General features: G+C 62.2%; 57 protein-coding genes and 1 tRNA gene (1 of these 58 cut by a window edge). 21 read left to right on the top strand and 37 right to left on the bottom strand.

The window, feature by feature from the left end:
* The first annotated feature begins 112 nt into the window (after positions 1-112).
* Positions 113-619 (top strand): Holliday junction resolvase RuvX, encoded by a 507-nt coding sequence (ruvX, locus tag CKW40_RS12285; protein ID WP_095200133.1) that lies wholly within the window; start codon positions 113-115, stop codon positions 617-619.
* Here ruvX and CKW40_RS12280 read toward each other — a convergent pair.
* The 3 genes from CKW40_RS12280 to CKW40_RS12270 all read right to left on the bottom strand — a co-directional run bounded on the left by CKW40_RS12280 (position 537) and on the right by CKW40_RS12270 (position 3,226).
* Positions 537-878: a DUF6105 family protein gene (locus tag CKW40_RS12280; protein WP_095200132.1), complete on the bottom strand. Its 342-nt coding sequence runs from the start codon at positions 876-878 to the stop codon at positions 537-539. The genes ruvX and CKW40_RS12280 overlap by 83 nt on opposite strands.
* Positions 878-1,441 carry a hypothetical protein gene (locus tag CKW40_RS12275; protein ID WP_095200131.1) on the bottom strand — a complete coding sequence of 188 codons (564 nt, stop codon included), beginning with the start codon at positions 1,439-1,441 and terminating at the stop codon, positions 878-880. The genes CKW40_RS12280 and CKW40_RS12275 overlap by 1 nt, the downstream gene beginning before the upstream one ends.
* Positions 1,442-1,597: 156 nt before the next feature.
* Positions 1,598-3,226, bottom strand: coding sequence for a DNA alkylation response protein (locus CKW40_RS12270; RefSeq protein ID WP_095200130.1), 1,629 nt, complete (start codon positions 3,224-3,226; stop codon positions 1,598-1,600).
* Positions 3,227-3,383: 157 nt separating this feature from the next.
* Here CKW40_RS12270 and CKW40_RS12265 point away from each other — a divergent pair, with 157 nt between their 5' ends.
* From CKW40_RS12265 to dprA, 4 genes are read left to right on the top strand one after another with little or no spacing between them, the layout of a single operon-like run.
* The gene (locus tag CKW40_RS12265) at positions 3,384-4,349 is read left to right on the top strand and encodes an aspartate carbamoyltransferase catalytic subunit (protein WP_027044583.1); all 966 of its coding nucleotides are present in this window, start codon (positions 3,384-3,386) and stop codon (positions 4,347-4,349) included.
* Positions 4,346-5,632 carry a dihydroorotase gene (locus CKW40_RS12260; RefSeq protein WP_095200129.1) on the top strand — a complete coding sequence of 429 codons (1,287 nt, stop codon included), beginning with the start codon at positions 4,346-4,348 and terminating at the stop codon, positions 5,630-5,632. The genes CKW40_RS12265 and CKW40_RS12260 overlap by 4 nt, the downstream gene beginning before the upstream one ends.
* Before the next feature lie 56 nt (positions 5,633-5,688).
* Positions 5,689-6,276 (top strand): glycerol-3-phosphate 1-O-acyltransferase PlsY, encoded by a 588-nt coding sequence (gene plsY / locus CKW40_RS12255; protein ID WP_095200128.1) that lies wholly within the window; start codon positions 5,689-5,691, stop codon positions 6,274-6,276.
* Positions 6,273-7,406, top strand: coding sequence for a DNA-processing protein DprA (dprA, locus tag CKW40_RS12250; RefSeq protein ID WP_095200127.1), 1,134 nt, complete (start codon positions 6,273-6,275; stop codon positions 7,404-7,406). Before plsY ends, dprA begins: the two co-directional genes overlap by 4 nt.
* Before the next feature lie 9 nt (positions 7,407-7,415).
* Here dprA and CKW40_RS12245 read toward each other — a convergent pair whose 3' ends face one another.
* From CKW40_RS12245 to CKW40_RS12225, 5 genes are all read right to left on the bottom strand, one after another.
* The gene (locus CKW40_RS12245; protein WP_095200126.1) at positions 7,416-7,628 is read right to left on the bottom strand and encodes a hypothetical protein; all 213 of its coding nucleotides are present in this window, start codon (positions 7,626-7,628) and stop codon (positions 7,416-7,418) included.
* A 53-nt stretch (positions 7,629-7,681) separates the two neighbouring features.
* Complete coding sequence (gene otsB / locus CKW40_RS12240) at positions 7,682-8,470, bottom strand: trehalose-phosphatase (protein WP_095200125.1); 789 nt, start codon at positions 8,468-8,470, stop codon at positions 7,682-7,684.
* Positions 8,470-10,236 (bottom strand): alpha,alpha-trehalose-phosphate synthase (UDP-forming), encoded by a 1,767-nt coding sequence (locus CKW40_RS12235; RefSeq protein WP_095200124.1) that lies wholly within the window; start codon positions 10,234-10,236, stop codon positions 8,470-8,472. The genes otsB and CKW40_RS12235 overlap by 1 nt, the downstream gene beginning before the upstream one ends.
* A gap of 109 nt (positions 10,237-10,345) precedes the next feature.
* Positions 10,346-12,508 carry an amylo-alpha-1,6-glucosidase gene (locus tag CKW40_RS12230; RefSeq protein WP_095200314.1) on the bottom strand — a complete coding sequence of 721 codons (2,163 nt, stop codon included), beginning with the start codon at positions 12,506-12,508 and terminating at the stop codon, positions 10,346-10,348.
* A gap of 42 nt (positions 12,509-12,550) precedes the next feature.
* Positions 12,551-13,612 (bottom strand): glycosyltransferase family 4 protein, encoded by a 1,062-nt coding sequence (locus CKW40_RS12225; RefSeq protein WP_095200123.1) that lies wholly within the window; start codon positions 13,610-13,612, stop codon positions 12,551-12,553.
* Positions 13,613-13,786: 174 nt separating this feature from the next.
* Here CKW40_RS12225 and CKW40_RS43735 point away from each other — a divergent pair, with 174 nt between their 5' ends.
* The gene (locus CKW40_RS43735) at positions 13,787-14,284 is read left to right on the top strand and encodes a hypothetical protein (protein WP_244571164.1); all 498 of its coding nucleotides are present in this window, start codon (positions 13,787-13,789) and stop codon (positions 14,282-14,284) included.
* Positions 14,285-14,323: 39 nt separating this feature from the next.
* Here CKW40_RS43735 and CKW40_RS12210 read toward each other — a convergent pair whose 3' ends face one another.
* Entirely contained in the window at positions 14,324-15,043 is a 720-nt protein-coding gene (locus CKW40_RS12210) for a carbonic anhydrase (RefSeq protein WP_095200122.1), read from the bottom strand.
* A 389-nt stretch (positions 15,044-15,432) separates the two neighbouring features.
* On the opposite strand from CKW40_RS12210, the gene CKW40_RS12205 reads away from it, so the two are divergent.
* Complete coding sequence (locus CKW40_RS12205; protein ID WP_095200121.1) at positions 15,433-15,618, top strand: hypothetical protein; 186 nt, start codon at positions 15,433-15,435, stop codon at positions 15,616-15,618.
* Between the two features lie 425 nt (positions 15,619-16,043).
* Entirely contained in the window at positions 16,044-16,349 is a 306-nt protein-coding gene (locus CKW40_RS43730; protein WP_179297931.1) for a hypothetical protein, read from the top strand.
* Between the two features lie 1,019 nt (positions 16,350-17,368).
* Here the strand turns inward: CKW40_RS43730 and CKW40_RS12195 are convergent.
* Both CKW40_RS12195 and CKW40_RS12190 read right to left on the bottom strand, forming a co-directional pair.
* Positions 17,369-17,920, bottom strand: a complete 552-nt coding sequence (locus tag CKW40_RS12195) for a hypothetical protein (protein ID WP_095200120.1) — start codon at positions 17,918-17,920, stop codon at positions 17,369-17,371.
* 192 nt (positions 17,921-18,112) lie between these two features.
* A tRNA-Lys gene (locus CKW40_RS12190) sits at positions 18,113-18,188 on the bottom strand.
* Between the two features lie 305 nt (positions 18,189-18,493).
* Here CKW40_RS12190 and CKW40_RS12185 point away from each other — a divergent pair.
* Complete coding sequence (locus tag CKW40_RS12185; protein WP_095200119.1) at positions 18,494-19,000, top strand: BA14K family protein; 507 nt, start codon at positions 18,494-18,496, stop codon at positions 18,998-19,000.
* Between the two features lie 83 nt (positions 19,001-19,083).
* On the opposite strand, the gene glpK is transcribed toward CKW40_RS12185, so the two are convergent.
* The 15 genes from glpK to CKW40_RS12110 all read right to left on the bottom strand — a co-directional run bounded on the left by glpK (position 19,084) and on the right by CKW40_RS12110 (position 35,268).
* Positions 19,084-20,574, bottom strand: a complete 1,491-nt coding sequence (gene glpK / locus CKW40_RS12180; RefSeq protein ID WP_095200118.1) for a glycerol kinase GlpK — start codon at positions 20,572-20,574, stop codon at positions 19,084-19,086.
* 90 nt (positions 20,575-20,664) lie between these two features.
* Positions 20,665-22,389, bottom strand: coding sequence for an ABC transporter substrate-binding protein (locus tag CKW40_RS12175; RefSeq protein ID WP_095200117.1), 1,725 nt, complete (start codon positions 22,387-22,389; stop codon positions 20,665-20,667).
* Between the two features lie 79 nt (positions 22,390-22,468).
* Positions 22,469-22,756: a DUF2160 domain-containing protein gene (locus tag CKW40_RS12170; RefSeq protein ID WP_095200311.1), complete on the bottom strand. Its 288-nt coding sequence runs from the start codon at positions 22,754-22,756 to the stop codon at positions 22,469-22,471.
* A 2-nt stretch (positions 22,757-22,758) separates the two neighbouring features.
* Positions 22,759-23,679, bottom strand: a complete 921-nt coding sequence (locus CKW40_RS12165) for a carbohydrate ABC transporter permease (protein ID WP_095200116.1) — start codon at positions 23,677-23,679, stop codon at positions 22,759-22,761.
* A 1-nt stretch (position 23,680) separates the two neighbouring features.
* Positions 23,681-24,547: a carbohydrate ABC transporter permease gene (locus tag CKW40_RS12160; RefSeq protein ID WP_095200115.1), complete on the bottom strand. Its 867-nt coding sequence runs from the start codon at positions 24,545-24,547 to the stop codon at positions 23,681-23,683.
* Positions 24,548-25,615 (bottom strand): ABC transporter ATP-binding protein, encoded by a 1,068-nt coding sequence (locus CKW40_RS12155; protein WP_095200114.1) that lies wholly within the window; start codon positions 25,613-25,615, stop codon positions 24,548-24,550.
* 10 nt (positions 25,616-25,625) lie between these two features.
* Entirely contained in the window at positions 25,626-26,705 is a 1,080-nt protein-coding gene (locus tag CKW40_RS12150; RefSeq protein WP_095200113.1) for an ABC transporter ATP-binding protein, read from the bottom strand.
* 42 nt (positions 26,706-26,747) lie between these two features.
* Complete coding sequence (gene glpD / locus CKW40_RS12145) at positions 26,748-28,274, bottom strand: glycerol-3-phosphate dehydrogenase (protein WP_095200112.1); 1,527 nt, start codon at positions 28,272-28,274, stop codon at positions 26,748-26,750.
* Between the two features lie 127 nt (positions 28,275-28,401).
* Positions 28,402-29,169 (bottom strand): DeoR/GlpR family DNA-binding transcription regulator, encoded by a 768-nt coding sequence (locus tag CKW40_RS12140; protein ID WP_010909603.1) that lies wholly within the window; start codon positions 29,167-29,169, stop codon positions 28,402-28,404.
* A gap of 126 nt (positions 29,170-29,295) precedes the next feature.
* A complete protein-coding gene (locus CKW40_RS12135) occupies positions 29,296-30,708 on the bottom strand; it encodes a pyridoxal phosphate-dependent decarboxylase family protein (protein WP_095200111.1) in 1,413 nt (470 codons plus the stop codon).
* A 109-nt stretch (positions 30,709-30,817) separates the two neighbouring features.
* Positions 30,818-31,549, bottom strand: a complete 732-nt coding sequence (locus CKW40_RS12130) for a proteasome-type protease (RefSeq protein ID WP_095200110.1) — start codon at positions 31,547-31,549, stop codon at positions 30,818-30,820.
* Positions 31,550-31,580: 31 nt separating this feature from the next.
* Positions 31,581-32,372 carry a transglutaminase family protein gene (locus CKW40_RS12125; protein ID WP_095200109.1) on the bottom strand — a complete coding sequence of 264 codons (792 nt, stop codon included), beginning with the start codon at positions 32,370-32,372 and terminating at the stop codon, positions 31,581-31,583.
* 7 nt (positions 32,373-32,379) lie between these two features.
* On the bottom strand, positions 32,380-33,321 hold the full coding sequence (locus CKW40_RS12120) for an alpha-E domain-containing protein (RefSeq protein WP_095200108.1): 942 nt from the start codon (positions 33,319-33,321) through the stop codon (positions 32,380-32,382).
* Between the two features lie 127 nt (positions 33,322-33,448).
* Positions 33,449-34,861 (bottom strand): circularly permuted type 2 ATP-grasp protein, encoded by a 1,413-nt coding sequence (locus CKW40_RS12115; protein WP_032933458.1) that lies wholly within the window; start codon positions 34,859-34,861, stop codon positions 33,449-33,451.
* A 170-nt stretch (positions 34,862-35,031) separates the two neighbouring features.
* A complete protein-coding gene (locus tag CKW40_RS12110) occupies positions 35,032-35,268 on the bottom strand; it encodes an Lrp/AsnC family transcriptional regulator (protein ID WP_010909609.1) in 237 nt (78 codons plus the stop codon).
* A 316-nt stretch (positions 35,269-35,584) separates the two neighbouring features.
* Here CKW40_RS12110 and CKW40_RS12100 point away from each other — a divergent pair, with 316 nt between their 5' ends.
* On the top strand, positions 35,585-35,998 hold the full coding sequence (locus CKW40_RS12100) for a DUF4864 domain-containing protein (protein ID WP_095200106.1): 414 nt from the start codon (positions 35,585-35,587) through the stop codon (positions 35,996-35,998).
* A gap of 4 nt (positions 35,999-36,002) precedes the next feature.
* Here CKW40_RS12100 and tgt read toward each other — a convergent pair whose 3' ends face one another.
* The 7 genes from tgt to coaD all read right to left on the bottom strand — a co-directional run bounded on the left by tgt (position 36,003) and on the right by coaD (position 40,581).
* On the bottom strand, positions 36,003-37,133 hold the full coding sequence (tgt, locus tag CKW40_RS12095) for a tRNA guanosine(34) transglycosylase Tgt (protein ID WP_095200105.1): 1,131 nt from the start codon (positions 37,131-37,133) through the stop codon (positions 36,003-36,005).
* A complete protein-coding gene (locus tag CKW40_RS12090) occupies positions 37,126-37,395 on the bottom strand; it encodes a hypothetical protein (RefSeq protein ID WP_010909612.1) in 270 nt (89 codons plus the stop codon). The genes tgt and CKW40_RS12090 overlap by 8 nt, the downstream gene beginning before the upstream one ends.
* Positions 37,385-38,473: a tRNA preQ1(34) S-adenosylmethionine ribosyltransferase-isomerase QueA gene (queA, locus tag CKW40_RS12085; protein WP_095200104.1), complete on the bottom strand. Its 1,089-nt coding sequence runs from the start codon at positions 38,471-38,473 to the stop codon at positions 37,385-37,387. Before queA ends, CKW40_RS12090 begins: the two co-directional genes overlap by 11 nt.
* Positions 38,473-38,922 (bottom strand): DMT family transporter, encoded by a 450-nt coding sequence (locus tag CKW40_RS12080; protein WP_095200103.1) that lies wholly within the window; start codon positions 38,920-38,922, stop codon positions 38,473-38,475. Before CKW40_RS12080 ends, queA begins: the two co-directional genes overlap by 1 nt.
* A gap of 12 nt (positions 38,923-38,934) precedes the next feature.
* Positions 38,935-39,447, bottom strand: coding sequence for a peptidylprolyl isomerase (locus CKW40_RS12075; RefSeq protein WP_056576829.1), 513 nt, complete (start codon positions 39,445-39,447; stop codon positions 38,935-38,937).
* A gap of 28 nt (positions 39,448-39,475) precedes the next feature.
* On the bottom strand, positions 39,476-39,970 hold the full coding sequence (locus CKW40_RS12070) for a peptidylprolyl isomerase (RefSeq protein WP_244662023.1): 495 nt from the start codon (positions 39,968-39,970) through the stop codon (positions 39,476-39,478).
* A 110-nt stretch (positions 39,971-40,080) separates the two neighbouring features.
* Positions 40,081-40,581, bottom strand: coding sequence for a pantetheine-phosphate adenylyltransferase (coaD, locus tag CKW40_RS12065; protein WP_095200101.1), 501 nt, complete (start codon positions 40,579-40,581; stop codon positions 40,081-40,083).
* Positions 40,582-40,775: 194 nt separating this feature from the next.
* Here coaD and CKW40_RS12060 point away from each other — a divergent pair, with 194 nt between their 5' ends.
* Complete coding sequence (locus CKW40_RS12060; RefSeq protein ID WP_019858284.1) at positions 40,776-40,928, top strand: hypothetical protein; 153 nt, start codon at positions 40,776-40,778, stop codon at positions 40,926-40,928.
* A gap of 56 nt (positions 40,929-40,984) precedes the next feature.
* On the opposite strand, the gene gyrA is transcribed toward CKW40_RS12060, so the two are convergent.
* Positions 40,985-43,789 (bottom strand): DNA gyrase subunit A, encoded by a 2,805-nt coding sequence (gene gyrA, locus CKW40_RS12055; protein ID WP_095200100.1) that lies wholly within the window; start codon positions 43,787-43,789, stop codon positions 40,985-40,987.
* 175 nt (positions 43,790-43,964) lie between these two features.
* Here gyrA and CKW40_RS12050 point away from each other — a divergent pair, with 175 nt between their 5' ends.
* Positions 43,965-45,701 (top strand): SulP family inorganic anion transporter, encoded by a 1,737-nt coding sequence (locus CKW40_RS12050; protein WP_244571163.1) that lies wholly within the window; start codon positions 43,965-43,967, stop codon positions 45,699-45,701.
* Positions 45,698-46,321 carry a ParB-like protein gene (locus CKW40_RS12045; protein WP_095200099.1) on the top strand — a complete coding sequence of 208 codons (624 nt, stop codon included), beginning with the start codon at positions 45,698-45,700 and terminating at the stop codon, positions 46,319-46,321. The genes CKW40_RS12050 and CKW40_RS12045 overlap by 4 nt, the downstream gene beginning before the upstream one ends.
* Here the strand turns inward: CKW40_RS12045 and CKW40_RS12040 are convergent.
* Positions 46,285-47,172: a helix-turn-helix transcriptional regulator gene (locus tag CKW40_RS12040; RefSeq protein WP_244571162.1), complete on the bottom strand. Its 888-nt coding sequence runs from the start codon at positions 47,170-47,172 to the stop codon at positions 46,285-46,287. The two genes, CKW40_RS12045 and CKW40_RS12040, sit on opposite strands and share 37 nt — an antisense overlap.
* 85 nt (positions 47,173-47,257) lie before the next feature.
* Here CKW40_RS12040 and CKW40_RS12035 point away from each other — a divergent pair, with 85 nt between their 5' ends.
* The 3 genes from CKW40_RS12035 (at position 47,258) to CKW40_RS12025 (ending at position 48,927) form a co-directional block, all read left to right on the top strand.
* Entirely contained in the window at positions 47,258-47,785 is a 528-nt protein-coding gene (locus CKW40_RS12035) for a hypothetical protein (protein ID WP_095200098.1), read from the top strand.
* A 32-nt stretch (positions 47,786-47,817) separates the two neighbouring features.
* Complete coding sequence (locus CKW40_RS12030) at positions 47,818-48,195, top strand: VOC family protein (RefSeq protein WP_095200309.1); 378 nt, start codon at positions 47,818-47,820, stop codon at positions 48,193-48,195.
* Between the two features lie 102 nt (positions 48,196-48,297).
* Positions 48,298-48,927, top strand: a complete 630-nt coding sequence (locus tag CKW40_RS12025; protein WP_019858292.1) for a MarC family protein — start codon at positions 48,298-48,300, stop codon at positions 48,925-48,927.
* Between the two features lie 73 nt (positions 48,928-49,000).
* Here the strand turns inward: CKW40_RS12025 and CKW40_RS12020 are convergent, their stop codons facing one another.
* Positions 49,001-49,426, bottom strand: a complete 426-nt coding sequence (locus tag CKW40_RS12020) for an OsmC family protein (protein WP_095200097.1) — start codon at positions 49,424-49,426, stop codon at positions 49,001-49,003.
* 117 nt (positions 49,427-49,543) lie between these two features.
* Positions 49,544-50,065 carry a single-stranded DNA-binding protein gene (locus CKW40_RS12015; RefSeq protein WP_095200096.1) on the bottom strand — a complete coding sequence of 174 codons (522 nt, stop codon included), beginning with the start codon at positions 50,063-50,065 and terminating at the stop codon, positions 49,544-49,546.
* Positions 50,066-50,292: 227 nt separating this feature from the next.
* Here CKW40_RS12015 and CKW40_RS12010 point away from each other — a divergent pair, with 227 nt between their 5' ends.
* From CKW40_RS12010 to uvrA, 5 genes are all read left to right on the top strand, one after another.
* Positions 50,293-50,607 (top strand): ArsR/SmtB family transcription factor, encoded by a 315-nt coding sequence (locus CKW40_RS12010; RefSeq protein ID WP_010909628.1) that lies wholly within the window; start codon positions 50,293-50,295, stop codon positions 50,605-50,607.
* A 14-nt stretch (positions 50,608-50,621) separates the two neighbouring features.
* Positions 50,622-51,098, top strand: a complete 477-nt coding sequence (locus tag CKW40_RS12005) for an SRPBCC family protein (RefSeq protein WP_095200095.1) — start codon at positions 50,622-50,624, stop codon at positions 51,096-51,098.
* Positions 51,099-51,120: 22 nt separating this feature from the next.
* Entirely contained in the window at positions 51,121-51,726 is a 606-nt protein-coding gene (locus CKW40_RS12000) for an ATP-dependent Clp protease proteolytic subunit (RefSeq protein WP_095200094.1), read from the top strand.
* A gap of 90 nt (positions 51,727-51,816) precedes the next feature.
* Positions 51,817-52,110, top strand: coding sequence for a hypothetical protein (locus CKW40_RS11995; protein ID WP_095200093.1), 294 nt, complete (start codon positions 51,817-51,819; stop codon positions 52,108-52,110).
* A gap of 703 nt (positions 52,111-52,813) precedes the next feature.
* Positions 52,814-54,636 carry the 5' portion of an excinuclease ABC subunit UvrA gene (gene uvrA / locus CKW40_RS11985; RefSeq protein WP_095200091.1) on the top strand. 1,099 nt of this gene lie beyond the right edge of the window, so 1,823 of the gene's 2,922 nt are visible here — the first part of the coding sequence; its start codon is at positions 52,814-52,816; its stop codon lies beyond the right edge, outside the window.

Genomic DNA, 54,636 nt, shown 5'->3' with positions numbered 1-54,636 from the left:
CGATTTTTGCCGGGCCGGAGGATAGAACGCCGATGGCCCCGAGATCAAAGGGTATAGTGTCCGCCGCGCCTCCGGAAGGACGCGTGCCGCTGAAAAAGACGAGGGAAAACCGTTGGCTGTCATCACGATTGAGCAATTGCCGGCACGGCTCGCCAATGGCAGGACGCTGGCGGGGCTCGATCTCGGCGACAAGACGATCGGCGTCGCGGTTTCCGACCGGGGATTCGCCTTCGCGCATCCACGCCCGGTCATCATGCGGCGGAAATTCTCGCTCGACGCCGCCGTGCTTCTGGCCTTGCTGGCGAAGGAGAATGTCGGCGCTGTGGTGATCGGGCTGCCGATCAACATGGACGGGTCGGAAGGTCCGCGTGCGCAGAAATCACGCGCCTTCGTGCGCAACATGGCGCAGCTGAGCGACCTGCCCTTCGTGTTCTGGGACGAGCGGCTGTCGACCGTCGCGGCCGAAAGGACGTTGATCGAAATGGATTTCTCGCGCGCCAAGCGCGCCGGGAAGATCGATTCGGCGGCCGCCGCCTTTATTCTGCAGGGAGTTTTGGACCGGCTTCAGTCGCTCGCTGCATCCGATCGAACGGAACCGGGCCCTCCCAGCGCTGTTTAAGCCAGCCCGCGATTTCGCGGCGACGGCGGAACGCCCACAGCGCCATCAGCAGAAATCCGTCGAAGATGCACGTCTTCGCCACCATGCCGGGGATGATCGTCGGATCGATGCCTAGCATCTGGCCATAGAGCTGGAAGAAGAAGTCGTGCATCTGCCGGCTGAGCATCACGTAACCGAAATTCATGTCATTGGCCGACAGATAGAACCAGCCCCAGAACAGCGCCATCGGAGCCGCCCAAAATGCGAAGATGTAGCGCATCAGCGGCCTCCCTTCGCTTTAGGGCCGGGCCGGCTGGGGCCGGTCCGGCCTGATATCATGGAGAGCAGCGAATTGTGGGCCGCCGCCTTCGCCATGTTGTGCGCCGTGGCGTGGAACGCGGCGTCGTCCGACACCGCTGCCGAGCGCCGCTCGGCAAGCATCGCGACATAGGAGGCCAGAAGCGCGGCCAGTTGCACCGCGACGACCATGAAGAGTCCGTTGATGCCCTGCGCGGCGCCACCGATCAGGATCATCGACAGCACACCGGAAGCGGAAATGAAGGCGATGCGAACGACGCTGTCGGCGCCCGGGCTGGCCGCATCGTTGATCAGGGAATCGACAAAAGCCCAGAAGAACAGCACCGACACGACCAGCAAGGCGATCGCCAGCGGCGCGACAACGACGATGTTTTCCAGATTGACGAAGCGGGCGCTCTCGACGGTGACACCGAGTACGCCGAGGGCTGCTGTGACACCGCGGTCTCCATCGATGCAGATCAGCGCCAGCAGGGCGAAGACAATCGCCCAGTGCACAGACAGAAAGGAGGTCAGTACGTGTCGCATCGTGGTTCCTGCTTCGGCAGGAATGACAGTGGGCTTTGCCGCTCGCCGCCGCAACGGAAACCATTTGTTAAGGTTAACGGCGATCCACAGGACGCACTACGATGTCCTCAGATGCGTTCAACTGATCGAAGAATCGAGCGATGCGCCGGTCTCGGCTCAGTTTACCGGCGGATAGAGCGTATCGATGATCATGCGCGCGTCGTGGCGCGAATCGATCATGCCATAGGTGTTGCGCCACTGGCCTGCCAGGCGGGTCTCGACGAAGGCATCGGCAATCCGCCCTGCCCCCAGCCGCCGGAGTTCCGCCGCGGCTGCCGACAACGCCAGCTGTTCGGTCAGCAGGCGTGCCGAGCCCTCATCGGTCGAAGCCACCTGCATCGCCGCCTTCAGCACACCGATCGTGCCGCGGCCGCCGGCGCCGAGGTCACGGTCGATGCCGGCCAGCACCTCTTCGAACAGTCCGGGCGCGCGGCCGAGGACGCGCAGCACATCGAGCGCCATGACATTGCCCGACCCTTCCCAGATCGCATTGACCGGGGCCTCGCGATAATAACGGGCGAGCGGCGCTTCCTCGACATAGCCATTGCCGCCGAGGCACTCCATCGCCTCGTAGAGCAGCGGCGGCGCGATCTTGCACACCCAGTATTTGACAACCGGCGTCATCGCGCGGGCAAACGCCGCCTCGCCGCGATCGCTCGCCGCCTCGTCGAAGGAGCGCGCCAGCCGGAACGACAGCGCGGTTGCCGCGGCAACATCGAGCGCCATGTCGGCCAATACCCGCTGCATCAGCGGCTGCTCGATCAAGGTCGAGCCGAACACCTGGCGATGGCGGGCATGATGAACCGCTTCCGCCAGCCCTGCCCGCATGATCGCCGAGGACGCCACCGCGCAGTCGAGCCGGGTCAAGGTGACCATGTCCATGATCGTCTTCACGCCGGCGCCAGGTTCGCCGACCATCTCACCGATGGCGTTGACGAATTCCACCTCGGAAGACGCGTTGGAGCGGTTGCCGAGCTTGTCCTTCAGCCGCTGGAAGCAGAAGCCATTGCCCGAACCATCGCCGAGAACGCGCGGTACGAGGAAGCAGGACAGTCCCTCCGGTGCCTGCGCCAGCACCAGGAAAGCGTCCGACATCGGTGCCGACATGAACCATTTGTGGCCGGTCAGGCGATAAAAACCGCTGCCGGCGCGTTCGGCCCTGGTCACATTGGCGCGCACATCGGTGCCGCCCTGTTTCTCGGTCATGCCCATGCCGAGCGTCAGCCCGGTCTTCTCGACCGGCGGCTTCTGGCTCTGGTCGTATTTGCGTGTCGTGACGCGCGGCGCCCATTCGCGAAACAGTTTCGGGCTGGCCATCAACGCCGCCAGCGAGGCGCTGGTCATGGTGATCGGGCAGAGATGCCCGGTCTCGAGCTCGGCGGTCAGATAAAAACGTGCGGCACGCACCTGATGGCGGCGGCCAATCTCGGCATCACCATTTTCCCAGACCGAGGAATGCAGCCCATTGGCCACCGAGCGCCGCATCAAGGCGTGATAGGCAGGATGGAACTCGACCAGGTCGATGCGCCGTCCCTGACGATCATGCGTCCTGAGTTTCGGCGTCTCGACATTGGCGAGACGCGCCAGTTCCTGCGCCTCCTGCGTCAGCACGAAACGGCCGAGCCCGTCGAGGTCCTTGCGCACCGGATCGGAAAAGCGCTCGGCAAGCTGGATCAGCAACGGATCGCCCCGCCAGGCGTTGCCGCCCGTCAGCGGCGGCGGCTGGTTCGTCACGTCGTCAGTCACGCTCTATCCCTGTCACCGGAAGGCTTCGAATCCCAAGCCATCGGCTAGATATAGCCAAGCGTTGCCGCGCGCGCGACGAAAATACCGGGGAGAAAGGCGCCAATCCAAAGCTGGTGCTTGCAGGCGCAAAATCCGCACCCTATAGCAGCGCCTTGAGATGACCGACGCTTCGTCCCTGCCACTCTACCCTCACCGCCATCTTTTGGGCATCAGCGACCTTTCGCCCGCCGACATCGAGCTGTTGCTCGACAGGGCGGATCGCGCCGTCGCGATTTCGCGGCAGTCCGAGAAGAAAACCTCGACGCTGCGCGGCCGCACCCAGATCAACCTCTTCTACGAGGCCTCGACCCGCACACAGTCTTCGTTTGAGTTGGCCGGAAAGCGGCTTGGCGCCGACGTCATGAACATGTCGGTAGCAAGTTCCTCGGTGAAGAAGGGCGAAACGCTCATCGACACGGCGATGACGCTCAACGCCATGCGGCCTGACATTTTGATCATCCGGCACCAATCGGCGGGTGCTGCCGCCCTTCTGGCCCAGAAAGTCGGCTGCTCCGTCGTCAATGCCGGCGACGGCGCGCATGAACACCCGACGCAGGCGCTGCTCGACGCGCTGACCATCCGCCGCGCCAAGGGGCCGCTGTCGAAGCTGATCGTTGCGATCTGCGGCGACATCCTGCATTCGCGCGTGGCGCGCTCCAACATCATGCTGCTCAACGCACTCGGGGCGCAGGTGCGGGTTGTGGCACCGTCGACGCTGCTGCCTTCGGGGATCGAGAGGATGGGCGTCATCGTCACCCGTTCGATGGCCGAGGGCCTGAAGGACGCCGACGTGGTGATGATGCTGCGTCTGCAGCGCGAGCGGATGGAAGGCGCCTTCGTGCCTTCGGTGCGCGAATATTTCCGCTATTTCGGCCTCGATGCCGAAAAGCTGAAGGCCGCCAAGGACGACGCAATGGTGATGCATCCCGGCCCGATGAACCGCGGCGTCGAGATCGCCTCGGAAATCGCCGACGGCCCGCAAAGCGTCATCCAGGAACAGGTGGAGATGGGCGTTGCCGTGCGTATGGCGGTGATGGAAGCGCTGCTCGATCCGCGTCGTAATCAAGAGGGTCGCGGCGCATGAGCACGACGGTCTTTGAACGCGCCCGCATTGTCGACCCTTCGCGCGGCATCGACGAAGTCGGCGCCGTCATTGTCGAGGGCCGCAAGATCGTTGCCGCGGGCAAGGCAGCGTTGAACCAGGGCGCGCCCGATGGCGCCATCATCATCGATTGCGCTGGTAAGGCCATCATTCCCGGCCTGATCGATGGCCGCGTCTTCATCGGCGAGCCGGGCGGCGAGCATCGCGAAACCATCGCTTCGGCGAGTGTCGCGGCGGCGGCCGGTGGCGTCACCTCCGTCGTCATGATGCCTGATACCGACCCGGTGATCGACAATGTCGCGCTGGTCGAGTTCGTGTTGCGCACCGCCAAGGACACGGCGATCGTCAACATCTTCCCGGCCGCGGCGATCACCAAGGGGCTGGACGGCCGCGAGATGACCGAGTTCGGCCTTCTGCGCGAGGCCGGCGCCGTCGCTTTCACCGATGGCCGCCACACGATCGCCAGTTCGCTGGTGATGCGCCGAGCGCTGACCTATGCCCGCGACTTCGGCGCCACCATCGTGCATGAGACCCAGGATGCCGACCTCGGCTCGTCCGGCGTCATGAACGAGGGCCTGTACGCCAGTTGGCTCGGCCTTTCCGGCATTCCGCGTGAAGCCGAATCGATTCCGCTGGAGCGCGATCTGGCTTTGGCCCGTCTGACGCGCGGCTCCTACCATGCGGCGAAGATCTCGACGGCGATGGCCGCGAATGCCGTGACGCGCGCCAAAGCCGACGGCGCTGCCGTCACCTCAGGCGTGTCGATCCACAATCTGTCGCTCAACGAAAACGATGTCGGCGAATACCGCACCTTCTTCCGGCTGACGCCGCCGCTGCGCGCCGAGGAAGACCGGCTGGCGATGATCGAGGCTGTCAGGGACGGCACGGTCGACATCATCGTCTCCTCGCACGATCCGCAGGATGTCGACACCAAGCGCCTGCCCTTCGCCGACGCGGCCGCCGGTGCCATCGGGCTGGAAACGTTGCTCGGCGCGGCCTTGCGGCTCTACCACAATGGCGACGTGCCGTTGCTGCGGCTGATCGAGACCTTGTCCACCGCGCCGGCAAGGCTGTTCGGCCTGCCCGGCGGCACGCTGAAGCCGGGTGCCGTCGCCGACCTCGCGCTTGTCGATCTTGACGAACCCTGGATCGTCAGCGAAAGCGGCATCCGCTCGCGCTCGAAAAACACCTGCTTCGAAGGTGCGCGCCTGCAAGGCAAGGTCTTGCAAACGCTGGTGGCGGGCCGCACAGTGTTCTCGGCATAGATCAGGAACGGGCGTCGCGCCCGATCCTGCTCACTGGGGGAAATGCGGGGGAAACAATGACTTACGGCCTAATCCTGGCGCTGGTATTCGGCTACCTCTTAGGCTCGATTCCCTTCGGGCTGCTGCTGACGCGAGCCGCCGGGCTTGGTGACGTGCGCAAGATCGGCTCCGGCAATATCGGCGCCACCAATGTGCTGCGTACCGGCAACAAGGGTCTCGCCGCCGCGACCTTGCTGCTCGATGCCCTGAAAGGCACGGCCGCCGTGCTGGTCGCTGGCCATTTCGCACCAGAAACAGCGGTCTGGGCCGGTCTTGGCGCCTTTCTCGGTCATCTCTTCCCGGTATGTCTTGGCTTCAAGGGCGGCAAGGGTGTCGCCACCTATCTCGGCGTGCTGATCGGCCTTGCCTGGCAGGTGGCGCTGATCTTCGCCGTCGTCTGGCTGGTGATGGCCTTCCTGTTTCGCTTCTCCTCGCTGGCAGCGCTGACGGCGGCCGTCGTCGTGCCGATTGCCCTGTATTTTATGAGCGCACCGCAGATTGCCGTCCTGTTCGTGGTGATGAGCATCATCGTCTTCATCAAGCACCGGGCGAACATTTCGCGGCTGCTTGCCGGCACTGAGGGCAAGATCGGAGCCAAGGGTTGAGCGAGCCGGCCGCCGGGCCGCGCCTCAGCGACCGGCAGCGGCTGAGCTGGTTGCGGCTGATCCGTACCCAGAATGTCGGCCCCGCCTCCTTTCGCGACCTGATCAACCGCTTCGGATCCGCCGAGGTCGCGCTGGAAATCCTGCCGGAACTGATGATTTCGGGCGGCGCCAGCCGGATCGCCCGCATTCCGTCGATCGCCGAAGCCGAGGCCGAACTCGAGGCAGCCCGCCGGGCTGGCGCGCGCTTTGTCGGTATCGGCGAGCCCGACTATCCATCCTTGCTGAGAAGCATGGACAATCCGCCGCCCCTGCTGGCGGTGAAGGGCAACACCTCTGTCTTCCGGCTGCCGGGCGTTGCCATTGTCGGCGCCCGCAACGCATCGCTGGCCGGGATCAAGATGGCACGCATGCTGGCGGCCGATCTTGGCGGCGACGGCTATGGCATCGTCTCCGGCCTGGCGCGCGGCATCGACACGGCGGCGCATCAGGGCAGCCTGGCGACCGGCACGATCGGAGTTCTGGCCGGAGGCCTCGACCTGCCCTACCCGCCCGAAAATGCCGGCCTGTGCGACGAGATTGCCGAGCGCGGCGCTGTCATCTCCGAAATGCCGTTCGGCTGGCAGCCGCGCGCCCAGGATTTTCCACGCCGCAATCGGCTGGTCGCAGGTGCTGCTCTTGGGCTGGTGGTGGTCGAAGCAGCGCAGCGTTCGGGCTCGCTGATCAGCGCCAGGCTTGCCGGTGAAATGGGGCGGCTGGTCTTTGCCGTTCCTGGCTCGCCGCTGGACCCACGCGCGGCCGGCACCAACGGCCTGCTCAAGGACGGTGCCACGCTGGTCACCGAAGCCTCAGACATTTCCAGGGCGATCGCGCCGCTGACCGGCATGCGGGCGCCTGATGTGCCGCCGTTCGACGACCCGCCGGACTTTTCGGCCACGCCGCCACCCGGCGAGAGCGACCGCGCCAAGGTCATCGAGGCGCTAGGCCCGACACCAGTGCCGGTCGACGAGATCATCCGCCACACCGGCCTGCACCCGGCCCAGGTCTTCATGGTGCTTTTGGAACTCGACCTCGCCGGCCGGCTCGAACGCCATGCCGGCGGCAATGTTTCGCTGGTCTTCGGGGAAGGCTAATCGGAGCCGTCAATGACGCTTGGGTTCCTTCTGCCCGGTCTCGGCGTAATCCGGTGTGTTGGCTCCAAACAGATCTTTCTCGACAGCCTTGCGCCAGACTGCGTCAGCGTCTTCGGGGCGCAACGGCTCAACTGCCGTCTTGGTATCACCGCCGTGCGGCTCGGAGCGCCGCCGAAGCCAGGCGGGCATGATTTCCCCGATGAGGCTGGTCAGTTGGGTCATTGCAAACTCCTTCCATGCAGGTGAACCGGGAGCGGCTTAGGGGCAAATCCGGTTCATTTGGCCGTTGCGGCTAGCGTCGCCGCTTTCGCAGTCTCCCGTCTGCTCATCTCGTCCAGCCAAGCCAGGGCCGCATCCACGCCGGCCAGCGCAAAAGGTGCCGCGGTCGGCCCGTGCGGCTTTATGCGAACCGAGATGCCGTCCAATTCGTTGACGACCTCGAACCCGTTCTCGTCGGATGTATCGTCACCGAGGAACACAGGCCGCCGTCCCCTGAAAGCCGGAATTTGCATGAAGCGGCGGATCGCCGCTCCCTTCGCCGCCTCCAGCGGCATCAGTTCCACGCCGGCGTTGCCCGCCAAGACCCGATAGCCCGCAGGCAACCTGTCCAGTGCCTGTTCGACCAGATCCGTCGCGCGCTGCAGCAAATGCGGCGCCGCGCGTGTATGAATGGCCAGGATCGGTCCCTTGCGTTCGATATAGACATCCGCATTGTCCAGTTCTGTTGCGATTTCGTTGGCAAGTGCGGCAATGTCAGCCGGTTCGACGGCGGCTTCGACCGGACCATCGCGCGCCAGCCTGTGCTCGAGGCCATAAAGCCCGGCGGCACGCAATCTGAGAGGTTGGAAGAGATGGTCGACGGCGGCGATAGACCGTCCCGTGATGAACGCCAGCGCTCCGTCCAATTGCGATTCAAGCCGTGTCAACAGCATGCGCAACTCATCACTGACGACCACCGCATCGGGATGCGCGGCATGTTCGAGAAGCGTGCCATCGATATCGAGGAACAGGCTCCATGGCCCTTGCGGGACAACGGGTTCCGGCGGGTTTGGCAATATCGACATCACAGCGCCGCCACGCGTCGGCGATCTAGTAGCGATATAACGTTGGCAGGGGCCGCTGGAGCAGCACCCACGGCACGATCGACCGCGTCACGCTTGCGCAAGCGCGCCGCATCGAGAAGCATGCTGCCCGCCCACCGATAGACATTGTTTTCGCGCACGATCTCGCGCATGCGTCGCATGCGCTGGCGTTGCTCCTCCTCGGACATGGTCAAGGCCTGCAGCAAGGCGTCGCCCATCATCGCCGCGTCATAGGGATTGACGATCAGGGCTTCCAGCAGCTCCTTCGAAGCGCCGGCAAACATGCTGAGCAGCAGCACACCCTGTTCATCCTCGCGCGCCGCGACAAACTCCTTGGCAACCAGGTTCATGCCGTCATGCAGGCTGGTGACCATGCAAACGTCGGCGGCACGGTAGATTTCGTAGACCTGCTGCTGCGAGTGATGTTCCGTCACCATCAGGACGGGGGTGTAGCCTTCGCGGCCATAGCGCTGGTTGAGATCCTCGGCATGGAGCAGGCACTCCTCATACAATTGTTGATAGGCAGGCAGAGTGCCGCGGCTGGGCGCCGCGATCTGCAAGAGCGCCACCTTGCCGATCCATTCCGGATGAAGCGTCAGCAGTTCATCGAGTGCGTTGAAGCGATCGAGGATGCCCTTGGTGTAGTCGAGACGCTCAACGCCCACGCACAGTTTGACATGTTCGGCCAGGCCGAATTTCTCGCGAACCTGCCGACGGCATTGCGCGACATCTGGCAGTTTGTCCAGGTGGGGCGGCGACCACTCGATTGAAATCGGATAGGCGTGAACGAGGCTGATCTCGCCGCCATAGGAAATGGCCGAATCCTCGCGCTCGATCCGGCTTTCCAGGAAACGATCGACGCTGTCGATGAAGTTGTTGCAATGGAACTGGGTGTGAAAGCCGACGATCGAACTGCCGAGCAGGCCTTCGAGAATCTTCTCACGCCATGGACAGATGCTGAACACTTCCGAATTCGGCCATGGAATGTGCCAGAAGGTGATGATGATCGCCTCCGGCAGCCGCTCCCGGATCATCCGCGGCAACAGCGCGAAATGGTAATCCTGGACCAGCACGATCGGCCGCTCGTTGCGGGCTTCCGCGACGACGGTGTCGGCGAATTTGCGGTTAACCGCCTCATAGGCTTCCCAATCCGAGGCGCGGAATATCGGCCGGGTGAAGGCGATATGGCAAAGCGGCCAGAGACCTTCATTGGCAAAGCCGAGGTAATAGCCTTGCTGTTCCTCCTCGCTCAGCCAGACGCGGCGCAGTGTGTAGGAAGGATTGTCAGGCGGCACCTCGATCCGGTCGTTCTTGTCGACCACCAGCTTGTCGGCCGAACCACCGCCATAGGCGATCCACGTGCCCGCACAGGCGCGCGTGATCGGCTCCAGGGCGGAGACGAGCCCGCTGGCGGGTACCACCAGCTGGATGTCGTCGCCCTCGCGGTTGTGGATATACGGCTCACGATTTGAAACGACGATCACCTGCGCATCGGGCAATTCGGTTGCGAGGATGTGACGCAGCGTTTCAGGTGACCATTGCACCAGTGCGGCAACGGCCGACTGCCCATTCTTCTCGAATTCCGGCAATGGGCTGTGAGCAGGGCTGTTCCCCACGGCAATCCGTGCGCCTCGGCGCGCCCGCACCATCATGGTCACCAGCGCGATGGCCAGGACGCCGACCGCTGCAAGGGTGAAGAGCCATAAAGCGAATGAAGGAACAACCAGATACGAACTGTCGTCGGGCATTGAAACCGATTACCTTTCAATGGGATACCGCAGCGTCTTCGTTGACTGGGAGTTCCGGCACCCATAGTCTGGTGGTCCAACGCCTGTGGTGCGGGATGGTTCCGATTTTTCAGCTTCTGACCACGAGTGGCACCAGCCCCTCATGCGGTTCCGCAAGGAAGGCGCCGACACGATCTCCGACGCGCCGGAATGTCAGATCCACCGCCGCCTGCCCTACCGAAAGATGGCGGATGACGAGGCTGTCGATGCCGATGGGCAGGCGCGGCCGAGTCACATGGATCTCGCCTGTCCAGCCATCGATCTGAAGGCCGAGGCACGACTGCATGAGCATGAAGGCAGAGCCGGCGGACCAGGCTTGCGGCAGGCAGGCCACCGGATAGGCAATCGGCGCTTCACCGGCCGCGCGCGTGAAGCCGCAAAAGAGTTCGGGCAGCCGCATGTTGAAGTGGACGGCGGATTCGAAGGTTCCGCTCATCAATCGCACCACGCTGTCGCGGTTGCCGTATCGCGCCAGTCCGGTGGCGCAGATCGCGGTGTCGTGCGGCCAGATAGATCCGTTGTGATAGGACATCGGATTGAAGAAGATCGCGTCGTCCGCCAACGTCCTTAGCCCCCAGCCGGAATGGAACGAAGCCGACAGCAGTTGGTCGGCGACCATGCGCGCGCGATCCGGGCTGGGAAGGCCGACATAAAGCAGGTGACCGGCATTTGATGTGCGCACCTTGCAGGGTTGACCGTCGCCATCCAGTGCTAGCGCATAATAGCCGAGTTCTTCGATCCAGAAATGGCGCTCGACTTGTTGGCGAATGGCATCGGCGCGTATTTCCCAGCTCTCCGCCCGCTCCGTTTCGCCGCGCAGCCGTGCCAGCTTCGCCAACCCCTGGAACGCCGCGAAGACATAGCCCTGCACCTCGACCAGGGCGATCGGCCCCTTCGGAATGCGGCCATCGGCGTGAAAGACGGAATCGAAACTGTCCTTCCAGCCCTGGTTGGCAAGGCCGGATTCGGCGGCGCGCTGGTAGGTGAGGAAACCCGTCGACCGGCTCGCCGTTTCGATCCACTCGGCCGCGGCGCACAGCGATGGCCACAGCGTATCGATGAAGGCTATGTCCCCCGTGCGGTCCGCGTAGGCGCAGGCAAGATGGATATAGAGCGGCGTCGTGTCGACACCGCCATAGTAGCGGCCGAACGGCAACTCGCTGAGCGCCACCATCTCGCCCTTGCGGGTCTCGTGCATGATCTTGCCGGGTTCGGAATCGCTGAAAGGCGAGGTCTCGGTCGCCTGGTGCTGGGCGAGAAACGCCAGGACGCCGCGCGCCAGACCGGGATTGAGCCAAAGCATCTGCAAGGCCGAGATCACGCCATCCCGGCCGAAGGCCGTGGAGAACCACGGTATACCGGCATAGGGATAGGGCCCGGTTGGCAGTTCCGTCGTGAGCAGCGCGACATCGGCGCGCGCCCGCTCCATCCAGTCGTTGAAGACGCGGCCCGAACTGTGCAGCGTCGCGCCGTGCCGCCGCTTGGCGCGCATGCCGAAACGGGCACGGGCGGCGGCTGCGCGAAACCGACGGCTTTCGGGGCGATCGTCGGTCTCGTTGCCCACCTCCACGTAAAGCGTCTGGCTGCTGCGCTTGGTGACGGCGATGACGAAATCGGCCCGCTCGGAGGTCAGTTGGTCGGGCGTCTGCGAAAAAGAAATCGCGGATGTGCGCACCACCTTGTCCAGGCCTTCGTAGCGAAGCACGACCGCGTTGCGGGTAATCTCCGCCGTATGGGTGGTGCCACGCTTTGACCGGGTCGAGCCGCGGACCTCGAACATGTCGCGAAAATCGGCGGCAAAACGCAGCGACAGCAGGATCGTCGAATGCTCCCGGCTGTAGTTGGACAGCGTTATGCGCTCATAAAGCCTTTCCTCCCACAGCAACCTGACGCGCTCGATATGGATAGCGCCTTGCGGAATCTGGCGGCCAGCGGCACTCTCGATCGGCAGATTGGTCAGGTTGGTGGTGAAGAGGACATTGTCCTGGCTCAGCGATGCGCCAAGCAATGACGTCGACCGCCCGCCGACGGTGAGGCGAAATTCGGAAAGCACGCGCGTGTCGTCGCGAAAAAACCCGTCGCCGACGCCGCGTATATCGCCATAAGCGTCGGCGACGACAAAGCAGTCGCCATGCTTGAGGGCGAAGAGCCTGTGCGGTTCCCGCGGCGCCGTCTCATCGAGAGACGCCAGTGCGATCGCCGGATCGAGCGTGCGCTCGTCAAGTGGGCTGATGGTCAATAGGCCTGTCCTTGTTCATTCTGAAAGGCACTTCCGCTACGAGGCCTTGACGTGACCGCCGGCGTCGACCAGCTCTGCATAGGCGGCGGCGTAATCCTGCCCCATCCTGCGGGCTGAAAAGCGCCGCTCGAACACCGCCCTGACACGCCGCCTGTCGAGTTGCAGGAGAGCCGGCATGGAGGCAACAGCATCTTCGATAGTCTCGACGACGAAACCGGTCACGCCGTGATCAACGATCTCCGGCATGGCACCGCAACTCCAGGCCATGACAGGCGTCCCGCAGGCCATCGCCTCGATCACCGCAAGACCGAACGGCTCCGGCCAATCGATCGGGAAAAGCAGGGCGGTAGCGTTTCCGAGAAACGCCTCTTTCTGCTGCTCATTGATCTCGCCGACATATTCGATCTGGTGGCCATCGATCATCGGCTGGACGACTTCCTCGAAATAGGCGCGATCGTCGTCACCGATCTTGGCCGCGAGCTTGAGCTTCAAGCCGGTGCGGCGAGCGATCTCAATTGCCCGATCCGGGCGCTTGTCGCGCGACATCCTGCCGAGAAAAGCAAGATAGCCGCCTTCCGAACCTGCCTCGAAATCGGGTTCGTAGAGATCGACCGGCAGGCCGTGGTGGATTGTCGCTAGCCAGTTGGCGGATGCGAACCGCGCCCGCTGGCTGCGCGATATCGAAATCATCGGGAAGCGCGGGAACCGATCATAGGCTTGTGCGAGGTCCGCGTAGTCCAGCCTGCCATGAGGTGTCGTCACAGTACGCTGCGACATGTCGCGGAAAAACGGGAAATGCAGGAAATGGCTGAGATGGAAGTGAATGACGTCGAAATCTTCAGCCCTTTTCCTTACCTCATCGAGCATCGATAGATGCGCCGCGATCTCGGACTTCAGCGGACGGGGATCAAGACGAAGCGCCCGCTCACGGCATGGCACGAGCCTGGCGGAGGTCTTGGTGTCGCCGCTGGCGAACAGCGTCACGTCGTGGCCGAGGTCGACGAGAGCCTCCGTAAGATAGGAGATGATGCGCTCCGTCCCGCCATAGAGCCTTGGCGGCACGGATTCGTACAATGGTGCGACATGGGCGATCTTCATGGCCCGGCCTTCCCTCAATGAGCTGGTCATGGAGCGAAATGCTTCAGCCGCAGGATCGTTCCGGCCTCATTGGCAGATGCGCCGAATGATCGAAGAGCGTTTGATGTCCGACCTGGCCGCACTATTTCCTGTGGGCTGCCGAATTTGCACGCACGGCAGCCCAAGGAGGCCCAGGTGCAAGAACCGAAGGATGCGCAAGAACCCAGGGATATTGCAGCCCGACGCCTGGGCATGATCATCGAACAATATGTCGAGGCCAGAAAACGGCATTATGACTTCGTGTCGACGGATCAGGCTGCCAGGGTGGTCCGCAGGATGTTGAAACCCACGGATCCAGCCCTCTCAGACCGCAAGCTCGACGATATGCTCGCAGCGCTGGCCGTCAAGAACGGCCTGGTAGTCGTCTTCGATCGCGGTGTCAGAGCACCGGCCGATATCGCCGAGGCCGGCCTGGACAGAAAGGAACCGACCATGCGAGCACCCACGGAGACCCCGGATGTTGCCGGCGCGGTGGATTCCATTCTGGGTGCCCAGCCCGCGCCGCTTTCAATGAGCGCGGTGATCTCGCTGCTGCGCGAACGGACCGGCACCAAACGGTCGGACGCGGATCTGGAAGGCCTGATTGCAAAGAAGGCCGCCGTACTCGACGTCCATCTGTCGCGGCGCGGCTGAAGGTCGATCGCGGCGGGTCGGGCGTCGTATGGTGGTGTGTTATTCGATGTAGGTCACCGCACCCGTTTGGAGATCATAGATCCCCGCGACGATCTTCAGCTTTCCCGCCTTGGTAAGACCGGCCAACAGTTTGCTCGAAGCGGTCAAGCGCATCGCCGTCCTCTGCGCGCTCTCCTTGGCGGTGTTGTCGACGAAATCGCCCGCTTGGCTGCGCACTGCGATCGCCGCAGGCAGGATCGGTTCGATCATCGAGCCGATCGCGCCGGGATAAGTCGCATTCTTGGTGACCACGTCGCACGCAGCCTTGACGGCTCCGCAACTTGTGTGCGCCAGGACGACAATCAAGGGTGAGCCGAGCACCGCCGCGCCGTATTCGACCGTGCCGAGCGTCGCAGTGTCGACGAGGTTGCCGGCATTCCGGGCGACGAACAGTTCTCCAACACCATGGCCGCCGAAGATCAGCTCCGGCGGAACGCGACTGTCGGCGCAACTGATGATCGTGGCCCAGGGGGCCTGGTGTGTGGCGACAGCGTTCCGCTGCGCGGCAAGGTCGTTCGAGCAAAGTTCCGGGTGGCTGATATAGCGTTCATTGCCGGATTTCAGCGCAGCCAGTGATTCATCGAGGGTCAGCTGCGGCGCCGCGCTCTCGTCCGCGCGCGCCGGCCATGACGCTCCACCAAAACCGAACGCAACGAGTCCCGCGCCGACTTTGAGGAAATCCCTCCGGCCAACCCCTTCACCGTCGCAGTTACTGCACACTGTTTGGCTCCGTCGCTGAGATTTGAGACTGCTCTACGACAAACATGCGCCTTCTCTAATATAGTCGCAAGATATTACGGAACTCGGAAATCACGCCGACGGATAAGAAAGGGCGCTGACGGTCAACAAAGCCGGACGCCGTGGCCCCAAACCACTCCGCGATCAATGAAAACCCGCCATAGGAGCGACCCGCGACGGGCTTTTGGAGTGGCTACATCCCTGAAAAATCGACCGCTTGTAGGTACTTGTGAACTGTGTGATCGCGTTAGCCTATGGTGTGATCGTGGAAGCCTGGCGGGCAGCACAAGCGGAGCTTCTGAAAACGTACAACTCGCTTCTAACCGCCTACAGGCACCCTAAACCCTCTGTATCCGGCGTATCTGAAGGCTTTGGCAACCGCCAGGTCCAACGCCCACAACGTAAGCGGCATCATCGGGTATGGCGCGCAGGGGCTGTCCCCCACACCGCAGCAGATCGCTCATCGCGCCGTCTATGGCTTCTCGACTGGCGGCATGATTGGCGGAGACTCCGGCGACACCCAGAAGGTCGAATCCAGGCGGCGGATCCGTCTCTAAGGAGAGCCAGGCTGAAATGCGCAGGCAGGCTTCGCTTGCAATCCGAGATGCACTGAGGTCAGTCAATGGTCGATAATGTGACGCCTTGGCTGGCGTTCATGCTCTCGGCTGGCGTCGTTTTGGCGCTGGCGTGGCCTTTCTAGGGATCGCCGGGGCTTGCCTTGGCGCCGTCGCTGACCGCGGATGTACCGGCAGCGGCGGACTTACCTTGCAATCGCCATTCCGACCGCTATTTCGAGCCCAATTGCAAGGCCACCAGCGAGTTTCCTGGTAGCCCTTGTCGCGCAGGTACATGGTCAGGATTTTCTCGACCATCGACGACACCGACCGCATGTCGTCCTTTGGCGAGGCCAAAGGCAGAGGGCTTTTCATATCGGTTGGTCAAGTCTACACCATCGGTCGGGCGAAAACGCCGGTGGGGCGCCATGAAACCGATCGCGATTGCAATTCCGTTACTCTTCCTCGTGGTGCAGGCTCAAGCGCAAGAGCGCAGGGATATCGCCGGCCTGAGTTGCGCCGAAGTTCAGGCACTACTGAAGCAGGACGGCACCACCGTCATTCGCTACCGCTCCATATTCAACCTCAGCCTGACGCGCTACGACCTCTATGTCAGCGGGCAGAAGCAATGCGGTCCTGGCGAGGTGGCTACTGGCGCAGGCGTGCCGACGACCGACACAGATTATTGCCCGGTCCATAGATGCATTGCGAGCAATCTCTTCGTGGCAAGGTAGCCGGCGTCACCATAAGCAAAAGCTCGACCTGGTGAAGCTTCGCGACCGCTTCGGCCCCGATGCACCAGCCATGGAATGGGATATCAGGCCGAAGCTTCGATGCAAGAAATGCAACGGGAACGACGTCGGCCTGAGCTACACGCCGGACACCAGCCCAAACGCCTACGGCAAGGCAAGGGGTGGGTGAGAATCGCGGTCCCGCGTTTGCGCTAGGAGGGAATCATAACAAGCAATGACGCTGGCAGCTTACGCGCGAGATTTCCAAAACCTTCAAAGCCCTGACGTTTGGATCAGGTTGGCAACTCGCATACCAAGCCTAGTGGTGAATTCCCCTTCGTTGGCGGCGAAATCCCAACAGAAGAAGGCCCCCATGCAAAAAAGCAGGATGGAGAATCGCATTAGCGTACTCTAATATAAGACAGGTTGAGTAAGCGTTAAGACAGAGGCGCCGCCTTTGAGTGCACAGGGTAAAAGATGACCGACAAGCCGGTAACAACCTACGTGGTCAGCGTCTTTGAGAAGCCTAGCTGGCGCACTGTGCTGACCACCAAGGACGAAGGGGTTCTGACCTGACCGAGTGGACAATTTGTCTAGACGGCCCGCTGCCTCACGGTGGCGGGCTTTGTTTACTGGCACTTGACGTAACGTGAACTAGGCGCAATCATTTCGGATTGGCAGGATGAGGGCGTTTCAATGAAACTCGTTGTCTTTGGCATAGCAATGGTATTGGTCGCCACCGGAGCAGCTGTTGCGAAAGCGAAGAACAAGGTGGCTACCGCTCAGGCTGCAACCTCGTGTTCTGCAGCTCATATGAAGGCTGTAAGCAAGCCGACCCCGAAACTGGATTGCAAATCGACAGGCGGCGTCGTTGTTGCGCGACCGTCAAATGGGCCCGCAAACTTCCTGGATCATTATAATCCGCACTTAGGGTATGTCACCAGTCCGTGGTTTGTCCCGACGAGCCTTTAGACTGAATACACCGAGAGAGGTTTAAGCCCGCTGCATCACGGTGGCGGGCTCTATTTCTTCGCAATGGCTGCGTCCTCGATATTGTCGAGGGTCCGAAGTTGCTCTCCGATGCGCATGTTGAGCACACCAGAGATATCGGCCGCCTGAATCATCCAGTGGCGGCCCTTGCTTTGGCTATCAGCCATTCCGACCTCAACGCAGACATTAGTCAATTCTTTGGCAAGTTGGCGGATCGGCTCATCACTGACCCGTTCGCGCAGTCTGATCGTTGAGGTTTGCGCGAGGAAAAAACGGTGGCTTACTCCTTCCGGCAGCAAAGTCGATCGCCACTTCCCTGTATCTTTGAAAACCATCTCATCCGAGTGATTTGCCTCGCCGGCAGCACGGATTAATTCTCCAACTCGTTCCTGAAGTTCAAGCAACGTCGCTCGCTGAAACTCGATCCGACGGTCGCGAGCGGCATCTAAGCGCTGTTCAAGTCGGGCAAGCCTTTCGCGTTCACCTGTGCGCCAGTCAGTGATGCTTTGAGTGATCAGGCCTATAAGTGCACCAACCAACAGCGTCACAACTGGAAACCATACCTCCGGCGCGAGCCCAGCCATAACCCGTCCCATGTCGCGTCCATGTCGCACGGACCTGCCGATAGTCGCAGGAACGCCTGCGAAAGCAACGGTCGCGTCCGAAGAGCGACTCGACGCCCTACCCCATTTTCCCGGACACAGTGCGGACACAGATTTGCGGACATCGAAATCGACCGCGCGACCTGCTGTATCTAGCTGATTTTATTTGGCTTTTGGTGAGCGCGATGGGATTCGAACCCATGACCTACTGATTAAAAGTCAGTTGCTCTACCGGCTGAGCTACGCGCTCCCGCGGGCTTGAAAAGGCCGCCCTCGAAATTGCGCGGAACATAGGGAGAGTGGCTCAACCGGTCAACCGGAAAAAACGCGTCCACAAGCCAAGACTTCTCAAGCACTGCCACCATGCCTGCCTGCCCGCTTCGGTCACGAGCGCTACGCTCCTCGCGAAGCAATGGCGCTGCCTCTCGTCGACACCGGTCACAGGCCGGAGAAATATTACAAATCAGCAACTTGGGATTTGGCGAGGAACCTTCCCGCATATCGCCCGTTGTCTCGCCACAAGGGACATCAATCACCCTTTCGAAGGAGAAGACAGTGAACAAGATCGTATCGGGTATACTGGCGACCACTTTGTCAGTTTCATTCGCTGCAGCGGCCATGCCGGCCAATGCTGCTCAGATGTTTGTGCCCCAGGCATCAGGGATTTCGTCAGATATCGTGAATGTCGGCGAGTCTCGCTACGACCAGTGGCGTCATGGCAATCGTCATTTCAATGGCAATCGCAATTTTGGCAACCGCAATTTCAACGGCAATCGTAGCTTTGCGCGAAACAACGACGGCGGCGGCTACTGGAACGGCCATCGCGGCTATCGCGACTATCATCGCGGCTATCGCCGTCACGGCGACTATTGGTTCCCGCTGGCAGCGTTCGCGACTGGTGCGCTGATCACCGGTGCGATCATCAACAGCGAGAACAATCGCGTCTACGAAGGCAACTCGCATGTCCAGTGGTGCTACGACCGTTATCGCAGCTACCGCGCTTCGGACAACACCTTCCAGCCGAACTACGGTCCGCGGCAGGAGTGCCGTTCGCCTTACTGATCCAGGGTTGAGTATCCGTAGCTGGTAAGTACGAGTACAAGTGTGAGTATAGGACCCGCGTCGGAAACGGCGCGGGCCTTTTCCTATGCGCTCAGCGTCCTGCGCACAGCATCGCGCCAGCCTGCCAGCTTGGCGGATCGTGTGGCGATTTCCATCTCCGGCTTGAAGCGCCGCTCGAGCGCCCAGCTCTTGGCGAATTCCTTCGCCTTTGGCCACACGCCGGCCTTCGACCCCGCAAGCCAGGCCGCACCCAGCGCGGTCGTCTCCAGAATGGTCGGGCGATCGACTGGCGCGTCGAGGATGTCGGCCAGCCGTTGCATGGTCCAATCCGACGCCACCATGCCGCCATCGACCCTGAGCACCGTCTTGGCCGAAGTGCCCTTCCAGTCCTTGCGCATGGCGTCGAGCAGGTCGCGGGTCTGGTAGGCGACGGATTCGAGGGCGGCGCGGGCAAATTCGGCCGGTCCGGAATTGCGGGTTAGCCCAAAAATCGCGCCCCGTGCCTCTGCATCCCAATGCGGCGCGCCGAGACCGACAAAGGCCGGTACCAGATAGACGTTCTGCGTCGGGTCGGCCTCTGCGGCCAGCTTGCCGCTATGCTCGGCCTTGCCGATGACCTTGATGCCGTCGCGCAGCCATTGCACGGCAGCACCTGCGATGAAGATCGAGCCCTCCAGCGCATAGGTCGTCTTGCCGTTCAGCCGGTAGGCGATGGTTGTCAGCAGCCGGTTCTTCGAACGCACCAGATCGCTGCCCGTGTTGAGCAGCGCGAAACAGCCGGTGCCATAGGTGGATTTCATCATGCCCGGCTCGAAGCAGGCCTGGCCGATGGTCGCCGCATGCTGGTCGCCGGCAACGCCAAGGATCCTGATCTCGGCGCCAAACAGACTTTTCTCGGTCACTCCATAATCATCGGCGCAGTCTTTGACCTCCGGCAGCATTTTTGCCGGGATGTTGAGAATGGCCAAAAGCTCGTCGTCCCAGGCGTTTTCCGCGATGTTGTAGACCAGCGTACGCGAGGCGTTGGTGGCGTCGGTGGCGTGGACCTTGCCGCCGGTCAGCCGCCAGATCAGAAAGCTGTCGATGGTGCCGGCGAGCAACTCGCCTTTCTCGGCGCGTTTCCTGGCGCCCTTCACCTTGTCGAGCATCCAGGCGATCTTGGTGCCCGAGAAGTAGGGATCGAGCAGCAAGCCTGTCTTGCGCGTGAACTTCTTCTCCAGGCCCTGCTTCTTCAGTTTCTGGCAGAGCGGCGCGGTGCGGCGGTCTTGCCACACAATGGCGTTGTGGATCGGCTTGCCCGTTGCCTTGTCCCAGATGACCACGGTCTCGCGCTGGTTGGTGATGCCGATGGCCGCGACATCAGACGCTTCGCGGCCGGCATTCTTCAGCGCGGCCTTCACGGTCGTCACGACGCTTGCCCAGATTTCTTCCGGATCGTGCTCGACCCAGCCCGAGGCCGGATAGTGCTGGGTGAATTCCTTCTGCCCGCTGCCGGCGACTTTCATCTCCCCGTCAAACAGGATCGACCGGGTCGACGTCGTTCCCTGGTCGATTGCCAGCACAAAACCGTTCATCCCGACGTCCTCCGCCTCGATACAAAGAAGGGAGACGGCAACGCGCCGCCTCCCCCAATTTCACACGGGCGCGAACGCCCGCATAGACAGTTACTTCTGCCAGCTCTTCACCAGCTCGTCATAGTTGATGGTGATCGGCTTGTCCTTCTCCTTCTCGAGCTTCAGCTGAGGCGCCAGATTGCCGCCCTTGACCGCGTCGGCGTTCCAGTAGGCAAGGTCATGCTCTTCGGCCATCTTCGGTCCGATGTCGCCCTGGACACCGGATTTCTCGATACGGGCCATGACTTTTTCCTGATCGGCGCAGAGCGAATCCATGGCTTCCTGCGGTGTCTTGGCACCCGAGGATGCGTCACCGATGTTCTGCCACCAGAGCTGCGCCAGCTTCGGATAGTCTGGCACGTTGGTACCGGTCGGCGTCCACTGCACACGGGCCGGCGAGCGATAGAACTCGATCAGACCGCCGAGCTTCGGCGCACGTTCGGTGAAGCTCTTGTCATGGATAGTGGAGTCGCGAATGAAGGTCAGACCAACCTGGCTCTTCTTCACGTCCACGGTCTTCGAGGTGACGAACTGCGCATAAAGCCACGCGGCCTTGGCGCGGTCGGTCGGCGTCGACTTCATCAGCGTCCAGGAACCGACGTCCTGATAGCCGAGCTTCATGCCGTCCTTCCAGTATGAGCCGTGCGGAGACGGCGCCATGCGCCACTTCGGCGTGCCGTCGTCGTTCATGACCGGCAGGCCGGGCTTGACCATGTCGGCGGTGAACGCGGTGTACCAGAAGATCTGCTGGGCAACATTGCCTTGCGACGGCACGGGGCCGGATTCGGAGAAGGTCATGCCCTGGGCTTCCGGCGGCGCATAGGCTTTCAGCCAATCAAGATACTTCTGGATGGCATAGACCGATGCAGGTCCATTGGTGTCGCCGCCGCGCGCGGTGCACGAGCCGACAGGCCGCGAATTCGCATCGACCTTGATGCCCCATTCGTCGACCGGCACACCGTTCGGCAGGCCCTTGTCGCCATTGCCGGCCATCGATAGCCAGGCGTCGGTGAACCGCCAGCCGAGCGACGGATCCTTCTTGCCGTAGTCCATGTGGCCATAGACCTTCTTGCCGTTGACGTCGCGGCCGGTGAAGAATTCAGCGATGTCCTCATAGGCCGACCAGTTGACCGGCACGCCGAGATCGTAGCCGTACTTGGCCTTGAAGTCGGCCTTGTTCTTCTCGTCGTTGAACCAGTCGTAACGGAACCAGTAGAGGTTGGCGAACTGCTGGTCGGGCAGTTGGTAGAGCTTCTTGTCCGGCGCGGTGGTGAACTTGGTGCCGATGAAGTCGTCGACGTCGAGCATCGGATCGGTAACATCCTTGCCTTCGCCCGCCATCCAGTCGGTCAGGTTGCGCACCTGCTGGTAGCGCCAGTGCGTGCCGATCAGATCCGAATCGTTGACCCAGCCGTCATAGATGTTCTGGCCGGTCTGCATCTGGGTCTGGATCTTTTCAACGACGTCGCCTTCCTGGATGACGTCATGCGTGACCTTGATGCCGGTGATGGCGGTAAAGGCCGGTGCCAGCACCTCTGACTCATACTTGTGGGTCGTCAGGGTTTCCGAGACCACCTTGATGTCCATGCCGGCGAAGGGCTTGGCCGCGTCGATAAACCACTGCATTTGCTTTTCCTGGTCGGCACGGGAAAGCGTCGACACACCGCCTATCTCCTTGTCCAGAAAGGCTTTTGCCTCATCCATCCCGGCATAGGCATTGCCTACGCCGAGCAACAGGACAAGGGCCGTTGTTGATGTTAAAAATTGCCGTCGCATGTGTTTCCTCCACTGTTTCAGGTTTCAAGTGCGATCTGGAGCGGCGGCCGGCACGCTGCCGCTCCAACAGTTTCCCCCTCTATACGTAACGGAACACGCCAATGGCGTAGACCACGGAGAGAGCGAGAGCCCACCACAGGTTGGATCCGACAAGACCCAGCCAAGCGAGATGGATAAAGGCGCTGCCGAGCAGCGACAGGAACAGGCGGTCGCCGCGCGTCGTCTCGAAGCGCAGCAGGCCGACGCGCGGATTGCCGCCCGGCGAGGCGTATTCCCAGGCGCCCATGCCGACCAGCAGCAGGGCGATGACGCCAAAAAAAGCGGCCGTCGGCCAGGTCCATGCCATCCAGGAGAAGTCGAAGTTCATGATCATACCCTCCCTAGGGCGAAGCCCTTGGCGATGTAGTTGCGCACGAACCAGATGACGAGCGCGCCGGGGATCAGCGTCAAGACGCCGGCAGCGGCGAGAAGTCCCCAATCCATGCCCGACGCAGAAACCGTTCGGGTCATGGTGGCGGCAATCGGCTTGGCATCTGTCGTCGTCAGCGTGCGGGCGATCAACAGCTCGACCCACGAGAACATGAAGCAGAAGAAGCAGGCGACGCCGATGCCGCTGGCGATCAGCGGCATGAAGATCTTGACGAAGAAGCGCGGGAACGAATAGCCGTCGATATAGGCGGTCTCGTCGATCTCCTTCGGCACGCCCGACATGAAGCCTTCGAGGATCCACACTGCCAACGGCACGTTGAACAGGCAGTGGGCGAGCGCCACCGCTATGTGCGTGTCGATCAGGCCGAAGGCCGAGTAGAGCTGGAAGAACGGCAGCGCGAACACCGCTGGCGGCGCCATGCGGTTGGTCAGCAGCCAGAAGAACAGATGCTTGTCGCCAAGGAAGCGGTAGCGCGAGAAGGCGTAAGCCGCCGGCAGCGCCACCGACACCGAAATCACCATGTTCATGACGACATAGGTGATCGAATTGATGTAGCCGGAGTACCAGACCTTCTCGGTGAAGATCGTATAGTAGTTGGCCAGCGTCGGCGCATGCGGATAGAGCGTCAGCGAGTTGACGATCTCCGCATTGGTCTTGAAGCTCATATTGATGAGCCAGTAGATCGGCAGAAGAAGGACAATGATGTAGAGCGTCGGCACGATCCACCACCAGCGCGATTCCTCGCCGCGCCGGCGCATGCGCTTGTCAAGCTCGCTCTGCGACAGTGAACTGGCCAGGCCTTCCGCGGCAGCGGACCCGTTCATCGCATTGCGCTCGGTTCGTTCATTGGCGCCAGCCATTTCAGCGCTCCGCGTCGTAATTGGTCATCACGGTGTAGAACACCCATGACAACAACAGGATGATGAGGAAGTAGACCAGCGACATGGCGGCCGCCGGGCCAAGGTCGAACTGGCCGAGCGCCGTCTTGACGAGGTCGATCGACAGGAACGTCGTTGAATTGCCGGGCCCGCCGCCGGTGACGACGAAGGGCTCGGTGTAGATCATGAAACTGTCCATGAAGCGCAGCAGCACGGCGATCAAAAGCACACGCTGCATCTTCGGCAACTGGATGTAGCGGAACACCGCCCAGCGCGAGGCGCCGTCGATCTTGGCCGCCTGATAGAAAGCATCGGGGATCGAGACCAGCCCGGCATAGCAGAGCAGCACGACGAGGCTGGTCCAGTGCCAGACATCCATGACGATGATCGTCACCCAGGCATCGAACGGATCCTGCACGTAATTGTAGTCGATGCCGATCGCGTTGAGGTAATAGCCCAGCAGGCCGATGTCGTTGCGTCCGAACACCTGCCAGATGGTGCCGACGACGTTCCACGGGATCAGCAGCGGCAGTGACATCAGCACCAGGCAGACCGGCACGCCCCAGCCCTTCTTGGGCATGTTGAGCGCGATGAAGATGCCGAGCGGCACCTCGATCGCCAGGATGATGAAGGAAAAGATTAGGTTGCGGACCATCGCTTCCCAGAAGCGGCCGGACGACAGCAGGTCCTCGAACCATTCAGTGCCGGCCCAGGTGAAGACATTGTTGCCGAACGTGTCCTGCACCGAATAGTTGACGACCGTCATCAGTGGGATGACGGCGGTGAAGGCCACCAGCACCAGCACCGGCAGCACGAGGAACCAGGCCTTGTTGTTCCAGGTCTTGTCCATCTATGCCCCCATCTCGACACGCCAGGAATCGGCATAGATGTTGATGCCGGCCGGATCGAACCGCACCTTCGGTTCGGCCGGCACGGTCTCGTCCTCGCCGATCACCGCGGCGATGTCCCGACCTTCCAGCTTGGCGCGCACCACCTTGTGGCGGCCGACATCCTCGACCTTGCTGATCGAAACGGCCATGCCGTCGCGGCCGAGCCTGACATATTCGGGGCGGATGCCGAGTTCGACGGTCCCGCTGCCAGCTTTGGGTGCGCCTGGCAATTCGATCCGCTGCGAGCCGAGCGTCGCCGTCTTGCCGTCGATCGCCACCGGCATGACGTTCATGCCGGGCGAGCCGATGAAATAACCGACGAACGTATGGCGCGGCCGCTCGAACAGTTCCGCCGGCGTGCCGATCTGGACGATGCCGCCATCATACATGACCACGACCTGGTCGGCGAAGGTCAGCGCCTCGGTCTGGTCGTGGGTGACATAGACCATGGTATAGCCGAAGCGGCGATGCAGCTGTTTCAATTGCGAGCGCAGCACCCATTTCATATGCGGGTCGATAACGGTCAGCGGCTCGTCGAACAGGATGGCGTTGACGTCGGAGCGCACCAGTCCGCGGCCGAGCGATATCTTCTGCTTCTGGTCGGCGGTCAGGCCCCTCGCCTTCTTCTTCGCCCAGGACGCCAGATCGATCATCTCCAGCGTCTCGCGCACCTTGCGGTCAACATCGGCTTCCGGCACGCCGCGGTTGCGCAGCGGGAAGGCCAGATTGTCGTAGACGGTCATGGTGTCGTAGATGACCGGGAACTGGAACACCTGCGCGATGTTGCGTTCCTGCGTCGACAGGTTGGTCACGTCCCTGCCGTTGAACAGCAACTGGCCGTGTGAGGGGTGCAGCAGCCCCGAAATGATGTTGAGCAACGTGGTCTTGCCGCAGCCGGACGGCCCGAGCAGCGCATAGGCGCCGCCATCCTCGAATGTGTGGTGCACTTCCCTGAGCGCGAAATCGGCATCCTTCTGCGGGTTCGGCAGGTAGGAGTGCCTGACATGGTTGACGTCGATGCGTGCCATATCGCCCTCCTCAGGCCGCCAGCTTCGGTGCGGTCACGGCGCGGCCGTGCTCGTCGAAGACCATGATGTGACGCGGATCGATGAACACCTCGACCACTTCGTCGGTCTCGAAATCCCTGATGCCATGGGTCAGCATGACCCAGCGCACATCGGCGAAATCGAGATGGATGAAGCTTTCCGACCCGGTGATCTCGGTGATGGTCACCTTTGCCCGCACCGGCACGGCGCCGACATCGGGCCGTTCGAGCGACAGATGGTGCGGCTGGAAGCCGATCGTGTAGTTGCCGTCGGCAATGCCGACGAGTTCGGGCGGCACCGGCAGCTTCACTCCGCCCTCGAGCAGGAAGTCGGCGCCCTTCTTGGCCAGCACAATGGTGTTGAGCGGCGGATCGGCGAAGGTCCTCGCCGTCACCAGGTCGACCGGCTTGCGGAACACATCGATGGTCGGCCCGAACTGGGTGATGCGGCCTTCCGAGAGCGTTGCCGTGTTGCCGCCGAGCAGCAGCGCCTCGTGCGGTTCGGTGGTGGCATAAACGAAGATGGTGCCGGCGGCGGCGAAAATCCTCGGCAATTCGGCCCGCAATTCCTCGCGCAATTTATAGTCGAGATTGGCAAGCGGCTCGTCGAGCAGCACCAGGCTGGCATTCTTGACGATGGCGCGCGCCAATGCCGTGCGCTGCTGCTGGCCGCCCGACAGGCTGAGCGGTGTGCGATCGAGATACGGCGTCAGCTTCAACAGCGCCGCGGCCTCGCGCACCTGGCTGTCGATCTTGGCCTGCTCCGCGCCGGCCACTCGTAGCGGCGAGGCGATGTTCTCATAGACGGTCATCGCCGGATAGTTGATGAACTGCTGGTAGACCATGGCGATCTTGCGCTTCTGCACCGGCGTGCCGGTCACATTCTGGCCGTCGAACCAGACCGAGCCGGAGGTCGGCACATCGAGGCCGGCCATCAGCCGCATCAGGCTGGTCTTGCCGGAAAGCGTCGGCCCGAGCAGGACGTTGAGCGAGCCATGCTGAAGCGTCAGCGACACGTCGCGAATGTGCTCGACCGCACCGACCGTCTTGGTGACGTTCCTCAGTTCCAGCATGACGCCTCCTCCCAGGCTTGCAGCATCAGCTCAAGACCCTCTTCATTCGGCGGCCGCGACGTGCCGCCGGCTTATGCCGTGCATGAATTCATCGAGTGCCGCGACCTGCTCGCGGCTGAGATGCAGGCCGCGCTTGGTGCGGCGCCACAGCACGTCTTCCGCTGTGACAGCCCATTCGTTTTCAACGAGATAGCGCACTTCGGCCTCGTAGAGATCGCCGCCGAAATTGCGGCCGAGCTCGGCATTCGATTTGGCAAGGCCGAGCAGACGCTGAGCCCGCGTCCCGTAGAGCCGCGTCAGCCGCCGGGCGAGGCGCGCATCCAGGAACGGATAGGCCGCCTTCAGCTTTGCCACCTGCGCGTCGAAACCGGTGGCTGGAAAATCGCCGCCGGGCAGCGGCGCGTCCGATGTCCACGGCTTGCCGCGCTTGCCGAGAAAACCCTCGATCTTTTCCAGCATCGATTCCGACAGCCGGCGATAGGTGGTGATCTTGCCGCCGAAGGCATTGACGATCGGGGCGGCACCCTCGCCACCATCGGCCTTCAGCACATAGTCGCGCGTCGCTTCCTGCGCCTTGGAGGCGCCGTCGTCATAAAGCGGCCGCACCGCCGAATAGGTCCAGACGATATCGGAGCGCTTGACGGGTTGCGCGAAATACTCGCTCGCCGCGGCGCAGAGATAATCGATCTCTGTGTCGCTGATCTTCACATCGTGCGGATCGCCGGGATAATCCTGGTCGGTGGTGCCGATCAGCGTGAACTCGTCCTCGTAGGGAATGGCGAAGATGATACGGCCATCCTTGTTCTGGAAGAAATAGGCGCGCGGATCGTCGAACTTCTTGGCGATGACGATATGGCTGCCCTGCACCAGGCGGACATTGTGCACATCGTTGAGGCCGACGACGCCGGAAAGCACGTGATCGACCCACGGCCCCGCCGCATTGACCAGCAGCCGTGCCTTGATCTCTTCGGTCTCACCGCTCTGCAGGTTCTCGATCTTGACTATCCAAAGGCCGTTTTCGCGGCGCGCGTCGACAACCTTGGTGCGGGTCCGGATCGTTGCACCCCGGTCAGCGGCATCGCGAGCGTTGAGCGCCACCAGCCGCGCATCGTTGACCCAGCCGTCGGAATATTCGAACGCCTTTTTGAACAACGGCTTCAATGGCTTGCCCGCCGGATCGCTTGCCATATCGAGCGTCCTGGTCGCCGGCAGCAATTTGCGCCCGCCAATGTGGTCGTACAGGAACAGGCCGAGCCGGATCAGCCAGGCCGGACGCAGGCCCTTGGCATAGGGCAGCACGAAGCGCATCGGCCAGATGATGTGCGGCGCGTTCTTCCACAGAACCTCGCGCTCCATCAGCGCCTCGCGCACCAGACGGAACTCGTAGAATTCGAGATAGCGCAGGCCGCCATGGATCAGCTTGGTCGAACCGGAGGAGGTTCCGCTGGCGAGATCGTCCATCTCCGCGAGAAAAACCGAAAACCCGCGCCCAACGGCGTCGCGGGCGATGCCGCAACCGTTGATACCGCCACCTATGACGAAAATATCCCGGACTGAAGACGTGTCCACTTAACTCCTCCACGATTTCGCATTGCACCATTTTTGGTCTTTTGCGAAACCGTGGCGGAATTATTTCGAACTCATAACGAATGTCAAACGAAATATCACAGATCCGTGAGACGACCGTGAAAAGGCCTCACCCCAGCGACGTCTCAATCAACTGAACCTCGGCCTCCTGGCAGATCTTGCGCACCGACGGGATGTCGCAGCGATCAGTGATAAAGGTGTTGACCTGCGACAGATGACCGATGCGCACCGGCGCCGTGCGCTCGAACTTGGTCTGGTCGGAAACCAGAATCACATGCCTGGCATTGGCGATGATCGCCTGCGCCACCTTCACCTCGCGAAAATCGAAGTCGAGCAACGCGCCGTCATGGTCGATGGCCGAGGCGCCGATAACGGCATAGTCGACCTTGAACTGCCTGATGAAATCGACCGCCGCCTCGCCGACGACGCCGCCATCCGAGCCGCGCACCACACCGCCCGCGATCACCACCTCGATCGAAGGGTATATACGCATCCTATTGGCAACATTGATATTATTGGTGATGACCATCAGGCCGTTGTGGTCGAGCAATGCCTTGCTGACCGCTTCCGTCGTGGTACCGATGTTGATGAACAGCGAGGCGTTGTCGGGGATCAGCCTGGCCGCCGCGCGGCCGATCGCTTCCTTCTCGTCGGCCGCGATCTTGCGCCTGGCCTCATACTCCATGTTCTCGATCCCGGACGGGAATAACGCGCCGCCATGGATGCGCGAAAGCAGCCGCTGGTCGCAGAGATCGTTGAGGTCCTTGCGAATGGTCTGCGGCGTCACGTTGAAATGCGTGGCGAGATCGTCGACCAGCACGCGGCCATGATCCTTGGCCATCTGGATGATCTCAGCATGGCGCGGCGACAGATACATGGATGACCTCCCGTTTTCGTTTTTCTTGTCTATAGCCGAAAACGAAAGCAATGAAAAGGCATAAGCCGGCTAAGGGAAATCGCCTGATTGCAAAGGCAAACTCCTGCGCAATCCAATATTGGCCTGTCAGACCATGCCGCGTGCGATTTCGGTGATGACGGCAAAAGCCGCATCGACATCGCCAGCGGTCGCTTCGAACTGGCCGACCTGGAAGCGGATTGCCACCTGCCCATCGACCCTCGTCTGCGTCAGGTAGATGCGGCCATCGTCGTTGATCGCATTGACCAGCAGCAGATTGTGCGCGTCGGCATCGGCGCTTGAGGCCGTCCTGTGCCGGAACGAAAACAGCGACAACATCGGCTCACTAACGATCTCGAAATCCGGCTCCCCGGCCAGCCGCACGGCAAGGCCCTCGCTCCAGGCGACATGGTTGCGGATCATGGCGCGCAGGTTTTCCAGCCCGTGGGCGCGCAGCAGGAACCACAATTTCAGGGCGCGGAAGCGGCGGCCGAGCGGCACCGACCATTCGGAATAGTTGATGATGCCGTCATGACCGTGGGTTTTCAAATAGTCCGGCTTGATGGCCAGCGTCCTGACATGGCTTTCGGGGTCGCGCAGGAACTGGATCGAGCAATCGAACTGCGCGCCCAGCCATTTGTGCGGATTGAAGACGATCGAATCGGCGCCTTCGACACCGGTCCAGAAATGCCGGTACTCCGGGCAGATCATCGCCGACCCGGCCCAGGCCGCATCGACATGGAGGTACAAACCGTGCCGCTTGGCGATCTCCGCGACCGCCGCAATGTCATCCGTGCCGCCCGTGCTGGTGCCGCCGACGCAAGCGATGATGCCCGCCGGCAGCATTCCGGCTTGCCGGTCGGCCGCGATGGCAGCCTCCAGGGCAGCGTTGTCCATGGCGCGAAAGCGGCCACTGACGGGAATGCGCACGAGATTGTCCTCGCCGATGCCCGAGACCCAGATCGCCCGATCGATCGACGTGTGCACCTGATCCGAGGAATAGATGCGCAACTGCGCCTGCCCGGCCAGTCCCTTTTTGTTGCCTTGCCAGTCCAGCGCCCGCTCGCGCATGGTCAACACGGCATTGAGTGTCGCCGACGAGGCCGAATCCTGGATGACGCCGGAAAACCCTTCGGGCAGGCCAAGGGCCTGGCGCATCCAGTCGACAGTGCGTGTCTCGAGTTCGGTCGCCGCCGGCGACGTCTGCCACAGCATGCATTGCGCGGCCATTGCGGAGACGAGGTACTCAGCTACCACCGAAACCGGCGCCGCATTGGCCGGGAAATAGGCAAAGAAGCGTGGATGTTGCCAATGCGTCATCCCCGGCACGATCTTCTCTTCGAAATCGGCGAAGATCCTGTCCATCGGTTCGGCGTCTTCGGGCGGTGACGCTTCTATGCTCCTGAATATGTCGCCGGGCTCGACCAGAGGCCGCACTGGCCGCTCGCGCAAAGTGTTGCGATAGTCGGCGCCCCAGTCGGCGGCACGCTGCGACCACTGCCGGAACTCATTGTTGTCCATCCTGTCCTCCCGACATGATCGCAATGCCGGCACGCTTCGCCCGGCTCTCAAATCCATCAGTAATTAACATGTGAAATATATGCAAGGGCCGGTGATTGCCGTCCGCGCCCTACCCCGGAAAATCCGGCAGGCTGGCAAAGGCCGCCTTCAGCGCATTCGACCAGCCATCGGAGATCGTGCGGTAATATTGGTCGTCCTGGCCGATCCGCTTCTTCAGGCCGACCTTGAAAGAATCCTTTTCCATGAACAGCAGGTCGAGCGGCAAGCCGACCGACAGGTTCGATTTCAGCGTCGAATCGAACGACACCAGCAGCAGCTTCACCGTCTCGGCCAGGCTCATCGTCCGCTCGTAGGCGCGGATGATGATCGGCTTGCCGTATTTGGTCTCGCCGATCTGGAAGAACGGCGTGTCGTCGGTCGATTCGATGAAATTGCCCTCGGGATAGATCATGAACAGCCGCGGCGGACTGCCCTTGATCTGGCCACCGAGGATGAAGGAGGCGTTGAAATAGGAATCGGCCTTCTCGCCGGCAGGCGACGCCTGTGCGATCACCTCTTTGACCGTATCGCCGACCAGCCGCACGGTCTGGTACATGGATGGCGTTTCGAGCAGCTTCTCGTGGCGGTCGGTCACCGCCTTGGTGCGTTCGTCGAGCAGACTGACCACGGCCTGCGTCGTCGCCAGATTGCCGGCCGACATCAAGACGATGACGCGCTCACCCGGCTGTTCCCAGACATGCATCTTCTTGAAGGTCGATATCGAATCCATGCCGGCATTGGTGCGCGTGTCCGACATGAACACGAGCCCGCGATCGATCTTCAGGCCGACGCAATAGGTCATGGAATCTCTTCTGGCACTAATCCTTGCGGGATTACTGCTCTACCGTGACCGTGACCGCAAGCCGTTCTTCCGCCTGTCCCAGTCGAATTCCCGACACCGGAGAGGCGTCGCGGTAGTCGCGGCCGGTGGCCACCTTCACATAGCGTTCGTCTGGAGAAATACCGTTGGCCGGGTCGAAGGCAACCCAGCCGAGGCCCGGAACATGCGCTTCAGCCCAGGCATGGCTTGCCGCCTGCTCGACGGCATCCATCATCAGATAGCCGCTGATGTAGCGCGACGGAAATCCCATGGCGCGCGCAGCGGCGGCAAAGATATGGCTATGGTCCTGGCAAACCCCGGTTTTCAACGCCAGAGCCTCTTCGGCCGGGGTCGTCGCATTGGTGGTGCCCGGTGTATAGGCGACACGCTCGCCGATCATGGCCATCAGCCGGTGCAGCCTTTCGATATCGGTGCCCGTGCCCACCGCCTCGGCAAGATCACGGATGCCGCTGCCTATGGTGGTCAGCTGTGTCTCCTGCGCGAACAACCACAGTGGCGCGAAGCCCTGATGTGGCCCGCAAACGCCTGTTGTGTCGCGCGTCACCACTTCGCCCGATGCCTCCACCGTGATGAAGTCGTGGTCGCCCTCGACGCTCAGCAGTCTTGTGTCGTTGCCGTAATGGTCGGTAAACCGCACCTCCTCGCGCGCGCCTTCGACCTTCAATGCCCAGGACAGCACCGTCTGTGTCTGCCCGCTCACCGGCAGCAGCCGTAGCCGCTGCAGCAGATATTGCACCGGTGCGTCGTAACGGTATTCGGTCCGGTGCGTGATCTTGAGTCGCATGGAGCCCTCAATAAAACTTGTAGTCCTGCGCGATCTCGTCGCCGAGCCTGGTGTTGTCGCGAATGAAGCCGGCGAGGAACTCGTGTAGACCCGCGTCGAATATATCCTTGATTGACCCAGCCCTCAGCATGGCTTGCGTTTTTTCCGCCGTCGCGTGGCAGGCATGGCGTTCGCCGTAATCGTCGCTGAGGAATTTCAGGTGTTCGGACAGGAAGCGATAGCAAAAGGTCAGCGAACGCGGCATGCGCACATTGAGGATCAGGTAGTCGGCGATGTTGGTCGGTTTGTAATCGGCATCATAGACCCAACGATAGGAGCGATGCGCCGAAACCGAGCGCAGGATCGATTCCCACTGATAGTTGTCGAGTGTCGAGCCGACCCAGGAGATCGACGGTAACAGAACGTAATATTTCACGTCGAGGATACGCGCCGTGTTGTCGGCGCGCTCGACGTAGGTGCCGAGCTGCGAGAAGTCGAAAATCTCGTTGCGCAGCATGGTGCCGTAGAACGAGCCGCGGATCAGCGCCGTTTCGCGCTTGATGGCATCGAGCACGCTTGGCAGGTCGCGCTCGTCGATCGGCCTCGCCAGCATCCGCTTCAGCGACATCCAGGCTTCGTTGATGCTTTCCCAGGTCTCGCGCGTCAGCGCGGTGCGCACCATGCGGGCATTGTTGCGGGCCGTCTCGATCGACGACATCGTGCTCGACGGGTTCGAGGTGTCGCGCAGCAGGAAATCGGCGACATCAGCCGCCGTATAGTCCTGGTATTTCTGTTTGAAGGCGACGTCGGAGCCGGCGCTGAGCAGCACCGAATTCCACTCTTCCGAGGCACTCTGGGTGCGGGTCAGCGCCATACGCAGCCCCGCATCGACCAGCCGCGCCATGTTTTCAGCCCGCTCGATATAGCGGTTCATCCAGTACAGTCCGTTGGCGGTCCGGCCCAAAAGCATGTGAGGCCCTTCGGGCTAGTGAGTAGGGAATAGTGAGTAGGGAATAGTAAGCGATTGAATCTCAATGGAATATGGCATTTCCCGTCCCCTTAATTTCACTACTGACTACTGACTATTCCCTACTCACTCAGTCATCCAGCACCCAGGTATCCTTGGTACCCCCGCCTTGCGAGGAATTGACCACCAGCGAACCTTCCTTCAGCGCAACGCGCGTCAGCCCGCCAGGCACGATCTGGATGCGGTCGGAGACCAGTACGTAGGGTCGGAGATCGACGTGGCGCGGCGCTAGGCCCTTGTCGGTCAGGATCGGACAGGTCGACAGCGCCAGTGTCGGTTGGGCGATGTAGTTGGAAGGCTTCGCCGCCAGCTTCTTGGCGAAGGCCTCGCATTCCTTCTTGGTCGCTGCCGGGCCGACCAGCATGCCGTAGCCACCGGAGCCGTGCACTTCCTTGATCACCAGTTCATGGATGTGCTCGAGCACATATTTCAGGCTGTCCGGTTCCGAACAGCGCCAGGTCGGGATGTTGCCGAGGATGGCCTTGCGGCCGGTGTAGAATTCGACGATCTCGGGCATGTAGGAATAGATCGCCTTGTCGTCGGCGATGCCGGTGCCCGGCGCATTGGCGATGGTGATGTTGCCGGCGCGGTAGACATCCATGATGCCGGGTATGCCAAGGGCCGAATCCGGCCGGAAGGTCAGCGGGTCGAGGAAGGAATCATCGACGCGGCGGTAGAGCACGTCGATCTGCTTGTAGCCTTCGGTCGTGCGCATCGCGACATGGCCATCGACGACCCGCAGATCCTGGCCCTCGACCAGTTGCACGCCCATCTGGTCGGCGAGGAAGGCATGCTCGAAATAGGCGGAATTGAAACTGCCTGGTGTCAGCACCGCGATGGTCGGCGCGCCCTTGGTGCTTTGCGGCCGAACCGCAGCCAGCGACTGGCGCAGCAGCTGCGGGTAGTTCTCCACCGGCCGCACCTTGATCTTCTGGAACAGCTCGGGGAACAGCTGCATCATCGTCTCGCGGTTCTCCAGCATGTAGGAGACACCGGACGGGGTGCGCGCATTGTCCTCCAGGACATAGAATTCGTCCTCGCTGATGCGCACGATATCGACGCCGATGATGTGGGTGTAGACGCCGGCCGGCGGCCGCACCCCGATCATCTCCGGCAGGAACGCCTCGTTCTTGGCGATCAGGTCCCTGGGAACGCGGCCAGCGCGCAGGATCTCCTGGCGGTGATAGATATCGTCAAGGAAGGCATTCAGCGCCTGCACGCGCTGTTCGATGCCTTGCGTCAGGCGCCGCCACTCATTGCCTGAAATGATGCGTGGAACGATATCGAACGGGATCAGCCGTTCGGACGCCTCCTGCTCGCCATAGACGGCGAAGGTGATGCCGGTCTTGCGAAAGACGCGTTCGGCGTCCTGCATCTTCTCGGTAAGTCTGGCCGGATCCTGCTCCTTCAGCCAGCGATCATAAGCCGAATACGGTCTTCTCAATCCGGAAACTTCCGGAAGCATTTCATCGAACGCTGCCAATCGCATACTCCCCTGTGACACCATTTCACTGGCGTCGCCGGAGAAAATCAAGCGCAATCGGTGATTTGGGAGATCGCGGCGACCAGTATGTTGCGCCTGCCTAAAATTTGGGCAGCTGAAATATGACCTTGATCAGGCTTTGCCTCGTGCCCGGGCAAATGCATTCCCGGCTAGAAGGCGCGGAAGGTGACGACCGTGAACGTGTCCTTGATGCCAGGGAGAATCTGCACCTTCTCGTTGACGAAATGGCCGACATCTTCCTCGTCATCGACATAGAATTTGGCGAGCAGATCGTAATTGCCGGCGGTGGAGTAGATCTCCGAGGCGATCTCGGCATCGGCAAGCGCGCTGGCAACCTCGTAGGATTTGCCCAACTCGCATTTGATCTGCACGAAAAACGCCTTCATGGCTTCGTCCCGCTAAACGTCCAAGTCCAAGCGGCCCTTCTGGCAGACTGGAGGCGGCCTTTCAAGCACTGGAATGCGCGCTGAGCCGGCGCGGGCCCTGGCCACGGCCTCGCGCAGCTCCACAACCGGCATGCTGCGCTTGAACAGCCGGCCGCCGACGAGCGCCCCACCTTGAAGGAAGCTTAAGCACAGGGAATCCGCCACGGCGAGGACGAATATTGGCGGACGCTGAAACCGTGAAGCGCCCTCGCGCGTATGTTAGGATGTCTCCTGGCTTTTTCCGGAGGCATCTTTAGAGGGACAGTGGAGACAGGCCATGCGCCGCGCCTTTTTCGCATTCGCGTTCGTCATGCTGGCGTTCTCGGCGTTTGCCGGCGATGCTGAAATAAAGGCTGGCCAGGCTGTCATCGATGGTCAGTTGAAGGCGCTGCTGGCCGATGACGGCGCCAAGGCCTACAGCTTCGCCGCACCCAACGTGAAGCAGGTGTTCCCGACCGTAGACGCCTTCATGAACATGGTGACCAATGGTTACCCGCCGGTGCGCAAGCCACAATCCTATGCCTTCGGCAAGGTCGAGCAGACAGGTCCGGGATCGATTATCCAGCAGGTGCTGATCGTCGGCCCCGATGGCAAGGATTATGAGGCGGTCTACACGCTGCAGCTGCAACCCGACGGCACATTTCAGATCACCGGCTGCAGCCTGCGGGCGTCGAACTCGCTGAGCACTTGAGGTTTTACAGGACGGGGATATCGCCCCTCGCCCAGCCTTCGGTGATCTCAGCTCCACGCGCCTCGAAGCTGCCGGTCTCGACAGCGGCGCGAATGTCTTGCATAAGCTTCTGGTAGTAAGACAGATTATTCCAGGTGAGCAGCATCGCCCCAAGCGCCTCCTGCGAGCGCACGAGATGGTGCAGATAGGCGCGCGAATAATCGCGCGCCGCCGGGCAGTCGCTTTCCTCATCGAGTGGGCGCGGATCGTCGGCGTGGCGGGCGTTGCGCAGATTGACCTTGCCACGCCTTGTGTAGGCAAGGCCGTGCCGGCCGGCCCGCGTCGGCATCACGCAGTCGAACATGTCGATGCCGCGCGCCACTGATTTCAGGATATCGTCAGGCGTGCCGACGCCCATGAGATAGCGTGGCTTGTCCGCGGGCAATTCGGGACAGGTGATGTCGAGCATTTCGAGCATCACCGCTTGCGGCTCGCCGACGGCCAGCCCGCCAACCGCATAGCCCTTCAGCTCCATCGCGCTCAGCGCCTGCGCCGAGCGCACGCGCAACGCCGCATTGTCGCCGCCTTGCACGATGCCGAACATCGCCTTGCCCGGCTGGTCGCCGAATGCCGTCTTGCAGCGCTCGGCCCAGCGCAGCGACAGCTCCATTGCGCGTTCGATCTCCTTCAGCTCGGCCGGCAGCGCCGTGCATTCGTCGAGCTGCATCTGGATGTCCGAATCGAGCAGGCCCTGGATCTCGATCGAGCGTTCCGGCGACATCTCGTAAGGCGCGCCATCGACATGCGAGCGGAAGGTGACGCCCTTTTCGGTCAATTTCCTCAGCTTCGACAGCGACATCACCTGGAAACCGCCGCTGTCGGTCAGGATCGGATGCGGCCAGCGGGCGAATTCATGCAATCCGCCAAGCCGCGCCACGCGCTCGGCGCCGGGCCGCAGCATCAGGTGATAGGTGTTGCCCAGGATAATGTCGGCACCGACGCCGCGCACCTGGTCCATATACATCGTCTTGACGGTGCCACCGGTGCCGACCGGCATGAAGGCAGGCGTGCGGATTTCGCCGCGCGGCATGTCGATCAGACCGCGCCGCGCCTTGCCGTTGGTGGCGAGGACCTTGAAGCTGAACGGCTTAGCCATTGAATTCCTTGTCGTGGATCGGCGCATCAGGCGCCTGTCTGTCGAGCGACTGGCGGTATTGGATGCAGCCGCGCATGAATTTGGGCCACGGCGGCACGGCAATCGATGGCTCGGTCTTTTCAGGCAACAGGTCCCACAAATCGGGATGATGCCAGCAGAGATCATGGCCTGACGTGTCGCGATGCGCGCGAATGCCGGCGCGCAGCTTTTTCACCTCCGCGATCAAGGCGTCGCGATCGAGAGTCTGCAGGTCATCGTCCATGGCTCATCTCCGCTCGGTACAGCAGGCTTGCGTCTCCATAGGAGTAAAACCTGTAGCGGTTCGCGATGGCATGTGCATAGGCCGCACGCATCGTGTCGAGGCCGCTGAAGGCGGAGACCAGCATGAACAGCGTCGAGCGCGGCAAATGGAAATTGGTCATCAGCATGTCGGCGGTGCGAAAGCGGTAGCCTGGCGTAATGAAGATGTCAGTCGGGCCGGACCACGCAGGCACAGTACCGTCTTCACGCGCCGCGCTCTCCAGCAGCCGCAGCGAGGTTGTGCCGACAGCGATGATGCGCCCGCCCCTCGCTTTGGCCGCGTTCAGCGCGTCGGCAGTTTCCCGGCTGACCGAGCCGATCTCGGCATGCATCTTGTGGTCGGCGGTGTCGTCGGCCTTGACCGGCAGGAACGTCCCGGCACCGACATGAAGCGTTACGAAGTGGCGCTCGATGCCCTTGGCGTCGAGGGCCGCAAAAAGCTCCGGCGTGAAATGCAGGCCGGCGGTAGGTGCCGCGACCGCACCTTCCTCTCGGGCATAGATGGTCTGGTAATCGGCCCGGTCGCGCTCATCGTCATCGCGTTTCGAGGCGATGTAGGGCGGTAGCGGAATATGGCCGACCACGTGCAGCGCCTCATCGAGGAACGGCCCCGACAGGTCGAAGCCAAGCAGCGCCTCGCCGCCCTCGCCCTTCTCGATCACCGTGGCGTCGAGCTGGCCGAGGAAACAGGAATTGCCGTCATGGCCGAAATGGATGCGATCGCCGGCGGCAATGCGCTTGCCCGGCCGCATGAACGCCAGCCAACGGTCCGGCGCCACGCGCATGTGCAACGTGGCTTCGACCTGCGCCTGCGCTTCGCCGCGCCGCCTTATGCCTTTGAGCTGCGCCGGAATGACCTTGGTGTCGTTGAACACCAGCACGTCGCCGGCCCTGAGCAAGGACGGCAGGTCGCTGACTGTGCGGTCGTCGAGTACCTCGCCCGGCTTGACCACCAGCATTTTGGCGCTGTCGCGCGGTTCCGCCGGGCGGAGCGCGATACGCTCCTCCGGCAGATCGAAGTCGAAGAGATCGACGCGCATCAGTAGAGCCGGATAAGCAGTGCTCCGGCCAAGAGCATCACCGCGCCGGCGACTCGGCCGAGCGAGATTTCGCGCACCGCGACGCCAAGGAAACCGACGCGGTCGATGAGCATGCCGGCCAGCAGCTGGCCGGCCACCAGGAACGCCATCAGCGCGGCAGCACCGATACGCGGCGTGAGGATTGTGGAGAGCGTGACATAGAAGCCGCCGAGCATGCCGCCCGCGACGAACAGCCAGGGCGCCGGCGCCTTCCAGTCGAGCGAAATGCCTTGCAGCTTCACCGCCGCAACGGAGATGATGCCGAGCACGATCGCGCCCGACAGGAACGAAAACGCAGCCGCCGCGACCGGGAGGCCCAGGCCGCGCGCCAGCTGCGAATTGATCGGGGCCTGGATGGCAATGAAAGCGCCGGACAGGATGCCGAGAAGCGACCAGACGACGCCCATCATTGCCGTTTCGCCTTACTTGACGTCTGCCGCGACCTTCAGCGACACGATCTTGTCGGGATCGACCACCGGCTCGCCGCGCTTGATCTTGTCGACATTGTCCATGCCTTCGATGACCTGGCCCCAGACCGTGTACTGGCGGTTGAGGAAGGCGGCATCGTCGAAGCAGATGAAGAACTGCGAATTGGCCGAGTTCGGGTTCTGCGCCCGCGCCATCGAGCAGGTGCCGCGGCCATGGTTGGCGTTGGAGAATTCAGCCTTCAGGTCGGGCTTGTCGGAACCGCCCATGCCAGCGCGGGAAGGCGCAAAGGTCGGCTTGTTCGAATTGCCGAACTTCACATCGCCGGTCTGCGCCATGAAGCCGTCGATGACGCGGTGGAAGACCACGCCGTCATAGGCACCTTCCCTGGCCAGTTCCTTGATGCGGGCGACATGGCCAGGCGCCAGGTCGGGGAAAAGTTCGATGACGACCTTGCCTTTGGTCGTTTCGAGGATGAGCGCGTTCTCGCGGTCCTTGATTTCAGCCATGTCAGATATCCTTTTGAGAAAACAGAAATTACTTGTCGGCGGCGATGCGGACCTTGATCATCTGGTCAGGATCGGAGACCGTGCCGTTGTCCGCCTCATCACCCTTCTTGATGTGGTCCACCAGTTGCATGCCGCTGACGACATTGCCGACGATGGTGTACTGGCCATCGAGCGGCGGCGCCGGCGCGAACATGATGAAGAACTGCGAATTGGCGGAGTTCGGGTCCTGCGAACGGGCCATGCCGACCACGCCGCGCTTATAGTGCTCGGTCTGCGAGAATTCGGCCGGCAGGTCGGGCAAGTCCGAACCGCCGGTGCCGACGGCCTGGGCGTTGAAACCCTTCTTCATATTGCCGAACTTGACGTCGCCGGTCTGCGCCATGAAGCCGTCGATGACGCGGTGGAAAGCGACATTGTCATAGGCATGGTCACGCACCAGCTTCTTGATCTGCGCGACATGCTTGGGTGCCAGGTCGGGACGCAGCGCGATGGTGACGTCGCCGTCCTTCAGCGTGATGATCATGGTGTTTTCCGGGTCGGCGGCATAGGCCGACACAGACGCGGTCACGAGACCGGCAAGCACGACGAGGAACGAGGCAAGCCTTTTAAGCTGCATGGTCTTCTCCGGTAAACTTATTTTGCGAATTTGGCGGTGAGCGCGCCGGCAACAGCCGCCGGCACGAAGGGGCGGATGTCGCCTCCCATCGAGGCTATCTGGCGCACAAGTGTGGCGGTAATGGTGCGCACCGACGGGCTGGCGGGCAGAAAAACCGTCTGCAGCTCGGGCGCCATGGTTTCGTTCATGCCGGCCATCTGCATTTCGTAATCGAGATCGGTGCCGTCGCGCAGGCCACGGATCATGATCGAAGCGCCCTGTTTCCTGGCGGCATCAATCACCAGCCCGTCGAAGGCAACGACCTTGATGCGGGCGCCGTCACGGCCGAATTCGGCTTTCGTGGCGGCTTCGATCAACTGCACCCGCTCCTCGAAGGAGAACAACGGCTTCTTGCCCGGATGAATGCCGATCGCGGCGTAGACGATGTCGGCCACCGCCAGCGACGCTTTCAGCACATCGAGATGCCCGTTGGTCAGCGGGTCGAAGGAGCCGGCATAAAGGGCGGTGCGTTCAATCATGGCAGGTGCTTCTAGCGAGCCTCTCTCGCAAAGGCAAATCCGATCGGCGCGAAGGCCGTGAACCTTTTCCGGCGCATGAACGACAGATGAACACGCTGATCACGAAGCCTTCACGCAGCGTTCACTAGGTTGCACCTTAATAAGATGAAACCAAAATCCCATCTATCCGTTGTAAGGCGCAGGAGAACACGCATATGCTGATCTACATGCTCGCCACCGCAATGACCGTCGCCATGCTGATCGCCACCGTATTTGGGCTGCATCAGGAGGCACAACGCATCCGCGTCAAGGCAACCACCAAGCGCTTCGAAGGCTTCGGCCCGCGCAAGCCGTATCGTCACTACTAACTCAGTCCAGACCTGCTGCCGCGCCGGCCAAGGGGCCGGCGTTGCTATGTCTGGATTTACTCAGCGCCATCCGGACCGGCGTCAGTCTCTGGAGCGGACTCAGCGCCACCCTCGACGGTCTCTTCGCTTTCTTCGTCCGATTGCGGCTCCGAGATCCGCTCGACCGAAACCACCTTCTCACCTTCAGCCGTATTGAAGATGGTCACGCCCTTGGTGGCGCGGCTGGCGAAACGGATGCCGTTGACCGGCACCCGGATGACCGTGCCGCCATCCGAAACCAGCATGATCTGGTCGTCATTGCCGACCGGGAAGGTCGCCACCAGCCGGCCGATTTCAGCCGTCTTCGACACGTCAGTGGCGCGGATGCCCTTGCCGCCGCGGCCGGTCAGGCGGAAATCATAGGACGACGAACGCTTGCCGTAGCCATATTCGGTCACCGTTAGCACGTACTGTTCGTGCGCCTTGAGGAACTCGTAGCGCTCGTCGGAAAGCTCCGTCTCCTCGCCGACCTCCTCATTGGTCAGCGCGATCTCTTCCTCTTCACCGGCGGCGATGCCGGCGGCAGTCCGCCGTTCGGCCGCCGCACGCTTGAGATAGGCGGCGCGTTCTGCCGGCGGCGCATCGACATTCTCGATCACCGACATGGAGATGATGCGGTCGGTCTCGGCCATGGTGATGCCGCGTACGCCGACAGAGTTGCGGCTCTGGAAGACACGCACGTCGCCGACCGAGAAGCGGATGCACTGGCCGGAGCTGGCGGTCAAAAGCACATCGTCATTGTCGGTGCAGGTCTCGACGCCGAGGATCTCGTCGCCTTCCTCCTCCAGCTTCATGGCGATCTTGCCGTTGCGGTTGACCTGGACGAAGTCGGACAGCTTGTTGCGGCGCACTGTGCCACGCGTGGTGGCGAACATCACGTCGAGTTCGCCCCAGCTCGTCTCGTCCTCGGGCAACGGCATGATTGTGGTGATGCGTTCGCCCTGCTCGAGCGGCAGCATGTTGATCAGCGCCTTGCCGCGTGACTGCGGATTGCCGATCGGCAGCCGCCAGACCTTTTCCTTGTAGACGATGCCGCGCGAGGAGAAGAACAGCACCGGCGTGTGCGTGTTGGCCACGAACAGCCGGGTGACAAAATCCTCTTCCTTGGTCGACATGCCGGAGCGGCCCTTGCCGCCGCGTCGCTGCGCCCGGTAGAGCGACAGCGGCACGCGCTTGATGTAGCCGGAATGGCTCACCGTCACGACCATGTCCTCGCGCTGGATCAGGTCCTCGTCTTCCATGTCGGCGCCGCCGTCGGTGAGTTCGGTGCGGCGTGGCGTGCCGAACTCGTCGCGCACGGCGGCGAGCTCGTCCTTGACGATCTGTTGGACGCGCGCGCGCGACGACAGGATGTCGAGGTAGTCCTTGATCTCGTCGCCGATCGTGTTCAATTCGTCGGCGATTTCGTCGCGGCCAAGCGCGGTCAGGCGCTGCAGGCGCAATTCGAGGATGGCGCGCGCCTGTTCCTCGGACAGATTGTAGGTGCCGTCCTCATTGATGCGGTGGCGCGGATCGTCGATCAGAAGGATCAGCGATTCGACATCGCCCGACGGCCAGCGCCGCTCCATCAATTGCTCGCGCGCCGTCTGCGGGTCCGGCGCGGTGCGGATCAGTTTGATGACCTCGTCGATATTTGCGACGGCGATGGCCAGACCCACCAACACATGGGCGCGGTCGCGCGCCTTGCGCAGCAGGAATTTCGTCCGCCTTGTGATGACCTCTTCGCGGAAGGAGACGAACGCCTTCAGCATGTCCGTCAGCGTCAGCAGTTCCGGCTTGCCGCCATTCAGCGCCACCATATTGGCGCCGAAGGAGGTCTGCAGCGGCGTGAAGCGGTAAAGCTGGTTGAGGATGACGTCGGCGACGGCGTCGCGCTTCAGCTCGATGACGACGCGATAGCCCTGGCGGTCGCTTTCGTCACGGATGTCGGAAATGCCCTCGATGCGCTTGTCGCGGACCAGTTCGGCCATCTTCTCGATCATCGACGCCTTGTTCACCTGATAGGGAACTTCGGTGATGATGATCGATTCACGATCATTGCCGCGCTGCTCGATGTTGACCTTGCCGCGCATGACGATGGAGCCACGGCCGGTCGAATAGGCGCTGTAGATGCCGGAGCGGCCAAGCACGATGCCGCCAGTCGGGAAATCGGGGCCCGGAATGATCTCCATCAATGCCGGCAGGTCGATCGCCGGATTGTCGATGACGGCAATGGCGCCGTTGCAGACTTCGCCCAGATTGTGCGGCGGGATGTTGGTGGCCATGCCGACGGCAATGCCGCCGGAACCGTTGACCAGCAGATTGGGGAAGCGCGCCGGCAGAACCTTCGGCTCGGTGTCCGAGGCATCGTAAGTGTCCTGGAAATCGACGGTGTCCTTGTCGATATCCTCCAGAAGCTCATGCGCGACCTTGGTCAGCCGCGATTCGGTGTAGCGCATCGCCGCCGGCGGATCGCCGTCGATCGAGCCGAAATTGCCCTGCCCGTCGATCAGCGGCACGCGCAGCGACCAGTCCTGCGCCATGCGCACCAAGGCATCATAGATCGAGGCATCGCCATGCGGATGGTATTTACCCATCACGTCGGCGACCGGGCGCGCCGACTTCACATATTTGCGGTTCCAGTGGTAGCCGCTCTCATGCGCCGCATAGAGAATGCGGCGATGCACCGGCTTCAGGCCGTCGCGCACATCCGGCAGCGCACGGCTGACGATCACGCTCATGGCGTAAGAGAGATAGGAGCTCTGCATCTCCTCGATGATGGAGATGGGCTCGATGCCGGTGGGGCCGCCGTCGGCGCCGCGCGGTGTCTTTTGGTCGGTCAAATCGGATCACAATCTAATCAGGAATCACTGACCGCTTATATAGGAAGCGCGGCCGAAACTCCAATGTTCGCGCCACTTTTCCAGTGTCATTTTTGATGGTAATTTCAAAAGGATACCGCAAATTGCGACGATATGGCCACAACGCTTTTCGCCGCCACCAAGGCAAAAGCCGGCAATGGACCAATCTCCCCAAGCAAAAGCCGCGAGCACCGTGAATTGGGGCCAGTGGCTGCCTTTGCGGGCGCTGAGCGGGTGGCAGCCCGGGGATCTCAACGGCGATGTGATCGCGGGTCTGACATTGGCCGCGATTGCCATTCCCGAGCAGATGGCAACCGCCCGGCTCGGCGGCTTTGCCCCCGAGATCGGTTTTTTCGCTTTTGTCGCCGGTTCGGTGGCGTTCGCCCTGTTCGGCGCCAATCGTCACCTCTCGGCCGGCGCGGATTCGACCATCACGCCGCTGTTCGCCGGCAGCCTGGCGCTGCTCGCCACGTCAGGTTCGCCGCATTATCTGGCGCTGGCGGCCATGCTGGCGCTGATGGTCGGCCTGATTGTGACGCTCAGCGGCATCTTTCGCCTCGGCTGGATCGCCGATCTCCTGTCAGTGCCCGTCACGACCGGGTTTCTGGCCGGCATCGCCGTCCACATCATCGTTTCGCAAATGCCCGGGCTGCTCGGCCTGCCCTCCGAGAGCGGGGAAACCTTGCGGCGTATCGGCGAGATCGCCGGCAATCTCCATCTCACCAACCCCTGGGCCCTCGGGCTCGGCCTTGGCGTGTTCGCGATCGTGCTTGGCGCCGAGCGCATCAGCGCCCGCATTCCCGGCGCCTTGATCGGCATGGTGCTTGCCACGCTTGCGGTCGCCGTCTTCGGCCTCAAGGATCGCGGCGTCGAGGTGCTTGGCGCCCTGCCGAACGGCCTGCCGCGGGCCGGCCTGCCTCTTGCCAGCCTTGACGATGTGCAGGCGCTGGTTCCGCTGGCGTTGCTGATCGCCATCGTCGTCATGGTGCAGACAGCGGCGACCTCGCGCTCCTTCGTGCCGCTACAAGGCGACCCCGACGTCAACCGTGATTTCGTCGGCGTTGGCGCCGGCAGCATTGCCTCCGGCCTGTTCGGCGCCTTTGCCGTCAATGCGAGCCCGCCGCGCACCGCAATCGTCTCCCAGTCGGGCGGCCGCTCGCAACTGTCCGGTCTCATTGCCGCGGCCATCGTACTGGCACTCGGCGCTTTTGGCGGTGGCCTGCTCGCCGATGTTCCGCAGGCCGCCCTTGCCGGTGTTCTGATGTTCGTTGCCCAGCACATTCTGCGCTGGAAGGTGTTCGCCAGTGTCTACCGGCAGGCACCGGTCGAATTCGTGTTGATCCTGATCACCATGGCGGCGATCGTCGTGTTGCCGATCGAGACCGGCGTGGCGGTCGGCATCGGCCTGTCGCTGCTGCATGGTATATGGAGCGCGACGCGCACCGAGCCGATCGAACTCGAACAGGTGCCGGGCACTTCCGTCTGGTGGCCGCCGGGTAAACCCAGTGCTGGCGAACAACTCTCCGGCGTGCTGGTCGCGGCCTTCCAGGCGCCGCTGTCCTTCGTCAATGCCGACCGCTTTAAGCGTGGGCTCTGCGATCTCATCGACGCCAGGAACGAAACCGTGAAACTGGTCGTGCTGGAGGCCAGCAACATCGTCGAAATCGACTACACCGCCGCGCAGGCGCTGAAAGACACCATCGCGCATTGCCGCAAGGCCGGCGCGGTCTTTGCCATAGCGCGGCTGGAATCGCTGCGCGCCCAGGCGGCGCTGGCGCGGTTCGGCATTGCTGAAATGGTCGGCACGCAGCGTATATTCCACAGCGTCGACGCGGCGATCAAATCACTTGGTCCGGGCAAACAGCAGCAGCAAGAACAGGATGGAGTGCCATGATTGACCCCCGAGAACCCATTGTCACGCCGGTTCCCGTCGAGGAATTGAGGCCGACGCAGATAACGGTCGGCATGAGGGAAGTTGCGTTGAAGCGCCAGATGATTCGGGAGCAGGACGCCAGGAAGAAGACCGGCGCTTTTCTCGGCAAACACATGGTGCCGGTCGTACTGGGTCCCAAAAATCGCAACTACGTCACCGATCATCATCATCTCGCGCGCGCCCTGCTCGAGGAAGGCGTCAAGGACGTGCTGGTGACTGTGATCAGCGACCTGTCGGCGCTCGACAAGGACGCGTTTCTTTTCGTGCTCGACAACAGAGGCTGGATGCACCCGTTCGATGAAAACGGCCGGCGCCGCGATTACTCGGCAATTCCAAAGACAATCGGCGAGCTGATCGACGATCCCTATAGGAGCATGGCGGGCGAGTTGCGCCGGCAAGGCGGCTTTGCCAAGGACACGACGCCGTTCAGCGAATTCATCTGGGCGGATTTCCTTCGCCGGCGCATCGACCGCAATGCGATTGCGAAGAACTTCGACAAGGCGATGAAGGATGCCTTGACGCTCGCCAAGGGCAAGGACGCGGACTATCTGCCGGGCTGGTGCGGCCCGACATCGGACTGACCCTGCCCCGGCCGAGGCCAGTGCATAGCCGTGCCGCCTGACCGGCGATAGTCACCCGGTGTCTCGCCCATGACGCGTCGAAACCGGCGGTTGAAGGTCGACAGATCGTTGAAGCCGGCCTCGAAGGCTATCGCCGAGATGGCGTCGTCCGACAGGCGCAGCCGCACCGCTGCCCGATGCAGCCGGGTTTTCAACAGGAACTGGTAGGGCGTCATGCCGGCGACCTGCCGGAAAATGCGCAGGAAATGATAGGGGCTGGTTGCGGTCTCACCCGCCAGTGCCGACAGCGAAACCGGCCCGTCGGCATCCAGCTCGATCCGCCGCACGGCTTCGGCCACCCGTTTCTGGTCGCGGCGGCTCGGTCCGTGCCTGACAGGCGTGGCGCCGCAAACCGTGGCCACGGCCGCGCCCGCAATGCGCAGGGAAAGTTCCTCGAACGCGTTTCCGTCGGCCATTTCGCGCGCGGTTTCCGCCTCTGCCAGCAACGGCGCCAGGGCCGGCAAGGGCGGCAGGCGCGGCGCCTCGAAGGTGAGTGTTCGGATGCCCGGCACGCCGGCGACAATCCGTTCCATGTAGGCAGGTCCGAAATGAAACGAGAGACAGCGGTCGCCGCTGCCGTGCTCGTGTCCGCATTCATAGCACGTGCCGGAATTGCCGAGCAGCAGCGCGCCCGGCGCCAGCATCGCGGTGCCTTGTTGCGCGCGGTAGCGGAACGTGCCGCTCGTCACTGCCGCAACGCAGAAATCCTGGTGGGCTTCCTCGAATGGCCGATCACCCACGCCGGCCGTGCAGATCACATCCGCGACGTGCCAGCCGGGTCCGAATGCGAGAGTGCGGGTCGTCGCTGTCATGGTCGGAATATAGCAATTTTTCCCAAGCCCAGAACCCCGTCAGCGCCTACTCCTCCCGGTCTCCTGACAGAAAGAGACCACCGCCATGTTCGACCCCTTTGCCGAAGCCCTGCACAGTCCCGGCCCGATCGACGGACTTGCCGAAAAACTGAACCTTTACGGCCGCTTCGTCGGCGCCTGGACTTTCGACGCCTCACGCCATCTCGAGGACGGCACCGTGCTCACGGGGCGTGGCGAGGTGCATTTCGGCTGGGTGCTGGAAGGCCGCGCCATCCAGGACGTCTGGATCCTGCCCGCGCGGAACACCAGTTCCCAGCCTTCCCTGGGTAAATGGACCTTCTACGGCACGACGCTGCGCGTCTATGATCCCGGCGCGGACGCCTGGCACATTTTCTGGAGCGATCCGCGCAACCAGTATTTCAGCCGCCAGCTCGGCCGCGCCGAAGAAGACACGATCGTGCAGGTCGGCGCCGATGGGACCGGCTCCTCGGTGCGCTGGAGTTTTTCGCGGATCACCGAGAATTCGTTCCGCTGGCTCGGCGAGCGCTCACACGACGGCGCGGACTGGCACCTCGAGGTTGAGTTCCTGGCGCAGCGGGCGACAACAGCCTGACACAGCAACACCTTGTAACAATGGAGAAAACCATGTTCGATCACATCTCGGTCGGCGTCCGCGACGCCAACGCCTCGAAGCGCTTCTATGACGCAGCGCTGAAGCCGCTCGGCTATACCTGCCTCAGCCAGTCACCGGGTTCGCTCGGCTATGGCGCCCAGAACGCCGTGCTATGGGTCAACGAGGCGGCGCGGCCGGTGCCATCAGACGAAAAATCCGGTCTGCATTTCTGCTTCGCCGCGCCGACACGAGACAGCGTCGATGCCTTCCATGCCGGCGCGCTTCGCGAAGGCGGCAGCGACAATGGCCCGCCCGGCCTGCGCGCCGCCTATGGCGACAACTACTATGCGGCCTTCGTCATCGACCCGGATGGCTATCGCCTCGAGGCCTATTGCGGCGCTGCCGGCTAACCCGGCCGAGTTCCGCAGTTTCGCGGGTCCTGCTAGTTCCCACCGACCGGGCTTTGCTCTACCAATACGGGGCGCGGGCCCAGCCCGGCGGGAGGGTCAGCGATGCCGAGTTTCGACAGCCTATTCAATGCCTTCGTCACCATTCTCGTGACCATCGATCCGCCCGGCCTGGCACCGCTGTTCCTCGCCGTGACCCGCGGCATGAACCGCGAGGAGCGCCAGCAGGTTTCCGTGCGTGCCTCGGTCATCGGCTTCCTGGTGATGGCATTGTTCGCGGTGGCCGGCGCCTCAATCCTGTCGGTGTTCGGCATCACCCTGCCGGCCTTCCGCGTTGCCGGCGGTTTTCTGCTGTTCTTCATCGCCTTCGAAATGGTCTTCGAACGGCGCCAGGACCGCAAGGAGAAGATCGGCGACGTTGCCATCACCAAGGACATGATCCACAACATCGCCGCCTTCCCGCTGGCGATTCCGCTGATTGCCGGGCCCGGTGCGATTTCGGCGACAGTGCTGCTTTCCGGCTCGTTTCAGGGCTTTGCGGCGCAGACCGCACTGGTCGGCATCATCTTCGTCTGCCTCGCCATCACCTATCTGGTGTTCGTGCTGTCGGAACGCATCGACCGCATCCTCGGCCAGACCGGCCGCTCGATCCTGACCCGCCTGCTCGGCGTCATCCTGGCGGCACTGGCGGTGCAATTTGTGGCCGACGGCATCAAGGCACTGATGGCCGGGTGAATGGCAACCCTACTGCCCTACTGCCCTACTGCCCTACTGCCCTACTGCCCTACTGCCCTACTGCCCTACTGCCCTACTTCGCCGCTGTATCGATCACTTCGAAATCGTGCGTGATCACGGCCGTCTTGGCCATCATTGCCGAGGCCGAGCAGTATTTTTCGATCGACAGGTCGATCGCCCGCTTGATCTTGTCGGACGAGAGCGCCCTGCCCTTGACGATGAAGTGCATATGGATGCGGGTGAACACCTTTGGCTCGGTCTCGGCCCGGTCGGCATCGAGTTCAACGACGCAGTCCTCGACCGCCTCGCGTCCCTTTTCGAGGATGTGGACGACATCATAGGCCGAGCAGCCGCCGGTGCCGATCAGCACCAGCTCCATCGGGCTCGGCCCCGGCGTCTTGCCATCAGGGCTGGAGGCTGTGCCGAGCACCAGCTTGTGGCCGCTGCCGGACTCGCCGACGAAGGTGCGCTCCTCGACCCATTTCACCCGTGCTTTCACCGCCCTGTCCTTTCAGTCCTTTGGTCCCAAATCAACAATGCAAAACCCCGAAAGTCCATGCAGGACCCTCGGGGCGTATCGATCACACGACGTCAGCCGCCTGGTATTTGCTTGCGATCAGAACGGGATTTCGTCGTCCAGCTCGCGCGACGAACCGCCGCCACCGCCCCCCCTGGGAGCGCTGCCGCCACGGTTGAAGCTTTCGGTTGGGCTGGACTGGCCGAAATCGGAACCGCGGCTGCTGCCGCCACCGGAATAACCACCGACCTGGCCGCCCTCACCCTGGCCGCGCGCGTCGAGCATCTGCAGCTCGCCGCGGAATTTCTGCAGCACGACTTCCGTCGTGTACTTGTCGGCACCGGTCTGGTCCTGCCATTTGCGCGTCTGCAGCTGGCCCTCGACATAGACCTTCATGCCCTTCTTCAGATACTGCTCGGCCACCTTGGCGATGCCCTCATTGAAGATGACGACATTGTGCCACTCGGTCTTTTCCTTGCGCTCGCCGGAATTCTTGTCGCGCCAGCTTTCCGACGTCGCAATGCGGATGTTGACGACCGGCTCGCCCGAGTTCAGGCGACGGATTTCAGGGTCCGCGCCGAGATTGCCGACCAGAATGACCTTGTTGACGCTACCCGCCATGATTTTTCTCCGCGCTCATCCGAAAACAAATTTTTGTCGCAGCACCTTACAGGCTGCTGACGCCAGCCGCCTGCTAAGGCTGGCTTTTCCCACAAGGTTTTTGTTCCCTTTTCGTTCCTATATGCACTGCCGCTGATTGTCAAGGAATGGCAGCAATGCCCGTGCCCATCATATGGGTTTCAAAACAGCGCTTGCCAAATCAATAAGTATCGACTTATGCTTTTGCCATGATCGAAGCAGAGATTTTCCGCGCCCTGGCCGACCCGACGCGCCGCGCGGTCTTCGAGCGTCTCGCCGCAGCTGAGATGAGCGTGTCGGAACTGCGCAGCGGCCTGACGGTGTCGCAACCGGCCGTCTCCCAGCATCTTGCGGTGCTGCGTGGCGCCGGCCTGGTGGTCGAACGACGGGCCGGCCGCAACGCCTATTACCGTGCCGACCCTCAGGGGCTTGCCCCCCTGCTCTCCTGGATCGAACGCTATCGGACCTTCTGGCCGGAGCGTATCGAAAGGCTGAAGACGGTTTTGAAGGACATGGATCAGTGAAGGAAGTCGGATCAATGAACGCCGAAAACCAAAGCGAAGCCGCCTCGGATGCGCTCGAGTTCGAATACGATCTCGCCGAACCGCCGGAAAAAGTGTGGCGGGCGCTGACCGTGCCGGAACTGCTCGCGGCCTGGATGATGCCCAACGACATCACGCCGGAAATCGGCAATCGTTTTGCCTTCGCCGGGCCGGACGCCGCGATCGAATGTAAAATCCTCGACGCCGAGCCTGAACGCCTGCTGCGCTATTCCTGGCGCGAGCAGCCCAGGGATGCCGCGCAGCAGGATCCGCTCGACAGCACCGTCACCTTCACACTCGCCCGCACCGTTTCCGGCGGCACGCATCTGCGCATTGTCCATGACGGTTTTGCTGGAAAAGCGATGCCCGCCGTCGCCATGGCGACCGGCGGCTGCCGGCTTTCGCTCGGATTGGGCGGATCTGCGAAGCCCATCGCCGCCAACACGCCGCACCTTCTGCTGCGCGCGGCATAAATACGGAAATCGGAAACGAAAAATGAGCGGTATTGCCAGTCTGGTGCCGATGGTGATCGAGCAATCGAGCCGCGGCGAACGCGCCTTCGACATTTTCTCGCGGCTGCTGCGCGAGCGCATCATCTTCATCAATGGCGAGATCAACGACGACGTCTCGGCGCTGGTCTGCGCGCAGCTCTTGTCGCTGGAGTCGGACAATCCCGACAAGGAGATTTCGCTCTACATCAACTCGCCCGGCGGCGTGGTGACCAGCGGCTTCGCCATCTACGACACGATGCAATATATCAGCTGCCCGGTGTCGACCGTGTGCATGGGTTTTGCCGCCTCGATGGGGTCGTTTCTGCTGATGGCCGGCACGGCGGGCCGCCGCATCGCGCTGCCAAACGCTACCGTCTTGCTGCATCAGCCGCTCGGCGGCTTCCAGGGCCAGGCTTCCGATATCCAGCGCCATGCCGAGCGCATCGGCAAGACCAAACGGCATATGGCCGAACTCTATGCGCAGCATTGCGGCCGCAGCTATGAGGAGGTTGAACGCACACTCGACCGCGACCATTTCATGACGGCGCGGGAGGCTCAGGCCTGGGGCATTGTCGACCACGTCTTCGACACGCGCAAGAAGGCGGCATGAAGCCTGGGCCAGATCGGCTTCCCTGCCCGTTGTCGAAGATTTGACGATACCGGTCTGGTTCCGGTGGCGAGACATCCCTATAATTCAGGGATGATCGACACTCATTCGCGCACGCATCGCGTCATCGCCGCCGCGGTACTCACTTTCGCCAGCCTTGTGAGCGGCATGGCATTTGCCGACGACAGTTCAGCACAGGCACAGAAAAGCGCCTTGCCCGGCGTGGATGGCGATTATCGCATCGCCAAGCCGGCTCCCCAGCCGGAACCCGACGACGCATTCCCCAGCAACGGGAACGGCACGTTCAAGATCGGCGATACGGATGTCAGGATTTCCGGCAGCATCACGGTCGATATGGCCACGGGCGGGTTTAAACCCCCGAGGTGAGCAGCCCTCCGCTGGGGCCAGTTCAGCCATTTCCCCCAAAAGAATAGCCCCGCCGTGCCCTAGGGCAAACGGACGGGGCTTTTCTGGATCTAAAATCCATATTTTGCCGGGAGTGTACTGCCGGCGTTTGATTTCGGATGCTTCGCGGCGTCAGCCGACGATCCGACTAGCAGTCTCTAATTTTGGGGGATACGGCAAGTCACGGTTTGTCGGGTGGCGCAAACGCTAAACCCTGGCACTTATGCCTGCCGCGGCTCCAACGAGGCGTGGAGCCCTTGGGGACTATCCGGTGGCGTCATGCTCCGCTCCTGTGTCCGTTGCGACATTGCCGTCGCGAAGCGCAAATCGCAAATGCCTGCGGCGTCTCGCAGGCCGCCTTTGGGCGGCGAGGCCATCGAAAGACGGCCGGCTTCGCTGACTTTTGGAGACTGCTCCCATGCGCCGACCGCGTCAACCATCAATAGCCGGTTACCGAAAAACGTGATCGCTGGGAGGTTACGTCCAAGTCAGGTTTTTACACAGCTTTGTCAGGAGCGTGTTCGGCCTTTGTTCTTTCTGCTTGCCCCTTCGCGCGAAAGGCGGTTAAACGACTTCTGTCGGGAATTGTGGCGTCTCTCGACGTGGCGGCAAAAACACCTACATAGGGGATGGTCGGGAAAACCCGCCAATCCCACGAATTCCAGACCTGAGGCGGCGACCGGCTATGGCCGACCATAAATATCTTTCCATTCGCGGGGCGCGCGAACACAATCTGAAGAACGTCGATCTCGATTTGCCGCGTGACAGCCTGATCGTCATGACCGGCCTGTCGGGTTCCGGCAAATCGTCGCTCGCCTTCGACACCATCTACGCCGAAGGCCAGCGTCGGTACGTCGAGAGCCTGTCGGCCTATGCCCGGCAATTCCTCGAAATGATGCAGAAGCCTGACGTCGACCAGATCGACGGCCTGTCGCCTGCCATCTCCATCGAGCAGAAGACCACCTCGAAGAACCCGCGCTCGACGGTCGGCACCGTCACCGAGATCTACGACTACATGCGCCTGCTGTTCGCGCGTGTCGGCGTGCCCTATTCGCCGGCCACCGGCCTGCCGATCGAGAGCCAGACGGTCAGCCAGATGGTCGACCGCGTGCTGGCGCTCGAGGAAGGCACGCGCCTGTTCCTGCTGGCGCCGATCGTGCGTGGCCGCAAGGGCGAGTACCGCAAGGAGCTGCTGGAGCTGCAGAAAAAAGGCTTCCAGCGCGTCAAGGTCGACGGCGTCTTCTATGAAATCGCAGACGTTCCGGCGCTCGATAAAAAATACAAGCACGACATCGACGTCGTCGTCGACCGCATCGTCGTGCGCGGCGATCTGGCCACGCGCCTCGCCGACTCCATCGAGACGGCGCTGAAGCTCGCCGAGGGGCTGGCGGTGGCCGAGTTCGCCGACAAGCCGCTCGATTCCAGCCAGACCGGCGAGGATTCGGTCAACAAGTCGAAGAACGAGACGCATGAGCGCATCCTGTTCTCCGAAAAATTCGCTTGTCCGGTCTCCGGCTTCACCATTCCCGAAATCGAGCCGCGGCTGTTCTCGTTCAACAACCCATTCGGCGCTTGCCCGACCTGCGACGGTCTCGGCAGCCAGCGCGCCATCGACCCCAACCTCGTCGTGCCCGACGAGAACGTGTCGCTGCGCGACGGCGCCGTCAGCCCGTGGGCGAAATCGACCTCGCCCTATTACGTGCAGACGCTCGAGGCGCTGGGCAAGGCTTACAATTTCAAGCTCGGCGACAAGTTCAAGGATTTGAGCACGGAAGCCCAGGACGCGATCCTGCGCGGCACCGGCGAGCGCGAAGTCACTTTCCAGTATGATGACGGGCTGCGCTCCTACAAGACGACCAAGACCTTCGAAGGCGTCATCCCCAATCTCGAACGGCGCTGGAAAGAGACCGAATCCGCCTGGATGCGCGAGGAGATCGAGCGCTTCATGTCGGCGACGCCCTGCCCGGTCTGCAAAGGCTACCGTCTCAAGCCGGAGGCGCTGGCGGTGAAGATCGGCGGCAAACACATCGGCGAAGTCACCGAACAGTCGATCCGCAACGCCGACAGATGGTTCACCGACCTGCCCGCCCAACTTAACGACAAGCAGAACGAGATCGCGGTCAGGGTGCTCAAGGAAATCCGCGAGCGCCTGCGCTTCCTCAACGATGTCGGTCTCGACTATCTGACGCTGTCGCGCAATTCCGGCACGCTGTCGGGCGGCGAAAGCCAGCGCATCCGGCTGGCGTCGCAGATCGGCTCGGGCCTCACCGGCGTGCTTTATGTGCTGGACGAGCCGTCGATCGGCCTGCATCAGCGCGACAATGCGCGGCTACTCGATACGCTCAAGCACCTGCGCGACATCGGCAACACCGTCATCGTCGTCGAGCATGACGAGGACGCCATCCTGCATGCCGACTATGTCGTCGATATGGGTCCGGCCGCCGGCATCCATGGCGGCGAAATCATCGCCCAGGGTACGCCGCAGCAGGTGATGGCCAATCCCAATTC

The organism is Mesorhizobium carmichaelinearum (assembly GCF_900199455.1).
In the GTDB taxonomy this organism is placed as follows: domain Bacteria; phylum Pseudomonadota; class Alphaproteobacteria; order Rhizobiales; family Rhizobiaceae; genus Mesorhizobium; species Mesorhizobium carmichaelinearum.
Note: the sequence above shows the minus strand (reverse complement) of the source record. Positions and strands in the feature narration are given on the sequence as shown.

What these genes read in the sequence shown, in the direction of transcription:
- CKW40_RS12280 (WP_095200132.1), bottom strand. Translation starts at nt 878, where the DNA reads ATGCGCTACATCTTCGCATTTTGGGCGGCTCCGATGGCGCTGTTCTGG.
- CKW40_RS12275 (WP_095200131.1), bottom strand. Translation starts at nt 1,441, where the DNA reads ATGCGACACGTACTGACCTCCTTTCTGTCTGTGCACTGGGCGATTGTC.
- CKW40_RS12265 (WP_027044583.1), top strand. Translation starts at nt 3,384, where the DNA reads ATGACCGACGCTTCGTCCCTGCCACTCTACCCTCACCGCCATCTTTTG.
- CKW40_RS12260 (WP_095200129.1), top strand. Translation starts at nt 4,346, where the DNA reads ATGAGCACGACGGTCTTTGAACGCGCCCGCATTGTCGACCCTTCGCGC.
- plsY (WP_095200128.1), top strand. Translation starts at nt 5,689, where the DNA reads ATGACTTACGGCCTAATCCTGGCGCTGGTATTCGGCTACCTCTTAGGC.
- CKW40_RS12245 (WP_095200126.1), bottom strand. Translation starts at nt 7,628, where the DNA reads ATGACCCAACTGACCAGCCTCATCGGGGAAATCATGCCCGCCTGGCTT.
- otsB (WP_095200125.1), bottom strand. Translation starts at nt 8,470, where the DNA reads ATGTCGATATTGCCAAACCCGCCGGAACCCGTTGTCCCGCAAGGGCCA.
- CKW40_RS12235 (WP_095200124.1), bottom strand. Translation starts at nt 10,236, where the DNA reads ATGCCCGACGACAGTTCGTATCTGGTTGTTCCTTCATTCGCTTTATGG.
- CKW40_RS12225 (WP_095200123.1), bottom strand. Translation starts at nt 13,612, where the DNA reads ATGAAGATCGCCCATGTCGCACCATTGTACGAATCCGTGCCGCCAAGG.
- CKW40_RS43730 (WP_179297931.1), top strand. Translation starts at nt 16,044, where the DNA reads ATGAAACCGATCGCGATTGCAATTCCGTTACTCTTCCTCGTGGTGCAG.
- CKW40_RS12195 (WP_095200120.1), bottom strand. Translation starts at nt 17,920, where the DNA reads ATGGCTGGGCTCGCGCCGGAGGTATGGTTTCCAGTTGTGACGCTGTTG.
- glpK (WP_095200118.1), bottom strand. Translation starts at nt 20,574, where the DNA reads ATGAACGGTTTTGTGCTGGCAATCGACCAGGGAACGACGTCGACCCGG.
- CKW40_RS12175 (WP_095200117.1), bottom strand. Translation starts at nt 22,389, where the DNA reads ATGCGACGGCAATTTTTAACATCAACAACGGCCCTTGTCCTGTTGCTC.
- CKW40_RS12170 (WP_095200311.1), bottom strand. Translation starts at nt 22,756, where the DNA reads ATGAACTTCGACTTCTCCTGGATGGCATGGACCTGGCCGACGGCCGCT.
- CKW40_RS12165 (WP_095200116.1), bottom strand. Translation starts at nt 23,679, where the DNA reads ATGGCTGGCGCCAATGAACGAACCGAGCGCAATGCGATGAACGGGTCC.
- CKW40_RS12160 (WP_095200115.1), bottom strand. Translation starts at nt 24,547, where the DNA reads ATGGACAAGACCTGGAACAACAAGGCCTGGTTCCTCGTGCTGCCGGTG.
- CKW40_RS12155 (WP_095200114.1), bottom strand. Translation starts at nt 25,615, where the DNA reads ATGGCACGCATCGACGTCAACCATGTCAGGCACTCCTACCTGCCGAAC.
- CKW40_RS12150 (WP_095200113.1), bottom strand. Translation starts at nt 26,705, where the DNA reads ATGCTGGAACTGAGGAACGTCACCAAGACGGTCGGTGCGGTCGAGCAC.
- CKW40_RS12140 (WP_010909603.1), bottom strand. Translation starts at nt 29,169, where the DNA reads ATGTATCTGTCGCCGCGCCATGCTGAGATCATCCAGATGGCCAAGGAT.
- CKW40_RS12135 (WP_095200111.1), bottom strand. Translation starts at nt 30,708, where the DNA reads ATGGACAACAATGAGTTCCGGCAGTGGTCGCAGCGTGCCGCCGACTGG.
- CKW40_RS12130 (WP_095200110.1), bottom strand. Translation starts at nt 31,549, where the DNA reads ATGACCTATTGCGTCGGCCTGAAGATCGATCGCGGGCTCGTGTTCATG.
- CKW40_RS12125 (WP_095200109.1), bottom strand. Translation starts at nt 32,372, where the DNA reads ATGCGACTCAAGATCACGCACCGGACCGAATACCGTTACGACGCACCG.
- CKW40_RS12120 (WP_095200108.1), bottom strand. Translation starts at nt 33,321, where the DNA reads ATGCTTTTGGGCCGGACCGCCAACGGACTGTACTGGATGAACCGCTAT.
- CKW40_RS12110 (WP_010909609.1), bottom strand. Translation starts at nt 35,268, where the DNA reads ATGAAGGCGTTTTTCGTGCAGATCAAATGCGAGTTGGGCAAATCCTAC.
- CKW40_RS12100 (WP_095200106.1), top strand. Translation starts at nt 35,585, where the DNA reads ATGCGCCGCGCCTTTTTCGCATTCGCGTTCGTCATGCTGGCGTTCTCG.
- tgt (WP_095200105.1), bottom strand. Translation starts at nt 37,133, where the DNA reads ATGGCTAAGCCGTTCAGCTTCAAGGTCCTCGCCACCAACGGCAAGGCG.
- CKW40_RS12090 (WP_010909612.1), bottom strand. Translation starts at nt 37,395, where the DNA reads ATGGACGATGACCTGCAGACTCTCGATCGCGACGCCTTGATCGCGGAG.
- queA (WP_095200104.1), bottom strand. Translation starts at nt 38,473, where the DNA reads ATGCGCGTCGATCTCTTCGACTTCGATCTGCCGGAGGAGCGTATCGCG.
- CKW40_RS12080 (WP_095200103.1), bottom strand. Translation starts at nt 38,922, where the DNA reads ATGATGGGCGTCGTCTGGTCGCTTCTCGGCATCCTGTCCGGCGCTTTC.
- CKW40_RS12075 (WP_056576829.1), bottom strand. Translation starts at nt 39,447, where the DNA reads ATGGCTGAAATCAAGGACCGCGAGAACGCGCTCATCCTCGAAACGACC.
- CKW40_RS12070 (WP_244662023.1), bottom strand. Translation starts at nt 39,970, where the DNA reads ATGATCATCACGCTGAAGGACGGCGACGTCACCATCGCGCTGCGTCCC.
- coaD (WP_095200101.1), bottom strand. Translation starts at nt 40,581, where the DNA reads ATGATTGAACGCACCGCCCTTTATGCCGGCTCCTTCGACCCGCTGACC.
- CKW40_RS12060 (WP_019858284.1), top strand. Translation starts at nt 40,776, where the DNA reads ATGCTGATCTACATGCTCGCCACCGCAATGACCGTCGCCATGCTGATC.
- CKW40_RS12050 (WP_244571163.1), top strand. Translation starts at nt 43,965, where the DNA reads ATGGACCAATCTCCCCAAGCAAAAGCCGCGAGCACCGTGAATTGGGGC.
- CKW40_RS12045 (WP_095200099.1), top strand. Translation starts at nt 45,698, where the DNA reads ATGATTGACCCCCGAGAACCCATTGTCACGCCGGTTCCCGTCGAGGAA.
- CKW40_RS12040 (WP_244571162.1), bottom strand. Translation starts at nt 47,172, where the DNA reads ATGACAGCGACGACCCGCACTCTCGCATTCGGACCCGGCTGGCACGTC.
- CKW40_RS12035 (WP_095200098.1), top strand. Translation starts at nt 47,258, where the DNA reads ATGTTCGACCCCTTTGCCGAAGCCCTGCACAGTCCCGGCCCGATCGAC.
- CKW40_RS12030 (WP_095200309.1), top strand. Translation starts at nt 47,818, where the DNA reads ATGTTCGATCACATCTCGGTCGGCGTCCGCGACGCCAACGCCTCGAAG.
- CKW40_RS12025 (WP_019858292.1), top strand. Translation starts at nt 48,298, where the DNA reads ATGCCGAGTTTCGACAGCCTATTCAATGCCTTCGTCACCATTCTCGTG.
- CKW40_RS12015 (WP_095200096.1), bottom strand. Translation starts at nt 50,065, where the DNA reads ATGGCGGGTAGCGTCAACAAGGTCATTCTGGTCGGCAATCTCGGCGCG.
- CKW40_RS12010 (WP_010909628.1), top strand. Translation starts at nt 50,293, where the DNA reads ATGATCGAAGCAGAGATTTTCCGCGCCCTGGCCGACCCGACGCGCCGC.
- CKW40_RS12005 (WP_095200095.1), top strand. Translation starts at nt 50,622, where the DNA reads ATGAACGCCGAAAACCAAAGCGAAGCCGCCTCGGATGCGCTCGAGTTC.
- CKW40_RS12000 (WP_095200094.1), top strand. Translation starts at nt 51,121, where the DNA reads ATGAGCGGTATTGCCAGTCTGGTGCCGATGGTGATCGAGCAATCGAGC.
- CKW40_RS11995 (WP_095200093.1), top strand. Translation starts at nt 51,817, where the DNA reads ATGATCGACACTCATTCGCGCACGCATCGCGTCATCGCCGCCGCGGTA.